This is a genomic window from Pseudomonas sp. Leaf59 (assembly GCF_920984685.1).
Classification (GTDB): Bacteria; Pseudomonadota; Gammaproteobacteria; order Pseudomonadales; family Pseudomonadaceae; genus Aquipseudomonas.
Window position 1 is genome coordinate 1 of sequence record NZ_CAKLBR010000025.1, and the last position, 57,671, is coordinate 57,671.

General features: G+C 59.8%; 34 protein-coding genes and 1 pseudogene (1 of these 35 running past the window's edge). 10 read left to right on the forward strand and 25 right to left on the reverse strand.

What is annotated here, in order from left to right:
- The 5 genes from LUB09_RS21350 to LUB09_RS21370 all read left to right on the forward strand — a co-directional run.
- Nucleotides 1–817: type I restriction-modification enzyme R subunit C-terminal domain-containing protein (locus LUB09_RS21350; RefSeq protein ID WP_331282182.1), on the forward strand; the 817-nt coding region annotated here is incomplete at its 5' end.
- A 15-nt stretch (nt 818–832) separates the two neighbouring features.
- Nucleotides 833–2,548, forward strand: a complete 1,716-nt coding sequence (locus LUB09_RS21355) for a type I restriction-modification system subunit M (protein WP_231423619.1) — start codon at nt 833–835, stop codon at nt 2,546–2,548.
- Nucleotides 2,545–4,176: a restriction endonuclease subunit S gene (locus LUB09_RS21360; protein WP_231423620.1), complete on the forward strand. Its 1,632-nt coding sequence runs from the start codon at nt 2,545–2,547 to the stop codon at nt 4,174–4,176. The genes LUB09_RS21355 and LUB09_RS21360 overlap by 4 nt, the downstream gene beginning before the upstream one ends.
- Nucleotides 4,173–5,978 (forward strand): restriction system-associated AAA family ATPase, encoded by a 1,806-nt coding sequence (locus LUB09_RS21365; protein ID WP_231423621.1) that lies wholly within the window; start codon nt 4,173–4,175, stop codon nt 5,976–5,978. The genes LUB09_RS21360 and LUB09_RS21365 overlap by 4 nt, the downstream gene beginning before the upstream one ends.
- Nucleotides 5,978–7,105, forward strand: a complete 1,128-nt coding sequence (locus LUB09_RS21370; protein ID WP_231423622.1) for an HNH endonuclease — start codon at nt 5,978–5,980, stop codon at nt 7,103–7,105. Before LUB09_RS21365 ends, LUB09_RS21370 begins: the two co-directional genes overlap by 1 nt.
- A 441-nt stretch (nt 7,106–7,546) precedes the next feature.
- On the opposite strand, the gene LUB09_RS21375 is transcribed toward LUB09_RS21370, so the two are convergent.
- Complete coding sequence (locus LUB09_RS21375) at nt 7,547–8,086, reverse strand: hypothetical protein (RefSeq protein ID WP_231423623.1); 540 nt, start codon at nt 8,084–8,086, stop codon at nt 7,547–7,549.
- Entirely contained in the window at nt 8,083–8,655 is a 573-nt protein-coding gene (locus tag LUB09_RS21380; RefSeq protein WP_231423624.1) for an RNA polymerase sigma factor, read from the reverse strand. The genes LUB09_RS21375 and LUB09_RS21380 overlap by 4 nt, the downstream gene beginning before the upstream one ends.
- A 412-nt stretch (nt 8,656–9,067) precedes the next feature.
- Here LUB09_RS21380 and LUB09_RS21385 point away from each other — a divergent pair, with 412 nt between their 5' ends.
- Nucleotides 9,068–10,525, forward strand: a complete 1,458-nt coding sequence (locus tag LUB09_RS21385) for a M10 family metallopeptidase C-terminal domain-containing protein (protein WP_231423625.1) — start codon at nt 9,068–9,070, stop codon at nt 10,523–10,525.
- A gap of 51 nt (nt 10,526–10,576) precedes the next feature.
- Here the strand turns inward: LUB09_RS21385 and LUB09_RS21390 are convergent, their stop codons facing one another.
- The 7 genes from LUB09_RS21390 to LUB09_RS21420 all read right to left on the reverse strand — a co-directional run bounded on the left by LUB09_RS21390 (nt 10,577) and on the right by LUB09_RS21420 (nt 23,225).
- The gene (locus LUB09_RS21390) at nt 10,577–11,227 is read right to left on the reverse strand and encodes a DUF799 domain-containing protein (RefSeq protein WP_003238713.1); all 651 of its coding nucleotides are present in this window, start codon (nt 11,225–11,227) and stop codon (nt 10,577–10,579) included.
- On the reverse strand, nt 11,224–11,586 hold the full coding sequence (locus LUB09_RS21395) for a DUF4810 domain-containing protein (RefSeq protein WP_003238711.1): 363 nt from the start codon (nt 11,584–11,586) through the stop codon (nt 11,224–11,226). Before LUB09_RS21395 ends, LUB09_RS21390 begins: the two co-directional genes overlap by 4 nt.
- 29 nt (nt 11,587–11,615) lie before the next feature.
- Entirely contained in the window at nt 11,616–12,296 is a 681-nt protein-coding gene (locus LUB09_RS21400; protein WP_057009902.1) for a CsgG/HfaB family protein, read from the reverse strand.
- 192 nt (nt 12,297–12,488) lie between these two features.
- Nucleotides 12,489–13,181 carry a hypothetical protein gene (locus LUB09_RS21405; protein ID WP_231423626.1) on the reverse strand — a complete coding sequence of 231 codons (693 nt, stop codon included), beginning with the start codon at nt 13,179–13,181 and terminating at the stop codon, nt 12,489–12,491.
- Nucleotides 13,182–13,654: 473 nt separating this feature from the next.
- On the reverse strand, nt 13,655–14,086 hold the full coding sequence (locus tag LUB09_RS21410) for a hypothetical protein (RefSeq protein WP_231423627.1): 432 nt from the start codon (nt 14,084–14,086) through the stop codon (nt 13,655–13,657).
- A 301-nt stretch (nt 14,087–14,387) separates the two neighbouring features.
- The gene (locus LUB09_RS21415) at nt 14,388–14,903 is read right to left on the reverse strand and encodes a hypothetical protein (protein WP_231423628.1); all 516 of its coding nucleotides are present in this window, start codon (nt 14,901–14,903) and stop codon (nt 14,388–14,390) included.
- 3 nt (nt 14,904–14,906) lie between these two features.
- Nucleotides 14,907–23,225: a hemagglutinin repeat-containing protein gene (locus LUB09_RS21420; protein WP_231423629.1), complete on the reverse strand. Its 8,319-nt coding sequence runs from the start codon at nt 23,223–23,225 to the stop codon at nt 14,907–14,909.
- A 642-nt stretch (nt 23,226–23,867) separates the two neighbouring features.
- Between LUB09_RS21420 and LUB09_RS21425 the strand changes: the two genes are divergently transcribed.
- Both LUB09_RS21425 and LUB09_RS23915 read left to right on the forward strand, forming a co-directional pair.
- Complete coding sequence (locus LUB09_RS21425) at nt 23,868–24,125, forward strand: hypothetical protein (RefSeq protein WP_231423649.1); 258 nt, start codon at nt 23,868–23,870, stop codon at nt 24,123–24,125.
- 1,428 nt (nt 24,126–25,553) lie between these two features.
- Nucleotides 25,554–25,768, forward strand: a pseudogene (locus LUB09_RS23915) (RNA 2'-phosphotransferase); the annotation flags it as partial.
- 523 nt (nt 25,769–26,291) lie between these two features.
- On the opposite strand, the gene LUB09_RS21430 reads toward LUB09_RS23915, so the two are convergent.
- The 14 genes from LUB09_RS21430 to LUB09_RS21495 all read right to left on the reverse strand — a co-directional run bounded on the left by LUB09_RS21430 (nt 26,292) and on the right by LUB09_RS21495 (nt 52,485).
- Nucleotides 26,292–26,756, reverse strand: coding sequence for a hypothetical protein (locus tag LUB09_RS21430; protein ID WP_231423630.1), 465 nt, complete (start codon nt 26,754–26,756; stop codon nt 26,292–26,294).
- Nucleotides 26,753–34,741, reverse strand: coding sequence for a two-partner secretion domain-containing protein (locus tag LUB09_RS21435; protein ID WP_231423631.1), 7,989 nt, complete (start codon nt 34,739–34,741; stop codon nt 26,753–26,755). The genes LUB09_RS21430 and LUB09_RS21435 overlap by 4 nt, the downstream gene beginning before the upstream one ends.
- 31 nt (nt 34,742–34,772) lie before the next feature.
- Nucleotides 34,773–36,491, reverse strand: a complete 1,719-nt coding sequence (locus LUB09_RS21440; protein WP_269325507.1) for a ShlB/FhaC/HecB family hemolysin secretion/activation protein — start codon at nt 36,489–36,491, stop codon at nt 34,773–34,775.
- A 590-nt stretch (nt 36,492–37,081) separates the two neighbouring features.
- Entirely contained in the window at nt 37,082–37,579 is a 498-nt protein-coding gene (pgaD, locus tag LUB09_RS21445; RefSeq protein WP_231423632.1) for a poly-beta-1,6-N-acetyl-D-glucosamine biosynthesis protein PgaD, read from the reverse strand.
- Nucleotides 37,580–37,590: 11 nt separating this feature from the next.
- Entirely contained in the window at nt 37,591–38,922 is a 1,332-nt protein-coding gene (gene pgaC, locus LUB09_RS21450) for a poly-beta-1,6-N-acetyl-D-glucosamine synthase (protein ID WP_209987029.1), read from the reverse strand.
- A gap of 2 nt (nt 38,923–38,924) precedes the next feature.
- Nucleotides 38,925–40,922 carry a poly-beta-1,6-N-acetyl-D-glucosamine N-deacetylase PgaB gene (gene pgaB / locus LUB09_RS21455; protein ID WP_231423633.1) on the reverse strand — a complete coding sequence of 666 codons (1,998 nt, stop codon included), beginning with the start codon at nt 40,920–40,922 and terminating at the stop codon, nt 38,925–38,927.
- Between the two features lie 12 nt (nt 40,923–40,934).
- Nucleotides 40,935–43,415, reverse strand: coding sequence for a poly-beta-1,6 N-acetyl-D-glucosamine export porin PgaA (pgaA, locus tag LUB09_RS21460; protein ID WP_209987023.1), 2,481 nt, complete (start codon nt 43,413–43,415; stop codon nt 40,935–40,937).
- 463 nt (nt 43,416–43,878) lie between these two features.
- Complete coding sequence (locus LUB09_RS21465; protein WP_209987020.1) at nt 43,879–45,375, reverse strand: YdgA family protein; 1,497 nt, start codon at nt 45,373–45,375, stop codon at nt 43,879–43,881.
- Nucleotides 45,376–45,605: 230 nt separating this feature from the next.
- On the reverse strand, nt 45,606–47,051 hold the full coding sequence (locus LUB09_RS21470; RefSeq protein ID WP_231423634.1) for an efflux transporter outer membrane subunit: 1,446 nt from the start codon (nt 47,049–47,051) through the stop codon (nt 45,606–45,608).
- Nucleotides 47,048–47,938 (reverse strand): efflux RND transporter periplasmic adaptor subunit, encoded by an 891-nt coding sequence (locus tag LUB09_RS21475; RefSeq protein ID WP_209987014.1) that lies wholly within the window; start codon nt 47,936–47,938, stop codon nt 47,048–47,050. Before LUB09_RS21475 ends, LUB09_RS21470 begins: the two co-directional genes overlap by 4 nt.
- Nucleotides 47,935–48,144 (reverse strand): DUF1656 domain-containing protein, encoded by a 210-nt coding sequence (locus LUB09_RS21480; RefSeq protein ID WP_003231009.1) that lies wholly within the window; start codon nt 48,142–48,144, stop codon nt 47,935–47,937. Before LUB09_RS21480 ends, LUB09_RS21475 begins: the two co-directional genes overlap by 4 nt.
- Nucleotides 48,141–50,219 (reverse strand): FUSC family protein, encoded by a 2,079-nt coding sequence (locus LUB09_RS21485; RefSeq protein ID WP_231423635.1) that lies wholly within the window; start codon nt 50,217–50,219, stop codon nt 48,141–48,143. The genes LUB09_RS21480 and LUB09_RS21485 overlap by 4 nt, the downstream gene beginning before the upstream one ends.
- On the reverse strand, nt 50,216–50,635 hold the full coding sequence (locus tag LUB09_RS21490; RefSeq protein WP_209987007.1) for a MarR family winged helix-turn-helix transcriptional regulator: 420 nt from the start codon (nt 50,633–50,635) through the stop codon (nt 50,216–50,218). Before LUB09_RS21490 ends, LUB09_RS21485 begins: the two co-directional genes overlap by 4 nt.
- 266 nt (nt 50,636–50,901) lie before the next feature.
- Nucleotides 50,902–52,485: a glycosyltransferase family 39 protein gene (locus LUB09_RS21495; protein WP_231423636.1), complete on the reverse strand. Its 1,584-nt coding sequence runs from the start codon at nt 52,483–52,485 to the stop codon at nt 50,902–50,904.
- A 180-nt stretch (nt 52,486–52,665) separates the two neighbouring features.
- Here LUB09_RS21495 and LUB09_RS21500 point away from each other — a divergent pair, with 180 nt between their 5' ends.
- Together LUB09_RS21500 and LUB09_RS21505 are read left to right on the forward strand one after the other, a co-directional pair.
- Nucleotides 52,666–54,831, forward strand: a complete 2,166-nt coding sequence (locus LUB09_RS21500) for an outer membrane assembly lipoprotein YfiO (protein WP_231423637.1) — start codon at nt 52,666–52,668, stop codon at nt 54,829–54,831.
- Nucleotides 54,828–55,526 (forward strand): DUF3142 domain-containing protein, encoded by a 699-nt coding sequence (locus LUB09_RS21505; RefSeq protein ID WP_231423638.1) that lies wholly within the window; start codon nt 54,828–54,830, stop codon nt 55,524–55,526. The genes LUB09_RS21500 and LUB09_RS21505 overlap by 4 nt, the downstream gene beginning before the upstream one ends.
- A 308-nt stretch (nt 55,527–55,834) precedes the next feature.
- On the opposite strand, the gene LUB09_RS21510 is transcribed toward LUB09_RS21505, so the two are convergent.
- On the reverse strand, nt 55,835–57,280 hold the full coding sequence (locus LUB09_RS21510; RefSeq protein ID WP_231423639.1) for an efflux transporter outer membrane subunit: 1,446 nt from the start codon (nt 57,278–57,280) through the stop codon (nt 55,835–55,837).
- Nucleotides 57,277–57,671, reverse strand: the end of a protein-coding gene (locus LUB09_RS21515) for an HlyD family secretion protein (protein ID WP_231423640.1). The gene runs 664 nt beyond the window's last position; 395 of the gene's 1,059 nt are visible here — the last part of the coding sequence; its start codon lies beyond the right edge, outside the window; it ends in the stop codon at nt 57,277–57,279. Before LUB09_RS21515 ends, LUB09_RS21510 begins: the two co-directional genes overlap by 4 nt.

A 57,671-nucleotide genomic window follows, 5' to 3' on the forward strand; every position in this document is an offset into this window, starting at 1 on the left:
ACCCTTGCCTCTGGCTAACACTTCCCCTTGCCGGGTGTGTAGAGGACTTTCACCTCCAAGTCACCAGCGTGGCCACCACAGCCAAACTGGTTGCGCTTCGCGCAACGCGCCATGCCTGGCGCACCAGGAAGAAGCGCTGATCCGCGCGGCTCAAACCAGCCAATACTGGGTAAAGGCCGACGAAGATGCCTTCGATAGCATGGTGACCAAACTCGGGTCACTGATGAAATTCCGCGAGCAAAAACGCGGCGGGGAGCAAACGCATCTTGATTTGATTGACGAGCTACACAAGAAAGAATGGGTGGAGTTCGGCCCCCAGCACGAGGCCGTCAGCATCACCCGCTACCGGGAAATGGTTGAGGCCTGTGTTGCCGAGCTAACAGAGCACAACCAGGCGCTGCAGAAAATCAAAGACGGTGAGGCGGTCAGCGTAGATGAAGCCAACGAACTCGCTCAGCTTCTCCACGAAGAATACCCACATATCACCGAAGGCCTGCTGCGCCAAGTCTACAAGAACCGAAAGGCCCGCCTCATCCAGTTCATCCGACACATTCTCGGCATTGAGATACTTAAGAGTTTCTCTGACGAAGTCAGCGCCGCCTTTGACCAGTTCATCCGTGCCCACACAACCCTCAGCAGCCGCCAATTAGAGTTCCTCAATCTACTGGAGAACTTCATTGTCGAGCGCGAACGGGTGGAGAAGAAAGACTTGATCAACGCGCCCTTCACAGTCATTCATCCACAAGGTATTCGCGGCGTGTTCAGCCCGGTTGAAATCAACGAAATCCTGCAGCTGACCGAACGGTTGGCCGCCTAAAGCACAGGCAATCTCATGCTGCAAAACAACCCCGGACTCAAAAGCAAAATCGACCAGCTCTGGAACAAATTCTGGAGCGGCGGCATCAGCAATCCGCTTACTGCTATTGAACAGATCACCTACCTCCTATTCATGAAAAGGTTGGATGAACAGGATCTCAAACGCCAGTCGGACGCTGAGTTCACCGGCGAAAAATACAACTCGAAGTTTGAAGGAAGCTGGATTCCACCGGAGTATCGCGCACGATGGGACGACAAAGACTCAGCTGACGAATGGGCAAAGAAACTGCTAGATGAGAAGCGCTTTGCCATAGACAAGCACACTTTGCGCTGGAGCGAATTCAAACGCTTACAAGCCCAAAATATGCTTCAACATGTGCAAGGGAAAGTGTTCCCGTTCCTGAAGGATTTAAACGGCGCCGAATCAAATTTCACGCATCATATGAAAAACGCCGTGTTCGTGATCTCCAAACCAGCACTGCTGGTTGAGGCAGTGAAAACTATCGACGAAATCTTCGAGATTATGGAGACGGATTCCCGGGAAAACGGTCAGGCATTTCAAGATATTCAAGGGGACGTCTATGAAATGCTGCTTTCTGAGATCGCCACCGCGGGCAAAAACGGACAGTTCCGCACCCCCCGCCACATCATTAAACTGATGGCGGAGCTGGTACAACCCCAGCTGGGGCACAAGATCGCCGACCCCGCCTGTGGGTCCGGTGGTTTCCTTCTTGGCGCTTATCAATACATTGTCACCCAGCTCGCCCTATCTAACATGAAAAAGGGGACAGGGACGAAAGAACTATCCCCCGATGAGGACGGCTTCTTGCGTACCTCGGTTGCTGCCGCACTCACCGAAAAAGCTCAGGCTATCCTGCAAGAGTCTCTTTGGGGTTACGACATAGATAGCACCATGGTGCGCCTTGGGCTGATGAACCTGATGATGCACGGCCTCGACGAGCCGCACATCGACTACAAAGATACACTGAGTAAGAGCTACAACGAAGAAGCTGAATACGACATTGTGATGGCCAACCCACCATTTACTGGCAGTATCGACAAGAGCGACATCAACGAAAACCTTCAATTGGCTACGACCAAAACCGAACTTCTCTTTGTAGAGAACATCTACCGCCTACTCAAGAAAGGCGGCACCGCCTGTGTGATTGTTCCACAAGGCGTTTTATTCGGCTCTGGTAGTGCTTTCAAGATCTTACGACAGTTGCTCGTCGTTCGTTGCGACCTGAAAGCCGTAATTACCCTACCCAGCGGCGTGTTCAAACCCTACGCTGGGGTTAGTACCGCCATGCTCTTGTTCACCAAAGTGTGGGGGCCGCAGGACAAAGTCACCCAACCCGCCACCGAACACGTGTGGTTTTATGAAATGGCCACCGACGGCTATTCAATGGATGACAAGCGAAGCAAACAGGAGGGCTACGGTGATTTACAGGACATCGTTGCCAAGTATCATGCCCGCAACCCGGCCACCGATACCGACCGCACCGCAAAATACTTTACTGTTCCCCGCACTAGTATCGAAACTGAGGGTTATGACCTCTCTTTCAGTCGCTACACAAAGGACGTATTCGAGGAAGTGCACTACGACGAGCCGAGTATGATTCTGGATCGACTCATTCAGGCCGAAATCGGTGAGTTGGAGGAAATGGAAATGGCTAAGGTACAGGGCGGCATTGTGCGCCAGTTGCTGGAGCTTAAGGGGATCGTGGGATGATTATGATCCCACTTGCTCAGGTCGCGCAGATAAATCCCCGTCCACCGAAAGGGCTTGATGACTCACAAGAAACTTCGTTTCTTGCAATGGCGTCCGTTTCTGAAGATGGAGAGATAATTCATCAGGAAACTAGGTCACTGAAAGAGGTAAAAAAAGGATTTACATACTTCCAGCGTGGCGATGTATTGTTGGCGAAAATAACCCCGTGTTTTGAAAATGGGAAGTCGGCATTTACTGAAAAACTTGAACATCAGTTAGGCTTCGGATCTACCGAGTTTCACGTACTGCGCGCGATTCCTGAAAAGCTCGACCCAAGATTTCTTTTTCATCTTGTCCGGAGCAGCCGGCTCCGGTTTCTTGGCAAAAAATCGATGAAAGGAGCAGCGGGACACAAACGTGTTCCAGCCGATTTTCTAGAAAACTTCACTATTCCAGCATGGCCCCTTAACGACCAAATTCGTATTGCTCACCTACTTGAGAAAGTAGATGGGTTGATTACACAACGAAAAAAACACCTGAAGCAGTTTGATGACTTGCTCAAAAGCGTATTTCTTAAGATGTTTGGCGACCCAGTCCGAAACGAAAAAAACTGGGTGAAAGAACCACTAGAAAAACTCGGAACCTTAAACAGGGGGATATCCAAGCACCGTCCTAGAAATGCCCCTGAGCTACTGGGCGGAAAATATCCATTGATTCAGACTGGCGAAGTCTCGAACTCAGGAACTTACATAACATCTTACAAACAGACTTATTCGGACGTTGGCTTTTCCCAGAGCAAAATGTGGCCATCGGGAACATTGTGCATAACGATAGCTGCTAACATTGCACAAACGGGCGTTCTGACTTTTGACTCCTGTTTTCCAGATAGCATTGTAGCGTTTTCCGCCTTCGAGAATGAAGCACATGTACTCTACATACATGGACTATTCTGGTTTTTTCAAAAAATTCTCGAGAAAAATGCACCAGCAGCTGCACAAAAAAATATTAACCTTGAGATTTTAAGAAGATTGGAGGTTCCGAAACCGCCCATTGAGTTGCAGGCGAAATTTGCAGTTGTCGTTGAGAAGATCGAAAGCCTCAAATCCTGCTACCAGCAAAGCCTCTCCGATCTTGAAGCTCTCTACAACACACTAAGCCAGAAAATGCTTAAGGGTGATTTGGATTTGTCAGGCATGTTGTTGCCTGGAATGGAGTCGGAGGAAGAGAACGCCAAGTTAATTAATCCCGTACACTTCAAAACAGAGCAAAACCTTACCCTAAGCCTACCCGACACCGACGACTTACTGGATGCTCTAGAGAATTCAGGTTCGCGGAGTGCGGTGATCGCCCAGTGGCTTGAGTCTTATCGTAGTCAACTGGGCACCAAGCCATTTTCAGTCCAACTCTTTATGGCTGCTGCGCAAGCTCGACTTACCGATAAGTTACAGGCACTATTGGAAGATAAGACTCTCGAAGAAGATCATAAGAATCGACTAATCAAACTTCACCCAAACAACGACATCGAACTTGGTGCTGAGGAATACGAAACAATTAAATACTGGGTCTTTAAAGCAATAAACTCGGGAACACTGACCCAGGCGCATGATGATGCGGGCAACCGTGTTCAGCTCAAGGCTGTGCAGGTATGAAATTATTGCGTCTCAAGATCACTGACCCGTCAGGCTTCCGCAGTCTACCATGTGGTTTCGAGCACTACTTCCGCACTGACCGAGCAGTGCAAGAGGAGCTTGCGCAACCTGATGAGTTCGCGCCCTTTGTTTGCGCAGGCTCCAACGGCAGTGGCAAGTCCAACATGCTAGAAGCGTTAGCGGCGATCTTCTATCAATTAGAAATCCAACGGGTAAGGCGAAATTTTCTCCCGAAAATTTTCGACTACAATCCGGTAAGTAACCCGGAAGGCATAAAGGAGAGCGAGGGCGAACCCAACGCCTATGAATTGGAGTACTTAATAGAAGTTCCACTCTCCTACAAAAAGCAGCAAGGATATTCATATGCACATGTTCGTGTTTTGAAGGAGCCAGATGATTCACCGTGGTTAGCTTGGATTAATGCGGAAAAATTCATTACTGATGGGTTTAGCACTTTAACTGATGAAGAAAGAGATTTTCTTCTACCTCAATATGTTTTGGGGTATTCGTCGGGCGAAAACCAAATTCTAAGTTTGCCGTTTTTCAAGATGCGCTTTGTGCAATTTGACGAATACTGGAACGCGCTGGCTCAGCAGCTAAGTTATTCCGGGCATCCGGAAGCGAGACTGGCTTACCTAGATAACGGGTTCAGCCAGGCCATTCTGTTATGCAACCTGCTGTTTCAGGATGATGCCACCCTACAACCCTTCCGCGAAGATGTAGGTATCGAGGCATTGAGCCAGTTCCGTATCATCCTCAAACGAAGCATAGAGATCTCCGCCAAACAAGCAACCCAATTGACCTCTGACGACTACATCGAATCTGGATACTCCCAGGAAAGTTACTTTTCAGATAACCCAGCTATTTCATTAAACGAAGAGAGCGATTCCTACACCGTAAATTTGATGTATCTTCTAGAAAGTGATGAAAGATCGTCAATCATCGAAAAACTCAAACGCTGCGCCACTATGTTTTATCAAGATGAGGCCACCGACACACTGGTCCTTGACTATTGCGTAAATGAAGCGACTAAAGAGTCATTTCGAGATAACTTCGATGCCTCCCCTTTGGAGTTATTTCAGGCCCTGCAGGTGCTACTGGTGCTGAACCTGTATACGGTAAGTGACACTCTCAAGACCGATATTTATCGCTCAAAAAGTCACTACGTTAGCGAGACAATACCAACACTTGCGTCTGACGAACGCATTATGCGTTTTAAAAACTTCTACTTTACAAAGCAAGGCGTAACCAAACCAATGCTGCTCAAGGAGTTGTCGGACGGCGAACATCAGCTGCTGCACAGCCTCGGCCTTTGCCTGCTATTCCGCAACACCAACAGCCTATTTCTAATGGATGAACCGGAAACCCATTTCAACCCGGAATGGCGGGCGAACTTCATCAGCCGTCTACGCAGTTGCCTGAAAGAACATACAGGAACCAGCCAGGAAATGCTGATTACCACACACTCACCGTTCCTGATCTCGGACAGCAAGCCGGAGAAAGTACTGGTGTTCGATAAGGATTCCAATACCGGCGTTGTAAGCATCTCCCATCCCGAATACAACACTCTGGGAGCGTCAATCAATAAGATCACCATGACAACTTTCGGCAAACGCGAAACCATCGGTGGCCGCGCCCATGCCTTGCTTGAAAGCCTACGGACACGCTTTGAACAGGGTGAGGATATTTCAACACTAATTACCCAGTTGGATCGCGAACTTGGCGATTCAGTGGAAAAGGTGATGCTTATCAAATCCATGCACGATAGTGTTCAGAAAGGCCAAGGGGGGGAGCAGAGCTGATGTTGTTCCCCTACACCTATGTGCCTCACCAGATGGAGAATATGCAGGCCTTTATTGACTTCATTTTCTTTGAAGTATGGTGTAAAGCGCCGGTGGGCCTTGTATTTCACCCGGATCTTTTCAAGGGAAAACCAGATCTAAAGGAGGTCATGGTAGAGTTTGGTTTTTCTGCACAAGCGGCCGAACGCGGGAAGGCGTTCTACAAAGATGTAAAGTCGATTTACGAGCTTTTTGAACCCTTATCATCGTCACAGATTAAACAGCTCAAAAAATGGTACTGGGGTAACAATGACTTGAAAAAAATATGCAACAACGACCCCGCAGCACAGCTTGTTCGCTATACGGATGTAGCCAAACTTCATCCGATACTTAGCGAGCATCTCGCATCATTTTTTAAGAACCTTTACTCACAAGCATTGCTGGGACTGGCAGCACTCAAAGACAAAATCGGCATCATTGACGATCATTACACAAAGTTTACTGGCACCAATAGCCGAGGTAAATGCCCGTTTTGTGGGATCAGTGACTTACTGGGCCCAGATCACAGCTATCGGGATGCTTACGACCACTACCTACCCAAGGCAATCTACCCCTTCAATTCAATCAATTTTAGAAATTTAGTACCTGCCTGCCATCACTGCAATAGCAGCTATAAAGGTAGCAAGGATACTGCATTAACTCCTAAAGACCCCTGCCATCATCAGACCCGCCGCAAGATGTTCTATCCTTTCTCGATTCAGCCCTATCGCATCACCGTACAAGTGACTCTGCAGCATGCTGATCCAGAAAAGCTGACTCGCGCAGATATCGGCCTTAGCTTTGGCCCGCTTGAATTAGAAGAGCAGATCGCTACCTGGAAAGATGTGTACGGAATTGAAGAGCGCTATCGCGCAAAGTTCTGCGGCCCAGATGCAAAAGCATGGGTTGTGGAAGTGCTGGACGAATGGCGCTGGCACGAAGAGTCCGCTAAAACGCAAGGCAGAGCCCCAGAAGCTTACTTGCAAGCTGTAGCCCACCACACAGAAAAGTCACCGTATACCAACGAAAATTTCTTGAAGAACGGCTTTCTTCAAGCCTGCAAGGCCGTCGGCGTTTTTGATAAAGCAGTCAAGCCAAACAACGCGTAAACACCACGGGAAAAATAAAAGAAATCTGCGTGTGTATATGGTTATCTACCCCTAGAATTTCAGATTTTCTCCCGTCGATTCGGCGAATAGATCGAACGATGCCTTTAGGCTGTCACATACGTGATGACTGAACAGGCCGGATCGTGCATCGCCAGCAAATATTGGAAGAGGGTTTTGCTCAGTCTAAGTCGATCGGTAAAGGCGTCCCTGCCACGATTAAGCTGCCACAAATATGCCACACTCCGCCCGCTAATCACGGCGAAAACCCGCTAACCCCAGCTACCCCAACCCTTTGATTTCCCGGCTAATCCGCGCTAACGTATTGATTCTAAACGTCGACTTTTAGGACTCCGAAGGCAGGGGTCGTGGGTTCGAATCCCGCCGGGTGCACCAGATATAGATGAAGAAGCCTCAGGTCGAAAGGTCTGGGGCTTTTTTACGTCAACGCCCTCGCAACCCCTCCAACAACCCCGGCAAATCCTCCTGCGGAAACCGCTCATGCAACGCCAGCAGCTTCTCATCCGCCGCTCTGCTTTCCCCCGCCTCACGTAGCGCGACAATCTCCCGTAACCCCTCCTCCAACGTAGGCCCTGCCACCGGCGTGCGTTTGCTAAATCGTCCGACTTCAGATTGACCCACCATCGCCCCTGCACTCTCATCCCTGGGCGCCATCGCAATCCGAGCCATCGGTGCCTGCACAGAAAACGTCGCAGTGGATATCTCGTTATGCGCCACCGGCTCACGCATCACCACCCCCACCATCAACGCCAGCCCGGCCACCGTGGCGAATGCCATTTGCCAGCGCGGTTGTTTACAGACGTTGCGCCAGCGTTGCCACACGCTCATCTGCGGCGCTGGGGCCTCACGTCGGGCGGTGTCGAGGAGGAAGGCGTCGAGGGCTGCAGGCGGTTCGCCCGGGCTGTGTTGGCGATAGTGCTGCAGCGTGTCATCGGGATCCGGTGTGGCGCGTTTGTCGGTCATGCGGTGATCTCCTCGGCCAGCAGGCGGCGCAGTTTCTGCTGGGCGTAGCGCAGGCGGCTTTTGACGGTTTCCAGCGGGGCGTTGGTGAGGGCGGCGATTTGCGGTACGTCGAGGTCGCCGTGCAGGCGCAGCAGGAAGACTTCGCGCTGGTCGTCGGGCAGGCCTTGCAGGGCGGCGTCGAGGCGGGCCTGGTCGCGGCTCAGGCTCAGTTGCTGCTCGGGGCCGGCGTCATGGTCGGGCTGGGCGTGCAGTTGTTCGTCGTAGCTGTCGTGCAGTGGGCTGTGGATGCCGTGCTTGCGCCAGTGATCGATCAGGCGGTTGCGGGCAATCTGGAACAGCCAGGTGCGAAAACTCGCGCGGCCCTGTGGCTGGGTGGTGCTGCGGATCAGGCTCAGCCAGGTTTCCTGATAGATCTCTTCGGCCAGTTCGGCCTTGTTGCACAGGGCCACGAGAAATCGGTAGAGGCCCTGGCGGTGACGTGCGTAGAGCGCTTCGAACGCAGCGGCGTCACCGGTTCGGTAGCGGGCCAGCAGCGATTCGTCGCTGGGTGAGGCAGCCGGGGTGGGCATTTGAGGGGCGGGCTCCTGTTGGTCGCGGCGTGTCAGTCAGACAATTCAGTGAATGGCATACCGCTATCGGGCGCAAGCCCCCTCCCACACTGGATTGTGGAGGGCCGGGGTATTGGCTTAAACGAGCGTGTGAATGGCTCGCTCACTTGGGTCAGATGCAGCAATTCACCCGGTAGGTTCATTCGCCGGTCAATCTGGATAGATTCCACGGACCGGGCGGCATGGCCAGTAGCGACGGGGTCGAGGGTTGAAATTGAACATTGCATAAACACTTTGCCCTCTGTCCAACCGTCCAAAAAAGTCTTGTTCGGACACATAACCACCTTTGGAAACTCTTTCCCGGGCTGGCAGTTTTACCCCCTGCACAGGGAATCTGCGGCATCGTTCAAGTAAGGAAAGGTGACAGCACCCAGTGGAAAATACCATCGTGAGAATACATTTCAGCGCGCCCTTTTATGCCTATCAACCGTACGTTCAACCCGCTCTGCGACCTTTCAATCGGTGGATTGGAACGCTCTTTCGGCCATTTATGCAGCCGTTTATTCCGCACCGCTATGTGCGCAAGCCACCACTGCCTTATGTGCAGCCGAATCACCGCCCGCACCCTCCAACCAACAGTACTCACAACGCCAACTACGACCAGACCCTGCGCCCGGACGATCCGCACGCGGCCAGGATCCACAAGCGCTCGCTCGACAAGCAGCAAGCCGTGGAGCAACTCACCCGTAACACGGACAAGTGGCATGACCGGGATCGGAACGGCAAGACTGAAATTTCCTATACCTTCAACACCCATGCGCGACGGTTCAACGAAGCTCAAAAGCAGAACGCCCGACGCTCCATGCAATCCTGGAGTGATGTCGCCAACCTGGAGTTCACTCAGAGCGATTGCCAGACAGAAGGTCGATTGAGCTTCGGCATTTCCAGACACGTCGGCACTGCAGTGGGCTTTTTCCCCGGGCACTTCTGGAACAGCGGCAATACGCTTTACAACCCACGCCGAGTGACACGCCACGATCTGACCCACGAAATTGGTCACACCTTAGGGCTGACTCATCCGGGCCATTACGACGGTTGGACCGGGGCAAAGGCGCCTCGCCACGTACAGGACTCCAGAGCTCATAGCGTCATGAGTTACTTCGGCGCCGAACACTGCGGCAAACAGCTTGGAGAAAAGCCGAAAGCACCAATGATGGACGACATCAGCGCCGTGCAAAAAAGGTACGGGGCCAATCATCACATTCGTCGGGAAGACAACACCTACGGCTTCAATTCCAATAGCGGCAGGGATTACTACTCCCTTCGAAATTACCGGGACAGCGCCGCGTTCTGCATCTGGGATGGCGGGGGCAACGACACGCTGGATGTCTCGGGTTACGGAAACGACCAGGTCATCAACCTCAGGGCGGGTTCGTTCTCCGATGTGGGGGGCTTGCGAGGCAACGTTTCCATCGCGCGCGACTGCACCATTGAAAATGCCGTCGGCGGTTCCGGCCATGACACCTTGATCGGTAACGACGCTGCTAACCGGCTCACGGGCCAGAGCGGCGCGGACCGGCTGCGCGGCGGCCGAGGCGCCGACACGTTCGTCTATGAACGCGCCAGCGATTCCACGCCTGAGGCACCGGATGAAATCATGGACCTCACCACCGGCGTCGACAAAATGGACCTGCGCGGCCTGGAGAACGAGGCCAATACGCACCTCAAACTCGTCACTGCCTTCACTGGGCGAGCCGGCGAAACCATCGTCAGTTTCGACCCGGCTATCCATCGCTATTTCGTCGCCATCGACCTGACCGGCACAGGCAAGCCAGGGTTCCGGGTGAACAGCACGCAATTGATCAAGCCCAAGGACATCCTGGTGAACTGAACAGCAAAAGCCTGCGCTGACCGGGCGGCCAGACACGGCTTTTAAAACACGTCAGTCGGTGCCGTATTTCGGATTACGCGGGCCGTACAGAATGCCGGTGCGTTGCCCTGCCGACAGCAGGCGAGCGCTGGTAATCCCGGCAATCGGGTGCGCCGCATCGGTGGAGCTGTTGATCACCTGCTTGACCGCCGCCGTGATCAGCATGCCCACCAGGCCGCCGCCGTTGTTGTTGCCTTCCTCGCTGGACGCACGCGCCGCGCCGGTCCACAGGGTGGTGCCGGTACGCAGGTCGACCAGTTTGGCCGAAGCCGTCACGGAGGTGTCGCTGGAGATCAGCATGTACTTGGTGCCGTACTCGCTGACCGTAATGTACAGCGCTGCGTCGGCACCAAAGATGTCATGCAGTTTGGTGGGCGGCACGGCCTGGATATCGTTGGCGGTGGTCAGGCCGTTCTGGCGGAAGGTTTCGTCCACCAGCGCGATCGGCAACACGTAGTAGCCGGCTTCGGCCAAGGGGTAGGTCACCTGCGACACCAGGCTGTAGGAAGCCTGCACTTCTGGCGACTCGTTGATCGGCGGCAGCACCAGGATCGACTTGGGCCGCGCCTGTTTGTAGGCCGTGTAATCAATGGTCTTGGGCGCCGCGCAACCGCCGAGCAAAGCCAGGGCCAGCAAGGCGCCGGTGAGTTTCAAGAGGTTCATTTGAGGGCGACTCCGGCCTTGGCGTTTTTCAGCAGAAAGTCCATGTAAGCGGCGGACTCAGGGAACAAGGCCTTCTCGGTACGCAGCTCCTGCACCATCTGGTCATCCTTGCCCATGCTCATGTACAGCATGCCCAAATGCGCGTGGTAACCCGGCGGCGCCTTGCGGCCACTGGCGTTGATCTTCTGCAGATCGCGCTCGAGTGCCTCGACTTGCGCCTCCTTGGGCTCGCCCTTGAAGTACTCGTAAACCTGCGGCTGATAGCTTTCCCATTGATACAGGGGCTGGGGCGCCGTCTGGCACCCGGCGACCGCTGCGATTGCTGTCAGCATCAACGCCAACTTCACTGCCTTGCTCATCCGTGTACTGCTCCTTGTGGTGTGGCTGATCAGTTGCGCGGGTTCCAGGCGCCGGCGTTGATGCCGTCGACCAGGCGGTTGATCGCTTCGCGCATGGCCAGGTCCAGCACCTTGCCATTGAGGGTGGAGTCGTAGCTGGCGGTGCCGCCGAAGCCGATCACTTCACGATTGGACAGCGCGTACTCACCGGCGCCCTGGGTGGAATACACCACTTCGGACGTGCTGATGTTGACGATATTCAGAGCGACTTTGGCGTAGGCCACCTGGGTTTTGCCACGGCCAAGAATGCCGAACAGTTGGCGGTCGCCGGTCTCTTTGCGACCGAACTCGGTTACATCGCCGGTCACTACGTAGTCGGCGCCCTTGAGCTTCTGCACAGTGCCTTTGATCGCGGCTTCCTGGGAGATTTCGCCCATGTTGTCGCGGTCCAGCACGTTGAAGCGGTTGGTCTGCTGCAGGTGGGTGATGAGGATGGTCTTGGCCTGGCCACCGAGGCGGTCGACGCCATCGGAGAAAATGCCGCGCATGTAGCTGGAGCGGTTATCGAATTTGCCCACGGCAATCGGCACGCGCACGCCGGAATAGGCGATCTTGGCGCTGGCGACCTGCTCCACCGGCATCGCGCGGTTGCTCTCGGTGGCGCAACCGGCCACGGTCAACAGCGCTGCGGCGGTGAGGCCAGACAGCAGGATTTTGGAGAGTGTCTTCACGTGTTGCTCCTGAAATGGAAAATCGGCAGAGCTGAGGCCTGCGGCGATTCCGGGAGGAGTAACACGTGCGTCTGCATTCGTCCCTGAACCTGTAGTGCCGCAACGGCTGGCGCATTTTACGGAGTTAAGGGGGGTTCTCAAGTTGTTTCGCGCGGATATGTGAACCCTGCAGAACATGAAGATCCACTAGGCTTACTTGAGCTCCTTCACCAGATACTGGCCGGAGATCTGCGTGATCCCAGTCAGCGCCCGGCGCAAGGCCTCGGGGTCGGTGCGGTAGGTCAGCGGCGTGTAGCCATACACATTCTGGCCATTGAACGGCGTGATCGTCTCAAACGTGCGCCAGATCATCTGGTCGCCACGGTCCATCTGCGCAATCACCGAAATGGTCGGGTAGATCACGCTGCTGAACCCCTGGGTCAGGCGAAACCCCCACTCGGTCACCGTCAGCTGAATCTGCGCATCGGCGGGCTCATCGTCACCCACCACCTTGAGCGTTGACGTCTTGCCCAACGCATCGACAAAGCCCTGCTTGAGCAATACACCCACGTCGATGTTTTCGGCGTCCATCACCGTCAATATCGCTGCCGGCGTCGACATTTCAGCCAACTGCCCAAGCTTCATGCCGGCGGCAAACCCGGCACCGCTCAACGCCGCGGTCCCCACCTTCGACGCCCCGCTCGCCATGCCCACGCCGGCACCCAGCCCGGCTCCCAGCGCCGCGCCCCAGGCCTGTTCACGACCGAAATACACCATGTTCTTGCCCCACTTCACGGGCAGCACTTTCACGGTTTTGACCTGCGCGCGATTTTCCGGTGTGAGCGGGTGGCTGACGCAGCCGCCGAGGATGAGGGTGGTGAGGAGAATGAGGAGAAGGTTTTTCACGGCAGTCCCTTGGTGTTTTGGGTGTTTATGGTTGGATGCGTTTCATGCCTCCAGAGTATGTCGGCAACTGTTTGGAAGACTGTAGGGTTGAAAGCTCTTGCCAATAGAACAGCGTTTTGATGCCTTGCAAAAGCACCCCGCTAAAAAATAGAATTTCTACAGATCAGCGACGCCAAATGGCAACTGCCACGCTTGCCGGTGTTGGCTTTTTCGATGTGTTCGCGCACCAGTTGCGTCAGGCGGTTGGGGCTGAATCCTTCGCCCTGCTGGGTCAGGAACAAAACGCCATCGCTACCCGAAGTGCCGTAAGGGACTTCTTGCCCATTTTTATAACTGACTTGTGGGCGAGCTCCGGCACCAAGATCAGCGCCGACATCAATCTCAGATTTTTGGGGCGTGGGACGAACAGGTATCCCAGTAGAGGCAAGGTCATCTACCTTTCCGGCAGCGCCACCATTTGCTTTTGCACCAATTCACCTTTTCTCTTTGAGGTGATTTCGCCACGGTATAAGCAAACCGTCCAGCAGGACTCGATCAATAACACCGTCCTCAATAGCGCCAACGAAATTAGTATCTAACTGAAACTCAAAGGAAAGACTTTCTTTTTCAGATAGCTTTTTTACGGCACCTACCAGCGCCTCTACGTCATCTAGGTTTTTTGAGTCCATCTCAACAGGAAGCATGTTTGGCGGCAAAGCCGAATAAATCTCCAAAATCCCACCTACTACTTCCGCGCCACTTTCGTCTATCTCGTCAATAAAACTTGGCGGAGTAACGCTCCATATTCTTGACGCAGCAACCTCATTCACAAACTGCTGCACATTAGATCTAATAGACGGGTCCAAATCCTGAGCCACGTAAAAAATTAACTTTTGCTTCGCAAGCTCTAGCGGCATGGAATGCATTACTCAACTCCTTTTTTCGGTGGGTATGCCGGGAGAGCTGACCCTGGACCGCCCGGATTATATCTAAATCCTCCTGGCATATGCGCGTCCAGATGCCGTGTATCAGGCAGTGGCACAGTAGGAGATATCTTCACCTAGGTCACCAACCTGCTGATTGGTTAGCTTCGAAAGATCTTTACCTCGGGTGGCTGAAAACAGATCAAGTGTCGTACCCGACGTAACGGCTCCACCTGTCTGACCTAGCCCTTTTGCACCTGTATATTTTATTAGCTCTATGAAAATCTCCGCCCGCACAATAATTTTACCGCAGAGACCAGTCATGTATTGATATAAACCTGATAACTTGTTCTGGCGCATCTTCCAAGGAAGCTCTGTAGTCCGTAACAAAGCTAATTCCAGTCAATATACTTTCCTCTTTCTTTAGAAGGAAATCATCATCAGCATCATTAAATACAATCTCAAACTCTTTTTCTAAGCTTCGAAGATCATCCCCCACACCGACTCTATTAAATTTACCACAATAGCCTTCACCCACGGCAACTCTATAAAGCTTCCCGCTATTTTCGAAATACAGTGAGACCGCCTCATTCATAAACCGATATGATAATATAAGTTCATTACCAAAGCCGATCTTTCTCTTAACTCCGATCCAAGCGTTGTTTTTAATGAGAATGTCACGAACTGGCACTTCCGGACCGAACCAGTCAACCTCCCCAATTTTTTCGCTAACGTCGGGAAACGACTCACCTAAAAAGAATCCTGCTGCTGATATACCTGGCGCAAGGTCAGAGCTCAAATCAGGGAATAAATTTCTCATAGATCACTTCCAGCCCTTCCACTCACCGCCCTCATACTTCAGACGATTTCCTTGGGTATCATAGTATTGTTGATAACGCGTAATAGTGCCTGGCCTAAAATCAGGCGACGGATCAATTACCCGTATTTCTATATTTTTCGCACCAATCTTCTCAGTAGTAACAAGCTTATAGTAGGGACTATCGCCGTGGGTCCCACCGCCCGGATGGAACTCTACCTCTTTTATTGTCGGGTGTCCTTCAACGTTAAAGACCTGTGCTTTACCTGAAGTACCAGCCAATGGTGGTTTCGGCGTAAGGCTCGCACCATCAAGCATTAGCGACTGCTTGATGTCATCAATCGACTTACCCCACATGCTAGACGGTAATTCAGCAATATTTCGAGGAATCCCTGCTTGAGCGGCCAGATCGTCTCTCAGCCCAACACGCGCAATTGCTGAAGTAGCCGGCACTTCAGCTGCACCAGTCGCTTTTACACCAATCCCGCCGCTAAAATCCCCAGCGTTCTCTACCACAACCCCATTAAACGTAGTCGTTCCCGACGCATAACCATCAGAAAGCCTTCCGCTGAACTCCCCCTCAGCGCTGACCCAAGGAGGCGTAGCCGCCGAGCCCTTCGCCGCCACCTCCAACTCAGCCTTGGCAACCCTGGCCGTAACCTTCTCCGCCAGCAAGGCACCACCCTTCACCAGCCCGGCGCCATCAGCGAGAACGCTCGCCATATCAATCAAAAGCTTGCCGGTTTCAACCCCAGCCAGGTATGAACCACTGGCCCCGGCTTCTTCGTAGTGCATCTGCAATTTATCAAGGCGGTCGATGTACGATTGCTTGACCGAATCCCAAACACCACCGCTCTCGACGACGGATTTCAGAGCCGAGATGGTCTCTGTAAAGTTACCGGCCGTGTGCACAATGCTGTCGATGGATTCATTCAACCCAATAGCCGCACCTGAGAGTGCACCTGCTGTAAAGACGGCATCCTGCGAAATATCGATTGCCAGCCACTTGGTAGCGGTACCTGTGCGGCATCCCACACCCGGGCAAGCTGCCATTTCCGCATCACGCTGAGCTTTCTGCTCCTCGCTCAGATAGTTGTTCTGAACCGCATTTGTCCCCGCCTGCGCCCCCGTAACCGCCCCGCCCAGATCGCCTCCCGCAATCCCACCAGCCAACCCCGCAGCCAAACCGGACAACGCCGACACGGTCTCCTTCTGCTCCTGCGTCAGATCCGCCGTTGCCACTCCCGGATACATCTGGTGCGCAATGTACTCACCCGTCGCTGCGCCAGCCCCGCCGGCCAGTGCCGAGTTGCCTTGCGCCTGCGCTACCACCGCACCCAAGACCGCGTGAGCCATGGTGTTGAGGGCCGCGTTGTCGCCGGTGGTTTTTTTGATGACTTGGGCCAGGTACGGCGCCGAGGCGCCGGCGATGGCGGAACCGATGTCACCGCCGACTAGGCCTTGCAAGGCTGCTGTTACGGCTTGGGCGACGCGGGGGTAGTCGCCGCCGACGCCGTAGTCGGCCATGATTTTTTTGTATGCGGCGCTGGCGTGGATCTGGTCGCTCGATGGGTTATCAATGTTTTGCCTGGCCAGTTCTTCGCGTGCCGCCTTGTTGGCGTTGAGTTCGCCCTGGGTCCGAACGATATCGACCGTTTGCGTGCCAATATCGGCGATAAGCTGCACCTGCCGCAGGCGTTTCTGCTCTTTCTCCTTATCGAAAATCGGGCTGATGCTGCCGTTGGCGTGCTCGACGTCGTGGCTGAGCGTAGCGACGTCCTGCTGTTGTTTGGCAGGGTCGCGGATGTCGAGGGTGCCGTTGGAGATGGCCGAAGAGGTAGTGCCGCTGTCGCTGTCGCCGTGGTTGAAGGCGATCAGGGTGCCGGTGGGCATGTTGCTGATGAAGGCGCCAGAGCCATCACTGCCCGTGCTGACGCTGGCGCTTTGCAGTTTGCTGCTGTACTCGGCCTTGTTCTTCAACACGCTCCAGCCGAGGGTACTGGTGCTCAGACGGTTTTTGTCTGACGTGGCGGTGCTGGCGATCACGCTGCCGTCGAGTTGGGTGTGGTTGCCCACGTCGACCTGGTAACCGCCCTTGCCGGCGAACAGGCCGGTTTGCTCCTGCACGCTTTGGTATTTGGAGTCGAGCTTGCTTTTGCTGACGCTGAGGTTGGCGCTGCCGCCTGAGCCGATGATGGCGTAGCTGACGCCGGCGCTCGCATCGGTCTGCCTGGACTTGTAGTTGTCGCTGTCTTGCAGACTTTGCAGCGTGAGGTCACGACCCACGGTGGCGGCGATTTTGTCTGCGCTGACCTGCGCGCCTTTGAGGGTCGTGTCGCGCCCGCTGGTCAGGTTGATCTGGTTGCCGGCGTCCAGCGTGGTCTCGGTCCAGGTGGTGCCGTTGCCTTTTTCGTTGCCTGTGCCTTTGTTGGCATTGGCGAAGATACTCAGCCCGCCGCCGTCGGAGCCTACGCCCAGGCTGATGCCCACCGCCCCGCCGCTGCTCTTGCTGTTGCCCTCGAGTTTCTGGTTGTTGGCTGCCGCTTCCAGGCGAATATCGCGCTCGGCTGCCAGTTGCATCTGGTTGCCGGCCTGCAGCTTGCTGCCTTGCACACGAATATCACCCGCGTCCCCGGGCGTGCCGTTGCCGTCGGCCACGATGGTGAGGTTGTTGCCGGCGGTGAGGCTGCTGCCCTGGCTGAGGGTTTGTTCCTGGGTCTGTTTGGACTCGGACTTTTGTGAGCCCAGAGAGAGGCTGATGCCCACGAACTGCGCGACGTTTCCGCCGTTGATGCCCCCGTCCTTCTGCGCCGCCTGCCACGCCTGCACACCGGTCAAGCCGGCCTTCACGCCTTGCAGCGCCGACAGGCGAGTGTCGTCCTCGTTCCTGGCCTGTTTGGCAGTCTGGTAGGCGCTGTCCACCGCGCGGCCCACGGTGCCGGACAACGCCAGGGTCAAGCCGCTGGATTTGCTCTTGGCGGTCTGCTCACTGCGGTTGTTGTTCTCGGACGCCAGGATGCTGACATTCTGCCCGGCCAGGCTAATGTCCTTGCCGGCCACCACGTCGGAGCCACGCAAGGTCAGGTCCTTGCCGGCCTGGATGTTCACGCTGCCCAGCACGCTGCCAACATTGCTGGCGCGGGTGGTTTCGGTGCTGCTGGTGGTGGTGTTTTTGTTGCTGCTGGAGCCTAGCGTGACGCCGATACCGCCGGTGCTCAGCAAGCCCGATTTTTTGACCGAGGACGAATGGCTCTGCTCGAAGCTTTCGGTGGCGCCGCCGATCAATACGTTGCGCCCGGCCTGCACGCTTGTGGCGTGGGTGGACACCACATCGCTGGCCGTGGTGCCGATGTCTCGACCGGCACGCACCACCACCGTGTCGCCGCTGATGGAAGAGCCTTGCTGGGCGATCTGGTTGCTGCTGTCGATGCGTGTCTTCTGGCTGCTGGAGAGCAACCCGCTGCTGGTCTTGGTTTTGCGGTAATAACTGTAGTCGCTGTTCTGCGCGGCGTTCAGCGCCAGGTCATTGCCGGCGTACAGGTAGGCTTGCTGGCCGGCACTCGCGCGGCTGGCTGTGGCGGTCAGGTCGTTGCCAGCGCTCAGGGACAGGTCGCCACCGGCCACCAGCGAGGTGCCCACCTGTTGAACGTGGTCCTCTTTGCTGGTGACCTTCTTCGAATTGAATGCCGAATGCTGCTCGTTGGTGACCGCGCCAAGGTTCACATTGCCCGTCGCCGCCATCGCCAAATCACGCGTGGCATTGAGCTGACTGCCCACCGCGCTGATATCGCGCCCCGCCACCACATGCAGATCTCGGCCCGCCTCGACCACCGAGCCCTGCTGGGCCAGGGTGCTGAAGCTCGAGCGGCTACCGATGTTGCCGCTGTTCAGGGTGTGCGAAGCGGTGACGTTGACGTCGCCCTTGGCCTGGACGATGGTGTCGGCGCCGCTCTTGAGTGCGCCGCCGACGTTGTTGATGTTACCGCCCGCTTGCAGGGTGAGCGCGTTGGCCGACTCAATGCGCGCGGCGTTGTCGACGAAGTCGCTGCGCTCGGTGCGGTAGCCGCTGGCGCTTTGGTGAGTGGTGACGGTGCGCTGGTTGAGCAGGTCGGCGCCGGCAGCGAGGTTGACGTCGCGGCCGGCGAGAATGCCGCCGGCACGGTTGCTGAGGGTGTTGCCGCTGAGCAGGTCGAGGCGCCCGCCGGCTTGCATCAGGCCACTGTTGGTGAGGTTGCCGCCAGCGCTGGCGAACAGGCTGCTGGTGGCGCGCAGGGTGCCGACGTTGTTGAGGTCGGCGCCGGCCATCAGGCTCAGATCGTTGCCGGAGATCAATGCGCCGTTGGGCGCCAGGCGGTTGCTGGCCTGGGCCAGGTACAGCACGGGCACCAACACTTGCTGGCCGGCGACGGTGGCGTTTTCCAGCCAGACGATGTCATGGGTCAGCGCCGCGACCTGCTCGGCAGTAAGGCTCACGCCCACGGACAGGTTGAGCGCGGTTTTGCTGGCGACGGCGTTGTCCATCAGGCGCTGGTACAGGGCGGCGTCGCTGGTCAGGCCATCGATGAACCGCTGGCCGGTGCGGGCGAATACGGCTTGCTGGATCAAGCGTTGTTCGTATAAGCCGTCACCCAGGCGCTTTTGTGCCAGGTCCGGGTTGAAGCCCAGCTTGGCCAGCAGGTAATCCGACCCCAGGAACTGACGCATGTCGGTCAGCGCCGGGTTGGTTTCGATCAGGTACTTTTGCGGGTTGGCCGCGAACTGGCTGCTGGGCAGGCCGCTGGCGCCGGTGCCGTCGTTGAGGTGGAACAGGCCGTTCTGCCCGGTGGGCAAGCCAAAGCCCGGCAGGCCGAGGGGGTTGACCTGTTGCTGGGCGACGTCCGGCGGCAGTTGCGGGTTGAGGCTGACCAGGGTGGAGTAGCCCGGCGCGCGAGTGTCGGTTTTGACGCCGCTGCCCACGTAGGTGTAGCCGCCGCGCACCACGCTGTTGTCGATGCCGGCCTGGGCTTTCACATTGACGGCGCCGCCGGCCTGGATCACCGCTGCGTAACGCTGGTCGGAAGGCGCCAGCTCGGTGGTCTTGAGGGGCACCCACTCGCGCTCCATGGTGCCGATAAAGGCAGCCATGGCGGCCTCGACGCCGCTCATGTTGTTGGGGTCGTAATTCGCCCCGCCGATGGAATAACGCTGGTTGAACGCAGCCGCAGGCTCGGCCCAGATTTCCGGGTGACGGCTGCGCTCGGAGGCAAAAATACGTTCGCTGAGGGTGTCGTGGGTCACCAGGCCCACGTTGTTCAACTGGTTGACGACGGCAGTCAGGTTGCCGCCGGCGGCGATGCTACTGCTGCTGTTGAGCAGCTCGCCACCGGTCAGCAGCATGTTGCCGCCCGAGGTGATGCTGGACGCCGCGCTGGCTTGCGTCACGATCAAGTGCTCACGCTGGGCAATCAGGTACGGGCGGTTTTCCTTGCCGCCGTCACAGTCGCCGCCCGTGACATTGAAGATGCACGCGGTGGGCGTGATGGAAGCGCTGTAGATGCCCGATTCGCTGGTGAGCAGCGTGCGGATGTTCTGAAGGGTGCTGGCGGCGAGGGTCAGGTTGGCGTCGGTCTGGATCGTCGAGGAACTGTTGACGATGCTGTCGGCCAGGCCGCCCTGGCCGTCGCGGTCGATGCGCAGGTTGCCCAGGGCGTAAATGTTGGCGGCAAGGTTTTTCAGGCGCTCGACGCGCAGGCTCATGTCGCCGCCGCTGAAGATCAGGCCATTGTCATTGAGCAGGCTGGCGGCGCTGACGGTCGTGGCCCCGCCGCTGCCGAGGGTGCCGAGGTTGTTGACGGCTGCGGCGCGCAGGCTGAGGTCGGTGGCGGCGGTCATGCGGCCGCTGTTGTTGAGCGTGCCGCCCAGGGTGAGGTCGAGGGTGCCGTTACTGGCCACGGCGCCGGCGGTGGTCCAGTCCTGGCCGCTGCCCACCAGCCGGGTGCCGGCCAGCAGTTTGCCGCTGGCGGTCTGGTTGAGGGTGCCGACGTTGACGGTCAGGCGCTCGGCCTGGATCGTGCTGCTGTTGGTCCAACGGGCTTTGTCGAGGGTCAGGTCGCCGTGGCTGACCAGGCTGCCGCCGACCTCATCGAGGTTGATGCCGCTGAGGTCGAACACGCCGCTGCCCACATGCAGCACGCTGCCGCCGGTGTTCTGGAACAAGCCGGCAGCAAGGCTCAACTCGTTGTTGGCCGCTTCCAGAGCGCCGCTGTTGCTCAACAGGCCGCCGATGATGTAACGCGTTTTACCGGCGCTGCCCAGTGCCCGCATCTGGCCGCTGTTGCTCAGGCTGGCGGCGCTCACATCCAGCGTGGTAGCGCTCTCAATCAGGCTGCGGTTGTTGAGTGCGCCGCGCAGACTGACGTCGATGGCCTGCCCGGCGATCTGCCCGGCGTTGTCGACGTCGCCGCCACGCAACGACACACGATTGCCGGCGAACACCGCGCCGGTGCCGTTGCTGAACTGGCCGGCGTCGATCAGCACGTCCCCGGCTCTGGACGACAGCCGACCACCGTTGTTGTCCAGGCTGCCGGCGCTGAGGGTGAGGCCGGCGTTTTCGCTGTGGATCAAACCGTTGCTGCCGTTCTGCAGCAGGCCTCTGGTGGTGACCGTCACGCCGTCGTTGGCGGCCAGGGTGCCGTTGTTCTGGTTGTCGAGGCTGTTGGCGAACAGGCTCAGCAGCCCCTGGCTCGCGAGCTTGCCGCCCTGGTTGTCGACATGGCCGGCGCGCTGGACCAGCAGCGGCCCGGCGCTGGCCAGCTTGCCGTTGCGGTTGATCAGGTCACCGAGCAGGTCGAGGGTGATGGCCGCGCCGCTGGTGAGGCTGCCGACGCTGTTGTCCAGGGACTGGCCGTGCAGCACGATGGCGCCGCTGCTGTCGATCGAGCCGCCGGCGCTGTTGTCGAGCAAGCCGCTGACGTTGAGGGTTTGCGCACCGTCGCTGGAGATAATGCCGGCGTGGCGATTGTCGAGCTGAACCGTGTTGACCACCAGCGCGTTATCGCTGAGCAGACGGCCCTGGTTCTGGTTATCCACAGCCGCCGCGTTCACCGTCAGCGCCTGTTTGGCGCTGAGGGTGCCGCCCTGGTTATTCAGAGTTTGGGCGACCGTGGCGGTGAGCGCGCGGTTGGCGATCAGCGTGCCGGTGTTGGTGATGCGCTGGGCGTTAAGGGTGACGTCGCCGTTGGCATTGCGGGAGTTGTCGGCGTTGACCCCGGCTTCGACGATGCCGTTGTTGGTCAACTGGCCGTTGCTGGCCAGGCTGATGCTGTCGCGGGCGGCGAGGGTTTTGCTATTTTTCAGCTCGCCGCGGGTTTGCGCCTTGAGCGTGGTACCGGCGTAGACCGCGCCTTTGGTCTCAAGGCTGGCCGCGTTGATGTTCACCGCGCCGCTGGCCGCCGCCTGGGCCATGCTCAAGTGGCCGTTGGCATCCAGCTGGATGTCGCCGCCGCTGGCCGCCAGCGTGCCGTCGAGCTTCACGCCCACGCCAGCCTCGGTGCCCACTAGTTTGATTGCACCGGCGTACATGCCGCCCAGGGCCGACGAGTCGATGGCCAGCTCCGGCTTGGCGCTGCCGTCATCGGCGCGCGGGGTGGCGTTTAAGGTTTTGGCGTCGACGTCATTGCGCCCGGCAATCACGTTCAGCTCGCGTGCATTGATTTGCGCGTTGATTTTGGCGGTACGGGTGATGATCTCGAAACGGTCGACATTGCTCGCGTTCAGGCCCTGACCGTCGATGGTCACCGCGCCGCCGTCGACCTGATAGCGCTGCAGCTGGCCGCTGGCATCGAGCACCGGCTTGCCGGTGGTCAGCGTCACGTTCGGCGTGTTGATGAAGCCGCAGCCGCTGCAGGTAACGCCATACGGGTTGGCCACGATCACCTTGGCCGACTGCCCCGCCACCTCGGTGTAACCGCGCAACTGGCTGGGGCTGCCGCCGTTGACCTCGTTGAGAATCACATTGGCCGCGCCGGCCTTGAGGTTAGGGTTGCCGACAATGATGCCGCCCAACTGCGTGTTCTGCAGCGGCGCGCTGGCGTTGTTGAGGATCACCCCATTGGGGCCGACGTTGTAGTCGCTGAACTGGTTATGGGACAGGCCGCTGCCATTGGGCGTGGCGATATTCACCACCGGCACGCCATTGCCCGCCTGGCCGACCGTAGTGCCGGGGCCGTTCACCACAATCCCCTCGGCCTGGGCCAGCAACGGCTGCCAGAACAGCAGGTTGGCCAGGATCAAAGCCAAGCCACGTTGGCACAGGCGTTTCAGGGCAAAGGCGGGGCGAGCGTCCATATTCAAAATCTCAAGGCGACGGAGCGATAGAGACTGTTCGATCCGTCGAAACTTATTGGGTGGCACACAGGCATCGAACTTGCCGGGTTGAGTGCAGGGCCGAGCGACTGGGCACGCAATTTTTTGACTAATAACAACTTCACATCAGCGTAAAGATGAAATTCCGGTTGTTGGACGCGTTATTCCGACAAGCGGCAGCTGTATTGAGGGCAGTTTGTTTGCGGGCTGATGATTAGTTGCCATTATTTAGCCAGCAAACTGCCGTCGAGATAGATTAGTACCGGGAAGGTTGGAAAAGTTCTTGGGGGGATTGTGAAACGGGTCGCAAATAGTGGAAGTCCCGTGACGCGGCCTTTGATGCCTTGCGCGGTTTTGATCGGGCGGCTTATAGTCCCGCCGTCGCTCAACAGAGCGATGGGATTTGGCGATCCGTAAACGAGTGCAAAAACGGTCTGCGTTTTTTTGCAGGCATTTTTGCACCCGCAAAGTCGTGTTATGGCGGCTGTGCGCGGGAGACCTTCGGGTCTGCCGGTTACTCGTTTCCGGTTCGCCAACCTGCGCACAGCTGCCACCTGACTCGTTTGGCGACGATGGGGTGATGGCTTTCATACCATCAAAACGAGACTTCACATGAATAGATACATGCCTCTTACCGGCCACGACTGCACCGTCCCAGCGCTGATTATCGACACCCAGGCACCGCTGGATGTACTCCACGACGCCGCCGTATACCGCATCCGCGCTGTTACCCAATTGCTGGAGAACCTGGCGTTTCGCGATCAATTGAGCAGCGATGCGGTGGTGCTGCAAGATTTTGCGCAGTTGCTGGCAACTCCGCTGCGCGATGGGTGTGATGTGTTGGATGTGATCAGTCGCGGGCTTAATGCGGATCCGGTCTGAGTGAAAGTCGGGCGGCCGTAGTGTCGCCCGTTTTATGCGTGAGCAGTACAACCAAATAAATTCGTCCCTTTTTTCATCCCGGAATTCTGAGCTCTGAAATCAGATCTAAGAATTCAGACTTAGTCAGCTCAAACGCTTTCCCTTCTTCCATTGCCATCAATGAGAGAAGTATTCGATCTTCCGGATGAGTAATTTCTTACCCATGATGCTGATAAATTTCAAACGCAAATTTAGAAATGCTGAATACGTCGAAATCTGCGGACAGTTTCTTCTCAAGATCATTAGCTATGATCATATCGTGTGTACATTAATGCCCAACCTTCAACTCTGCAACTGCAAGGAAAACCAAACAAAACGGACAGATTTATTAAACCACTTTCTACTATCAACTCAAATTAAAATAAAACTCTCCTTTTTCATTCTAGAATATATAACAATTTTCAAGGTAACTAGTTTCATGCTGCCATGAGACTATCTTACTTTCGGGCGATACAAGTACCGAATAGCGGCAATCTCTGGCCCAAGTTATAGATTAGCGTGCAAAGCTGCTTTCCTTTGTTAACCTATCGAACGTTTTATCGTTGTTGGCGGGAGACCAAAACGGATCAGTACATGTATGTGGCGTGCTGGAGCAAATGCTGTATACGTGAGAATCAAAGCTGGACCCGATCCATCTATGCTTACTGGACAGCCACACTGAACGCGAGGGCGCGCATCCCGCGACCAAAAACATAAATACCATTGCGACGATAACTTCGCTCATGCTTTTTCTCCGCTTCAGAAAGCAGCTAAAATACATAACATCCTTTTACGTTAGAGGTTTCGTACCTCCATGACTTTATTGACCGATCGGCAGCGACAAAAACCGAATATCGACAATCCCTAATCCAGGTTATGTAATACCGCTTGCCTCTGCTTTCATCAACAACCTTATCAAACGTCCGCTTATTATTTACAGGCGACCAATATGAGTCGCCACATCCTCGTGTGCAGTGCTTGTAAAGGTGGGAATCGAACTGAGTACCTACCCTGAGGTTCATTCCATTTTCCCAATTGGAACGGGAAGGTGCGCAGCCAATTAAGGCTGCCAACAATAAGATCAGTAACCATATATAAACTTTCACAATTTTCTTCCATTCAATAAAAAGGGGGAATAAAAGGATATATTATTTAATTTTCTTCATCCATGACAGCGTCAAAATGCCTATCCCAACAGGGATCGCGTAAGCGAAAACACCCGGAAACAGATCTGCAATATCAGCCCAACCAAAATTCCAAACTCCAATTTTTGAATAACTAACCAGCGAACCTATAAACTTTCCAATAACCCCTATCAAAAAAAACAAAAAAAACCACATAAATCAATAGCAATGAAAATGCCTGTAATCTGGACTTTGGTTTAATAACTTTTTCTCTCCTGCAGCACTATTAATTTCCGGATCTCGCCATCATGTACATTTAACAAAAGATAAAAGCACAGCATTAGCCGTTGGACAGAGATACGGAAAACCTGTGACCTCATAATTGACTCTCTAAAAATGCATCAAAACGGCTTAGCTTTTTATCTAGCTGAAAATGGTATATGGCTAACAACCCACGTTCCGCCACAATATATTATGCAGGAACAAGGAAGCTCCATCTAGCATAACGGTCTGGATACACGCACCTTATAGCTTAGGTTTACCGAACACCTAACTCTCAGAGTAAATCTTTTCACTCCAAAGAAAAAGTTTTAGCTATCACATATACAGCGACACCTACAGAATGGAAAAACAATCTATAATGAGTATAATCGGAGATACCAGACTTTTCTTTATCTATATCTACCATCTCTGAGCAACCATACTCGACCAAACAATTAAGAAGCTCTATGCCTTCATCACTTGAACAGCTAAAGGGGCTGTACCCAGGGAACGGCAACTTATAAAAGTATTTTGCCTTTTTAAATCGAAACGTTTTTTTTCGTCGGAACCCCCATCATCGGGCTCAAAAAAAATTTATGATCAGTTCTGTTCCTTCATAAAGTATTTCAATACTACTCTCACCATCGAGGGGCAGAAAACTATTCATATCAACAAGCTTTTTAGGACTAGATAATTTCATTTTGTTTATTTTCTCGCCTTCTCTACAGAGCCTTCATAGTTTTTATTTCCCGCCTTTGCAAATTTAACTATGAGAATATTTCGGGAAAGTCCAAAACGATAACAGTCCGGTGATTAACGCGCTTCCAAAAAAAGCAATTGAAGCAGGAAGCATGCTGTCCACAAAGCTGTAATCATAACTATTACGAAGCAAGTAAAAGTCCGCCAAAAACATCCAAAACGAAGCAACCACAGCTCCGCAGATCGAAACATTCCGGCAAGCTTTAAAAGTTTTAGCTGGCTTAACAAAACTTATACAACATGCAAATACAAGGGAAGGAATAAAAAACACTAACTGCGTAAAAAACGGAGCAGTCAACAGGATTGAAAACGCTTCTCCCCCTCTGACTTGCCCCAGCAAACGAGCATCACTAAACAGACCTATCAGCATAATGATAAGAGAAATTGGCCCTATGATTAGACCTGCGAGAAAAGGACAAAATAAAAATACGAAAAATATTTTTATTGTCGGGTATTTCTTGACGCTCATGGCGCGCACCCTTGGCTTGCTGAATAACCGAGCAACTTACATCCAAACTTAACTCTTGACTTATAATCCAAGATATCAACACCACCCTCTATGCGCTGGGTTTCCACAAAAGGGATATATTTCATAAACCCATCGACGCTGGTGGCTTCCTTGGTCAGTTCTACAAACCGCGTATGATCCTGCAAGTATGCTTCATGAATAGGCTGGAGAGTTGCCTGCTCATTTTTTAGCTGATTTATATCCCACGCTACTGGGTCGGTCGCCTTTTTATCGTAAAGGGCTTTAAAGTTATCGTAACCGCCAGCCATAAGAGCATCTCCTGCCGCCTTGCGCCAGTCATACACAGGTGCTAACGCCCATCCCGCTCCAAAGGTCAAATATGACGCATTCCCGTCCGCCCCCAGCCCGGTAATAGGTGCACGCGAAACAGTATCTGCGCCTCCAAACCATTTTGCACCAATACCCAATTGATGTTCATAGGTATCACTGGCACTAAAAAAGTTTGCTCGATTATCAATTGTATTGAAATAGGATACAAAGGAGCCTTTTCCTTCCTCGGTATTATATAAATAATCGAATGTGTTTTTTGATGAGCGCTCAACGTCTTCGTGCATCACATTCCATGCATCTTTAATAGCAGTATACTTTATTGCAGAGCTCACTGCCGTCCGGCAGCTATCGCTACCGGGGTTTTTGGAGCATATATCGTTCATTTCGTCATCCAAAAACTTACTTAGTCTTTCAGCCTCTGTTTTCGCAGCAGTTTTTTCAGCGTCTGTCGAGCAGGTCCTACCCGATATGCAATCTCTGACTTCATCAAATTTTTGATGGGTTAAGTAATTAAACGTAGTCGCCTTTTGTGCTACCTGTGCGCCCTTTTCCAGGTCGCCATCTACCGCAGCCGCGGCCACCAAACCGGTCAGCTGTGAAAGCATTAACATGATGTCTTTATTATCTTGGGCTGCCCAAGCTAACTGATTAATTAACGCTTCGTTCAATCCTGCAGCCGCAGCCCCAGTTTTGAAATCACTGCCCGTCGCTTCAGCCAGCAATCCCCCCATCAAAGCATGCGCAATAATCTTCTGAGGACTCCCATTAGGGAACGTGACGTAATCACCCACCCAATTAAACCCGGTAGCCATCGCAACGTTGCCAGCCTCTCCCAGCAAGGCAGCATTGAAATTGTCGCCGAAACTTCCACCTTGGACGGCCGTTGAAATCCCGCTAGAGATTACCGCCCGGCCTCCCGTACGCAGCGCGATATCACCCGCTGACGTCCAGGTGAAAATATCTTTGGAAGAGTTAGTAACCGCCAAGGTTGAGCCCGTACTTGGGGTAACACCTTGGACGGTAGTTGTGCCTGCACCTGCGCCGTCAGCACCAGCGAACCAGTTGGTGTCGGCATACTCAAGGGCACCCGCCGTAAACCCAGCGACTGCTGCGCTTTTCAGGCTATTGGCGCTGGCCGTTTCCTTAAGCGCTGCACCTAAATTGCCCTTGTTGTTGATGGTGCTGGTGACTGCCGTCGTACTCAGGCTGGTGCTCACCGCTAGGGTGGCGCCCTGCAACCCAAATCCTACCGGCCCCATAATCGCCGCCATCATGATCGCAATCGCAATCTTGGCACCGGCGCCCAATCCTGAGTTGTCGTACTTGAAGCTCTCGTGAATCTCTTTCACCTGGCGCCAATCAATGTCGCCACGTGCCTCAGCTTGCTTGAGCCAGGCTAAATTAGGATCAGCCTTGACCATCGCATCAACGGTCTGGCTTACGGTCTGCTGATCGACCTGTTTAACATCGATACGAATGCCTTCGGCGGCCTTAATGACAAGCTGTCCTTGGGCAACCAACTCGCTCTGACGCAAGGTTTCATCGGTGTTTCCTTTACCCTTGGCACTGAACCAGGAGAGGTCGCTTTTGCTTTTGGTATGGCTCTCATCGTGCAGGTCCTTTACCCCTTCAAAGACGACTGCACCGCCGCTATCGAGGATCATGTCCTTACCGCTGTTGAGCTTGGCGACTTGGTACAACTGGTCGCCGCCACTTTTCAGAACTAGGTTGCCACCCGTCTTGATCTCGGTACCTACCTGAGTGGTACGAGTAACTTCATCCATCTGCGCCTTTTTAGCGCCCCAGCTTCCTTTCTCCTTCATGTCATACAACGTATGCGTGCTGTCCTGCGCCGCCAACAAACTCAACTTATCCCCGCTATACAGATAAGCCTCATTCCCCGCACTGATCTTGCTCGCAACAATCGTCGTGTCACGCCCGGCCTGGCTGACAAAATCCCCACCCGCCGTCAGTACGCTCGCCACTTGGGTGGTCTGGTCGTCCGAGGTCTTGATGCGTTTCTTGCCGTGTTTCTCCTTGCCTTCGACGTTGTGCATGTCGCTGACCGACGCGACGTTGAAGTCGCGTCCGGCTTCGACCGTGAGGTCTTTGCCGGCGGTGGCGCTGCTGCCGATGACGTTGACGTCCTGCCCCGCTTTCATCGTCAGGTTGCCGCCCGCCGTGACGCTGGCGGCGAGGTTTTTGACGTCGGTGGTGATGCTGGATTTTTCGCCGCCGTCACGAATCTCGTGTTTGACGCTGGTGTCGCTGGCGGCGATCAGGTTGAGGTCGCGGCCGGCGCGCAGGGTGGCGTCGTTGCCGGCGACCAGTGCGCCTCGGTTGGTGAGGTCGCGGCCGGCGTCCATGGCGAGATTTTCGCGGGCGACGATGGTGCCGGCGCTGGTGTCGGTGAGGGTGCGCATGCCGGCGCCGTCACGCACCTGGATGGCGGTGGTGTCGTTGGTGATGTCGCCTTTGAGGGCGGCGAGGCTGACTTGTTTGCCGCGAATTTCGCCGGCCATGGCGTTGCGGATGCTGTCGTCGGCCAGCAGGCTCAGGTTATTGCCGGCTTCCACGAGGCCGCCGGTGTAAATGCTGCCGCCACGGCTGGCGGCGGTGAGGTTGTTGCTGGCGCGCAGGGTGCCGACGTTGATGAGGTCGCCGCCGGTGACCAGGTTGAGGTCGCGGCCTTGGATCAGACTGTTGCCGCGCACGTTGCGCGATTCGGCCTGGGCCAGGTAAAGCACGGGCACCAGGACGGTCTGGCCGTCGATAACGCGGTTTTCCATCCACACGATGTCGTGGGTCAGGGCACCGACTTGCTGGCTGGTGAGGGTGACGCCCAGGCTCAGGCGCAGGGCATCCTTGCTGGCCAGCGCGTTGTCCATCAGGTAGCGGAACTGGTCGGCGTCGCTGTAGAGGCCGCCGGCGAGGAAGCGTTGGCCGGTTTGCGCGAGCACGGCGTCGCGGATCAGGCGGGTTTCGTACTGGCCGTCACCGAGGCGGCGCCAGGCGTTGTCGCCGGTGAAGCCGAGTTTGCCGAGCATGTAGTCGGAGCTGAAGAAGCCCGACAGCGAGGTGAACTCGCGGTTGGTCTCGATCAGATAACGGCTGGTCGGGTCGGGATTTTTGACGAACAGGCCGTATTCGCCCTTGGGCAGCTGGAAGTTCGGCGCAGTGGTGGGATCGACCGGGGCGAAGGCGGTGCCGGTGTAGTCCACGGGCACGAAGCCGCCGCCGGGGGCGACGGCAGCCACTGGCAATACGCTGCCGGCTGCTTGGGCACTTGGGTCGTTGGCGTGTTTGCTCAGGTTGATGTTGATGCCACCGACCGGGATGCCGGTCTGGTCATCGCCCAGGCGTCCGGTGAGTTGGGCCAGGGTGTTGTCGTGCAGCGTGCCGTTTTGCAGGGTGCGGGTGACGTTGAGGTTGACGGTGCCGCCAGCTTGCAGGGTGGCGTCGTAGCCGGGGCCGCTGTTGTCGGTCCAGGTGGTGACGTCGCTTATGTAGGCGAAAGGAAAGCTATTGGGTGAGCGGTTTTTCAGCTCTTCGAAGCGCGCCTTATCGAAATGCCCAGCCGCCGTGGCCGCATTAAAAGCGGGAACGTCGACATGTTGCATGCTTTCAAACAAATCGTCGGAAATGCGACCTGGCGTGCTGACGACAATCTTGCGCTGCCCTGTGCGCGTGGCGGCGCCCTGGTTGAGCAGGTCACCGGCGGTGATACTCAGGTCGCCATTGGCAGCCATCAGGCTGTAGCGGTTCTGCACATTGTCGCCTTGCAGCAGCATGTTTTTGCCAGCCACCAGGCGCGCCGCCACCGAATCTTTGGTCGCCGCCTCAAGGTACGTCTCGTAGATGGTGATCAGGCCTTTTTCCCAGCTGTCTTTCTCACCGCAGTGCTGGCCACAGACCCAACTCAAGCTGCCTGTGGTCAGCGTCTGCCCGAGTTCGAACTCATCTTTGGCGTTTTCGATAAAGCCTGCATTGATGCCGATCGAGCCTTCGCTTTCCACGGTGCCGGAGCGGTTGCTGAACAGCACGGCACGCCCGCCATCCTGTGCGGCGAAGCTCAAGTTGCCCTTGCTGTAGACATCGCCATAGAGGTTGCTGAAACCATTGCTGCGCAGGGTCATGTCGCCGCCGCTGAACAACAGCGAATCGGCAGCATTGGTGATGCCGTTGACGGCAGTGAGGTTCAGCGCACCCTGGGCACCGAGGGTGCCACGGTTGTTGAGCTGTGCGGCGGCGATATCCAGCTGCTGGCGCGCCGTGAGGAAGCCGAGGTTGTCCAGGGTGCCGCTCAGGTTAAGCCGCGTATTGACGGCCGCCAGACGCCCGCCGTTCTGGCTGAGGTTATTGGCCGTCACCGTCAGGTTTTGCAGGGCCGAGACGCGGCCGCTGTTGGTGATGTCGCCACCGGTGGTGATGCTCAGGTCACCGTCGCTGAGCAGTTCGCCGCCGTTGTCCAGACTGGCTACGTCAAGCACCAGGCCCTTGCCGCTGGCCAGGCGGTCGCCTGCCTTGAGGGCCAGGCCCTGAGCGCTTTTGTAGGTGAGCGCTTCGTTGAGCTGCACGCTGCCCAGGCCGTCGACCTTGCCGAACGCCCAATCGGCGGTGCCCATGCCGTTGATGCGGCCCAGGCTGCCGCTGAGGCTGGCGGTGTTGAGGTGGAACAGGCCCAGGCCCGCATGCTGCACCCGGCCGGACTGGTTGTTCAGGCTGGCGGCATCGAGGCTGAAGGCGGTGCTGCCGAATTCGAGGGCGCCGTTCTGGTTGTTGACCGCGCCGCTGAGGTTGAGGCTGCTGCTCGCCCCGCCCAGCGCGCGCAGTTGGCCGCCGGCGCTGTTGTCGAGGTTGCCGCCGCTGAGGGTCAGGCCCTGGTTGGCTTCGATCAGGCCGCCACGGTTGGTCAGGGTGTCGCGTGAGGTCAGGGCGATCCGGTTGCCGCTGATCTGGCCGTTGCCACTGTTGTCGAGAGTGGCACCGCTGACGGTCACCTGCTCTTTGCCGAACAGCTTGCCGCCGGTGTTGACCAGCGCTTGGACCGTCAATTGCAGGTCGCCCACCAGGCTCGCCATCAGGCCGTCGCCGCTGTTGTCGGCCTTGGCAGCGGTCACGTTGAGCGTGTCGCCTTGCACCGTGCCGCCCTGGTTGTCGAGGGTTGCGGTGTTCAGTTCCGTCAGGGCGCCGCCGCTGAGGATCAGGCCTTTGCGGTTGCTCACGTCCTGGCCGTTGTAGCTCAGGCCCTGGTTGCCGGCCAGCAGTTGGCCGGCGTCGTTGTTCAGGTGCTGGGCGGCGATGTCCAGGCGCTTGCCGCGCAGGGTGCCGGCGTTGTTGTTGAGGGTGGTGAGTTGCTTGACCAGTACGCTGCGCTCGCCGGCATCGATGACGCCGTCGACGTTGGTCAACAGGTCGCTGACGTTGAAGGTGATATCACCGCCATTGCTGACCAGCGCGCCCTTGCTGCTGTTGTTCAGGGTTTGCGCGGTCACTTCGACGCTGTTGCCGAGCAGGATGCCAGCGCTGTTGTCCAGGCGCTCTCCTTGTAGCTGCAGCAGGCCTTCGCTCTGGATGCGGCCCTGGGCGTTGAGCAACTGGCCGGGGCCCTTGAGCAGCAGGCTCACGCCCTGGGCGCCACCGGCGAGCAGGCCGGCCGCGCGGTTGTCGAGGCCCGAGGCGCGCACGTCGAGTTGGTCACCCAGCACGCGGCCGGCACGGTTGTCGATCTGCCCGCCGCTCACATTCAGCAGCAGTTGCTTGCCGGTGATCACGCCGCTCTGGTTGTCCAGGTTCGCGGCGCCCAGTTGCACGTTGCCCTGCCCGGCCTGCAAGCGGCCCAGGGCGTTGTTGAGCTGTTGCGCGACGGCGAGGGTGAGCGTGCCGGTGTTGGCGCTCAACACGCCATCGGCGTTGCTGCTGAGCGTGCCGGCGGTGAGGTTGAGGTCAGTGGCGGCCTGGGCAAAACCCTGGCTGTTGTTGAAGGCGTTGGTGGCGTTGAGGTTAAGTACGCCGCTGTCGGCTTGCAGCAGGCCCTTGAGGCTGTTGTCGATGTTGCCGGCGTTTACCGTAAGCGCGTTGCCCAGCAGCACGCCGTTCTGGTTGTTCAGATTGCCTGCGTTCACCGTCATCTGGCTGGCGACGATTTGCCCACCGCTGTTGTTTAGCTCGGTGCTGTTGAGCGCCAGGCTGCCGCCGGACATTTCGATGCGGCCCTGGCGGTTGTCCAGGTTTGCGCTGGTGAGCGTGGCGGCCTGGCCGTCACCAAAGCGGATCAAACCGCCAAGGTTGACGATGGCCGGCGCGTCGACCACCAGCGCCTGCTCGCCGAACAGACGCGCGGTGGCGCCCTGGTTGCTGACGCTGGCGCTGCTGACGTTGACCGTTTTGGCCTGGATGATTGCGCCCTGGTTGGTCAGCGCCTGCGCGGCGGTGATCGCCAGTGCACGGCTGGCCAGGAGGTTGCCGCTGGTGTTGACGGTCTGCGCGTTGATCGTCAGATCGCCGCTGCTGTTGCGGCTGTTGTCGGGGGCGACGCCGGCTTCGATGATACCGGCGTTGGTGAGGTTGGCCGCCGTGAGGTCGATGCGCTGGCCGGCGGCGATGCTCTTGCGGTTGACCAGGGCCTGGGCGCTGGTCACCTGCACATTGCCGGTGGCGTAGACCTTGTCGGAGAGGTCGACCGACTGCGCGGTGACCTTGACGTTACCGGTGGCGGCCGCCTGCGCCATGCTCAGTCGGCCGTTGGCGTCCAGTTGGATGTCGCCGCCGCTGGCGGCCAGGGTGCCGTCGAGCTTCACGCCCACGCCAGCTTCGGTGCCCACCAGTTTGATTGCACCGGCATACATGCCGCCCAGGGCCGAAGAGTCGATGGCCAGCTCGGGCTTGGCGCTGCCGTCGTCGGCGCGCGGGGTGGCGTTCAGGGTGTTGGCGTCGACGTCGTTGCGACCGGCGATCACGTTCAGCTCACGCGCGTTGATCTGCGCGTTGATTTTGGCCGTGCGGGTGATGATTTCGAAGCGGTCGACGTTGCTCGCGTTGAGGCCTTCGCCGTCGATGGTCACGGCGCCGCCGTCGACCTGGTAGCGCTGCAGTTGACCGTTTGCGTCGAGCACCGGCTTGCCGGTGGTGAGGGTCACGTTGGGCGTGTTGATAAAGCCGCAGCCGCTGCAGGTAACGCCGTAAGGGTTGGCCACGATGACCTTGGCCGATTGCCCCGCCACTTCGGTGTAACCGCGCAACTGGCTGGGGCTGCCGCCATTGACTTCGTTGAGGATGACGCTGGCCGCGCCGCCCTTGAGGTTCGGGTTGCCGACGATAAAGCCGCCCAATTGGGTGTTGGTCGCCGCACCATTAGCGTTGTTGAGGATGACGCCGTTGGGGCCGACGTTGTAGTCGCTGTACTGGTTATGGGACAAGCCCGCGCCATTGGGCGTGGCGATGTTCACCACGGGCACGCCATTGCCCGCCTGGCCGACCGTGGTGCCGGGTGCGCTCACCACGATGCCCTCGGCCTGTGCCAGCAACGGCTGCCAGAACAGCGCGTTGGCCAGGATCAGCGCCAGCCCGCGCTTGGGCAGGCCGAGGAACGCGTCTCGGCGTTTCAGGGCAGCAGAAGGTTGGCGGGCCAGGAAGGCAAATTGGCGAACATCCATTTCAAAATTCTCGTTGCAGCGGGGCGTTTAATTACAGGAAGAAATCCAGGCGGAAGTAGATCGGCGCTTCGCGCTCGGTGACGACGCCAGGTCGTTCTAAAGAGTGGGCAAAGGTCACGCTGGTGCTGACGTTTTTGCCACGGGCGAACAGCTCCAGGGAGTTGCTGGACACCCGGCCGTGGTTGTCGTCGTTGTAGCGGTCGTTGGTGATCACGCCCTGGTCGTAGCCGACACTGGCCCCGTATTCGGCAAAAGCCGGGCGCATCCAGTCGAGGGTCACCGGGCGTGCCCAGCGCACTTCGTTGCGCCAGTAGCCGCCGCTGTCGCCGGTCAGCAGTTGGTCCTTGAAGCCGCGCACCGAGGCCGAGCCGCCGAGGCTCATGCGTTGCGGCGAGAACAGGATGTCTTCGCTGCGTTGGCCGGTGGCCAGGCTGCTGAAGCTGAACGACTCGCCCCACAGGCTGAACGGTTGCAGGTAGCTGACGGTGGCGGTGTATTTGCGGTAGCGCGAATTGGGCTGGCGCCGGCCAAGCGGGTCGCGTTCCTCCTGGGACTGGGCGTCGAACAGGCCGATGCCGTTTTGCATGCCCAGGTCCAGGTTGACGAACGCGGTGCCAATACGCCGCCCATGGTTGATGCCCAGTTGCAGTTCGCTGAGGCGGTTGCTGCTGGGCGCGGTGCGCACGTCGAGGATGTAGTTGTTGGTGCGCAGGTGCGCCAGGCCGACGTTGACCGAGGTCTTGCTCACGTCATCGCGGTGGATCACTCGCTCGGCGCGCAGTTGGTGGTTCTGGTTGTCACCGTCCTGCTTGAACTTGAAATTGTCGGTCACGCCGAAGGTGCGGTAGTCGCTCTCGCTGTAGGTGTAGCTGAAGTTCCACCAGCCCCACGGCACGTTGTAGTAGAGCATGGTGTTCTTCGAGGTTTTCTGGTGGTCGCTGATCGCGTCGTGGCCGCCGCGCAGAATCAGTTGGTCGGCCAGGCCCAGCGGGCTGTCCCACTCAAGGCCGGCGCCCCATTGCTGCTCGCCGGTGCTCTTCTGGCCATCGTTGTTACGCGACAGGCTGGCGCGCCAGGGCTTTTGAGGGGTGTTCTTGACCACCACGTCGCTACCGCCGATCTGCTGGCCGGGGGTCAGTTCCATTTGCGCTTGTTTGGACGGCAGGCGGTTGAGCTGGTCCACCAGTTGCTCGACTTCGCGCAGGTTCAGCGGCTCGCCGAGTTTGCCGGGAAAGGCCATGGCCAGCTCGCGGTCGGTCACCGTGCTGCCTTCGGCACTTTTGAGGGCTTCGAGTTTGCCTTCGACCACCAGCACCTGCAGGTGGCCGCTGGAGAGGTCCTGTTGCGGCAGGTAGGCGCGGCTGGTGACGCGGCCTTTGGCGATGTAGTAGTCAGTGATGACCTTGAGCAGTTCATTGAGCTGCGACACGCCCAGGCACTGGCCAAGGTAGGGCTTGAGCAGCATGGCGCGGTCGCTGGCGGGCAGGCTGTCGGCGCCTTTGAGCTCGATGTCCTGGATCGGAAAGCAACGGCTGTCGGCGGGCGCGGCCGGAGCATCAGGCTTGGCCTCTTTGCCGGGCAGGTCCTTGAGTTCCTGCAGGCGCCGCTGCTGTTCTTCGAGCAGGCGGTTCTGCCGATCGCGGATCAGGTCTTGATCCCCAGGCGTGGGAGCGGCGAACGCGCTGTTCTGGCTCATACAAGAGAGCAGGAGGGTGCACAGCAACAACCGAATCCGGGGCGATAAGGACATGTTCGATCCATCGAAAATCAAGGGTCGGCAAACTACCATCGAAGCGGCGTCAATCCAATGAATGGGATTTGACGGCACGCGGCACCGGCAGAGTTGCAACATCTTGATAAATAAAAATAAAAAACGTAATCGTGCCGTGACTGAAACGATTATTCCGACAGACGGATACGCTTTTGATTATGAATCGGCTGATAACCAATGACTGCCACTAAATAGCCATTATGAAATTGCCGAGCTAGGGCTTAGTACCGAAGGATGCCGATAAGTTCGCGAGGGGAGTGTGAATTGGATCGCATAAATGGCAATTGCAGAGGTGATTCAGCTGTGCTGATTACTCTGGGAGGGTACGTGTTGTGGCGAGCGGGCTTGCCCCGCGTTGGGGTGCGAAGCGCCCCCAATCGGGCAAAACGCGTTGTACCTGATACGGCTCAGCGCCTGGCTTTGGGGCTGCTGCGCAGCACAACGCAGGACAAGCCTGCTCTCCACAGGGAATCTGCGCTTGACTGAACGGCATTAGGGCAAGCCCGCTCGCCACGACAGGCCCGCTCGCCTATGGCTTTGGGACAAGCCACCTCCCCCCATTTGGATCTTTATTGGCGGGTGGCTCCGCGCACGTCGCGGTTTCTTTCCTGCCCCGGCACCAGCGTCGGCGGCGAGCGCTCCACGTCACGGGAGACGTGGGATTTCACTTCGCCCACACCGCCCTCTTCGTCGTTGTGAATCACCAGCACGCCCGGCCTGCGCAGTTGCTCGAGGTCGCCCTCGGCCAGGTTGAAGCTTTCACTCAGGTGCTGGTCGCTCAGCGCATTGGCCTGGGCGCGGCGTTGGGCGAACTTGCGGCCCTTGCGTTGCTGGTAACGCGCCCAACTGACCAGGATCAACGCGTTGAACACGGCGATCCACAGGTAGATCTGCAGGGTATTGAGCGCGGCGAAGATCGGCGCTTCGATGCGCGGTCCGCCATGGGTTTCCAGCATGGCGTCGATGCCGCGCGCCAGCAGCCAGACCAGGCCGCCCCACGCAAGCAGGGTCAGCGCCACATCGATGAGCCACATCACGGCATGCTGGCGAGTTCTGACAAGTTTCATGTCACGCCTCCTTATTCAATTGGTTTGATGCCACGGTCCGGGCTCACCCAGCGCGCGCGTTTCTGGTGCTGGTTGAACAGCACCTTGGGAAAGCTGACCAGCGTGGTAAACAGGCTGACCAGCCAGAACACCATCGGGTACCACACGGTCCAGAACAGGGTTTTCCACAGGTCCTTCTCGTAACGCCGGTCGATCAGGATGCTCACGGCGAACTGCAGCAGGCACACCATCGCCAGCACCAGCCCGGTAAACGCCGGCGGCATCAGGGAGTCGACCGCGATGGCCTGGGGCAGCGGGATGAATTTGCCCACACCCCAGAAGATCACCGAAAGCATGAAGGTGAAGGCCCACCCGGTGGACAGGCAGTATTCGAACAGCAGCGGCCACAGGTAGCGATGGCGCCATTGCCAGATGCCACGAATGTTCTTGAACAGCACTTCGGCGCCGCCCTGGGCCCAGCGCAGGCGCTGCTTCCACAGGCCGCCGACGGTCTCGGGCATCAGAATCCAGCACAGTGCACGCGGCTCGTAGAAGATCGCCCAGTGATCGAGTTGCAGCTTCCAGCTGACGTCGATGTCCTCGGTGATCATGTCGGTGCTCCAGTAATCGATGCGGTCCAGCGCCTTCTTGCGAAACGCCACCACCACTCCCGATACCGTGAAGATCCGGCCGAACACCCGCTGGGTGCGCTTGATCAAGCCGATGATCGACGAGAACTCGCCCACCTGCACGCGGCCGATCAGGGTCGAGCGGGTGCGGATGCGCGGGTTGCCGGTGACGGCGCCCAGGCGCGGGTTGTCGAGCATCGGCGCGACCAGGTAGGCCGCCGCGTTTTTGTCGAGCAGCGCATCGCCGTCGATGCACACCAGGTATTCGCTGCGCGCAGCCACTGCGCCCATGCGCAGGGCCACGGCCTTGCCCTGGTTCTGCGCCAGGTGCAGCACGCGCAAACGCGGGTGTTGCAGGGCCAGCGCGTCGAGCAGCGCAGCGGTGTTGTCCTTGGAGCCGTCGTTGACGGCGATCACTTCGATGTTCGGGTACAGCTGGTCCAGCGCGGCGTGGATGGTCTCGCCAACGTTATCGCCCTCGTTGTAGCAAGGGATGATGATCGAGATCAGCGGGTTGCCGGCCAGCGTCGGCGCGGGGGTGTCTTCTTCCCATGGCCAGTGGCGCTCCCAGTGCAGCCAGAAGTACAGACCGCCGGCGATCCACAGCGCCGACATGAACAGCGGGTAGAAGAACACGAAGTCCATCAGGAACTGCCCGGTGACCAGGAAGATCAGGCCCAGGGGCACGCCCAGCACCAGCGCCAGCACGAATAAAGCCAGGATTCTGTCGAACATGGTCAAGGGTTCCATTGGTTGGAAAGGGCCGGACGTACCGTGTTCAAGTCCGGGGAATTTTCCAGAAAGTTGTCCGGGTAGTAGCCGAAGCTGGTGACGCACTGGCGCTTGAGCACGCCCATCCATTGCGCCATCTGTGCGCCGTCGATATCCGGCGCGGCCTGGGTCCGCCAGTCTTTGGCCTGCAGCTCGAACACGGTGCGTTCAAGCGCACCCGGACGGGCCTTGACGGTGGCCACCAATTTCTCCAGCCAGGCATTGGATTGCTTCAGCGTCTGGCCTTCCATCAACGGCATGGCCATGGGTGCGGTCCAGTCGTAGGCCTGGAGGAAATCGTCGAGGTTCTGCGCGAACCACGCTTCGCTGTCGGGGTTGAGCATCGGCTCAGCGAAGATATTGCGCGCGGTCTGCACCTGCGGGCCGCCGATGGCGCGCACCCTGGCGGTCAACTCCTGGGTGAAGTCGATCAGGTAGCGGCTCTTGAAGCGGGTCCAGCGTTGCATCACGGCCGGGTCGGCACGCAACGCGGCGATGTTGCCGGGCAAGCCGTTGGCGGCGTAGACCTTAAGCGCGGCGGGGCTGGCGTCTTCGAAATCCGTCAGCACCGCGTCGTCGTGGTAGAGCACGCCGTCGATGGCACTGTTGCGCGCCAGGTCCTCGTAGATTTCACCGATGAGCCTGCGTACCTGCGGGTCGAACGGCGACAGGCGTTTGTATTGATCGGCGTCCGTGGCCACCTGGCCGGTGTGCGGATCCCACCGCGTGACACGCGGCAGCTTGGGGTCGAGGGCGAAACTCAGCACCGGCATCCACGCATACACGCTGGCATGGGCGCGGGTGCGCAGTTGCCAGGCGACGCGGTTGAACAGGTCGGCGCGCACCGGCAGGTGGCGGTTGGGGAAGTACAGCGAATGCACCAGGCCGTCGCCCTTGGGGTCGGCGAAGGCTTGCAGGAACACGGTGCCTGCGCCCATGTCCACCACGCGCTGCACCAACTGGTCGAGGTTGCGCGCCTGCTGGGCTGGGTCCGGGTCGTAGACGTTGTCCAGGTCCACATGCAGCACGCGCATCGGCGCCTTGGCCTGCACGGCGACAATGCTGTTGGCGAAGTGCTCGCCGTCCGGGTCGGAGGCCACCAGAAAGCGCGGGCTGTCCATCAGGTTGCCCAGGCTGTCGAGGCCGTCTTCCAGGGTCAGGGCCATCTGGTAGCCCTGTTCGCCGACCACCGCCAGGGACGTGCCCTTGGCCGCGCCATAAGGCCATACCCACACCCGTGGCGCCTTGCCGGTCACGCTGCGGATTTTCTGGCTGATGGCCGCGACGTCAGCGCGCATCCGTGTCTGAAACTGGGCATCGGTTTCGTAGCGGCCGGTCGCCGGGTCGTAGCGCATCGACGTCGCCGCCGGTTCCAGGTTGCCCTGGGGGTTGGCCAGGATGCCTTTGTGATTGTTGTCGGTGTGCGCGGCGATTTCCACCAGGCCCGACTGGGACACTTCGCGGATCTGCTGCCAGGTGAGGAATTCACCCCGCGGTCGTGGCGCGCCGGCAAAGTCCACCGGCTTGTCGAGCGGCGTATCGATCCAGTAGCCCACCGGCGCCAGCAACGCCGGCCAATGGTAAGCGCGCAGAATCGGCATCACCCGGGTGTAGAAGCTGGCGTAACCATCGTCGAAGCTGAGCATGATGGCTTTGGGCGGCAAGGCCGGCCCGCCACGGCGCGCGGCCAGAATCTGATCGACGCTGACCGCCTGGTAGCCGTTCTCGCGCAGCCAGGCCAGTTGCTCGATCAGGCGCTCGGTGCGCACCGCCACCACGGTCTGGTCGGGATCGCGGTCACTGACGTCGTGGTAGGCGATGCCCAGGAAATGGTTTTTCGGCCACGGCGCTTCGTTGGCCGGTGTCGGCCGTTCGGCGGGTGGAGTGAATGGCGCGGGTTGCTGGGCGCAGGCACTGGCCAGCACTACACCCAGGACCAACAAGCAACGGCTGAGGACGGTCATGGTCGGGCTCTTTTAGAAACGGTAGGTAAGGTCGACGAGCAGGCGCAGATCGCGTTCGCGATCACCGTCGTAAGGTCGGCTGATCAGGCTCAGGTTGGCGCCGACATCCAGCACGTCGTTCCAGCGAAAGCGTTGGCCGTAGCCGACCAGCCCCACCCCGCCGGTGGAGTAATCGCGCTGGCTGTAGGTGCCTGCGCCGATCTGGAACTGCTGGCTCCACTGCGTCTCGTAGCGGTGATAAAGCACATGGTTGATGTTGAGCACGGGCAGCACCGTGAGGTCGGACCGGGGGTTGAAATACACCACGTCCTGCTTGCTGTTGCGGCTGGCGCCCACTTCCAGGCCCAGGTCCACTTGCACGTGCGGCGCGCTGTAGAGGCCCTGGCGGCCGCTGAGCAAGGCTTCGAAACGGTCGTTGCCATCGCTGAAATGGGACGGGCTGAGGGTCAGTTTCCACTCGCGGCTTTCATTGGCGCGCCAGCGGATAAAACCACTGCCGCCGTTGGCCGTGACCCCGTCGTTGAGTGCGCGCAGCGGCGTGGTGCTGAGCAGGTAGCCGAGGCTGCCGCCGTATTGCCAGTTGTCGTTGATGTCGCGCGCAATCGACACGGCGGCGCCTTGCTTGGCGCCATCGCCATAGGAATGGTTGGACACCTCGGCCTCGATGGTCATGTCGCGGGTACGCCGCTCCACGCCCACGCGCTGCCAGCGATGCTGGCCGGTGCCTTCGGTGAAGTCTGCGGTGGCATAACCGGCGCCGGCGAACAGGCGCCAGTCTTCGTCGATGGGCGGCGTGTAGAGCACGCTTTCGATGCCCCAGTCGCGGCTGCCGGTGGCGGCGCCGGCGTCTTCATTGGGACCACCGCCGAAGCTTTTGCCGGTGTAGGCCTCCACGCGCAGTTCGGCCATGTCGTGCACGTCCCGCAGGCGGCTGAGGCGCTGCACCTGACGGTTGTCCGGGTTGCGCGCGAGCACATCGTCGGTGAGCACATCGAGCTGGCGCCACTCCTGCAGATCCATCGCGGTGTAGGCCTGGGACACTTCCAGGCCGATATCGCGCGGGGCCTGGGCCTCGGTTTCCTTGAGGACGCTTTCGGCGCGCCGAGGCAAATCACGGGCACGGTACATGTCGGCCTGGGCCAGGCGCAGGCCGACGTTGCCGGGGGCCTTGGCCACCAGGGCCTCCAGACCGCTTTCGCTGCCCGGCAGGTCGCCACCGTACGTGCCGGCCTGGGCGGAGAGTTGCTGCGCGTCCATCCAGTTGTCGTTGGGGTTGCCGATGGGCAGGCCCTTGAGTTCAACCCGTGGTTGCTGTTCGTTGGCCAATTGCGCGGCGACGTCGCGCGCCTGCTGCACCTGGTCACTTTCCAGCAAGGCATAGAACAATGCGGTGCTGTCGTCGACGCGGTAACTGGCGTCGGCATCCGGCGCGGTCAGTACCTGGCGATACAGGGTCTGGGCGCGTTCGGGCTGGCGCTGTTCGAGGTAGGCACCGGCTACCCAGCGCAGGGCATAGGTGGGCAATTGCACGCCTTCAGCGGTGAGGGTTTCGTACTCGCGCACCACGTCGGCGGTGCGCGCGCGGGCCTTGAGCGCGCCCAGGCGGTCGATGCGCCAGCGCACCACGTCTTCGCGGGCGCTGGCGTCCGGGGCCCAGCGGGTGATCAGTCGGTCGTAGTCCTGCAGCGCGCGGTCGGCCACCACGTAGCGCTCTTTCTCAGAGCGCGTGGCGTACTCGGCCAGGCGCACGCGCTCGGCGGCGAGGTCGCCTTCGAGGCGGCGCTGGGTGACCGCGTCCACAAGGCCGGGACGCTGGGCCGACAGGCGCAACGCAGCCTCTGGCAGGCGCGCCTGTTGCAGGGCGATGAGGTATTCGCGGGCGACTTCAGGTTTGTCGCCGGCGCGGGTGAAGGCCTGGTCGAATTCGAACAGGGCGTCGTAGTTCAAACCGGCGCGGGCCAGCGCGTAGCCCAGGGCCATGCGCCGGTTCGGGTCTTCGGGCTTGGCCGCCACCAGCGCGCGGGTGCGCTGCACGGCTTCGGTGGCTTTGCCGCCGTCGGCCTGGGTGAGGGCCAGGCCCAGTTGCAGGTCGATGTTGTTCGGCTCGCGCAGCAACGCCTGGCGATACACCGCCTCGGCCTGGGCCCATTGCTTCTGGTTGCGGTAGGTACGCGCCACCGTGGCAAGTGCCTGGGTACTGAGGTTGCGATTTTTGCCCTGGGCTTCGTACACCTTGAGCACTTCGGCATCCTGGCCGGCCCACCCGGCGATGATCAGGTGATCGCTGACCTGGCCGGGCGTCTGGCGTTCGGCGGACAACTGGCGCAGCTGGGTCAGGGCGGGGGTGAAGTTGCCATTGCGCGCCTGAATGATCAGCGCGTCATAGGCCGGGTCGGCCGAGGCAAAAGCGGGCATCAGTAATTGGCTGCACAAGGCGACCCCGATCAGCAGACGCAACCGGCCTGAGGCACTGAGTGGTAGGTTTCGCAACATATCGTGAGCTTCCTTACACACGGAAAGCGTAACGATAGGTGTCCTGAGCAAAGCGCTTCAGGGTGCGGCGTCCACTGACGCGGCCTAGCTTTCCTGGGCGAACTATCGCTCAGGAAAACGGGGTGATGGCCAAATCGGAACAATTGTTCAGAATTGGGCTCCGTCGGGCAGCAAACCGAAGCCTCTGTGGCGAACGGACCTGTTGTGGCCAGCGGGCTTGTCGTGGCGAGCGGGCTTGCCCCGCGTCGGGGTGCGAAGCAGCCCCCAATCGAGCAAAACGCGGTGTACCTGATACGGCTCAGCGCCTGGCTTTGGGGCTGCTGCGCAGCCCAACGCAGGACAAGCCTGCTCGCCACAGGGAATCTGCGCTTAACTGAACGGCATTAGGGCAAGCCCGCTCGCCACAACAAGCGGGCTCGCCAGAGGAATGTGATTGCCTGAAACGTCTTGGCTGCGTTGATCCTTACTGGGCGCGGCTGACTGCGCCGACTTTGCCCATCACGAAGCCGATGAATTGCTCGACGGTCATCTTCTGGCCGTTGAAGGTCACTTCGTTGTTGGCGTAATGCAGCTTGGACACCACGTCAGTCCCGACCACTGTGGCCAGCTGCGTGCCGACCGCCATGCCGCTGATCATCTGCGACGCCATCTGCGCTTGCTGCTCGATGGCTTTAGGGTCGGTCACGCCGCCGAGCTGCGCCTGCAGAGCGGCGACGTCGGCGATCATTGGCTTGGACAGCGTGAGGTTGGCGTCCAGCAGCGACACCATCTGCTTGCCCAGTTCAACCGGCGGCAGTTCCATGCTGGCGGGTTTGGCCAGGTCCAGCACGAGGTTGAACTTGCTTTCGCCATGGGTGGTTTTCAGCGACAGGTTCTCTACCGCCACTTGCGGCTTGGCGGCCAGCAGTTGGTTGACGTTGGCCTCGGCCAGGGTCTGTTCGGCTTCAGTCAGTTGCAGCTCCGGCGCCGGCTCGCCCGCAGCGGCGGCCGCTTGCACGGGTTGCATTTTTTCCTGATAGAGCTTGGTGAGCACCACCATCGACGGGATGTCGACATCCTTCATGCTCACGGCCATGGCGGCCGAACCCACGGGTTTGCCCTGGTAACCGATCTCGTCGATCTTGTAGTCGACGCGGCCGGCCAGGTTGTTGTCCTTGATGTTGCTCGAATCTTTCTGCTCGAAACCCTTGAGGGTGAGCACGCTTTGCTGCGGGCCAAAGGTGAACTTGGCGTCGGTCAGCTCCACGGTGTTTTGCCCGGTGTAGAAGTCGAAGGTGGACTTCTCCAGGTTGCTGGCCACGGTCAGGCCGGCCAGATCCGCTGCGAGCGGCGTGCCGTTGGCGTCCACTGCCGCCACCTTGAGGCTGTTCATGTAACCGTCGAGCTTGACCTTCTTGCCTTCGGCGGTGCTGTCGAAGTTAAGGTTGAGGCCGGAGAAGCTCGCCGACGACTTGTCGTCCTTGAACTCCAGGGGCAGCAGTTCGACGTTGCCGTTGACCGAGCGGGTGTAGCCGATATTGGTCACGCCTTTGAGCGGCGACACATCTTTGGCGGCGGCGAACCATTTTTCGCTGGTGGGGTTCTTTTCCAGCTCAAAGTGACTGGTGGCCATCACCGGCAGCCATTTCAGCGTGACCAGGCGCGAGAACGGCAGCGGGCCGTGTTCGATATGGTCGACGAACAGCAACTCGGGGTTGGGGTTGTCTTCACCGAAGACCGCGCCCTGTGCCTTGAGGCGGTAGTGGGCGGTGCTGCTGAACACGCCACGGTCGAGCGAGACCAGCTCCAGGGAGACCTTGCCATCGACGCCGGCCATGGAGGTCTGCAGTTCCTTGTTGGCGTTCTGGATTGCGGTTTGCAGCACCGGCTCCAGTTGCTTACCGGTGTACCAGGCGCCGCCTGCACTGACGACGCCAACGGCGACCACAAAACCCAAAAGAACGACTGCTGGCTTATTCATGAAGTGACCTGATCAAATCCTGTGAGAAGTGGGCTGTCTTCCTTGAACCCTGTAGGGGTTGGCTCAAGCCCGCCGAAAACGGGGGAAGATTAGCACTGGCGGCCACGAACGGCCCAGCCTTTCAGAGGGGCTTGGCCAGCGGGAGTTCACGCGGACGCCCTATCAATCTCATACGGTGGGCGACAGACGGGCCGTCCCGGTGTACGCCAGCGCCCCGAACTCAAGGTGTGTCAAGGCGTTGCCGGGGCCTGGGATGCTTGCGTTCGTGCGTTTTCCCAGCCGCCACCCAGCGCCAGGAACAGGTCGATCTGGCTCATGGCAACCTGGGTGTTGGCGGCCGCCAGTTGCGCGCGTACATCGGTGTAGGTGCGCGTGGCTTGCAGGTCGGCCAGGAACGACGCGCGACCGGCCTGGAAGAAACGATGGGTCTGCCCCGCCGCTTCCCTGGCGGACTCGCCGGCTTCGGCCAGCGCGTCGCGGCGCTGCAACATGGCGGTGTATTGCGCAAGGCCGGTCTGGGTTTCGCGGATGGCATTGAGCACCACCCCGTCGAAATGCGCCAGGGCGCCCTGGGTGGCGGCCTCGGCTTCATGGATGCGGGCGCGGGCGCCGTTGGTGGGGACGGTCCAGCTGATCATCGGGCCGAAGCCCCAGCGGTTGGTCGCCGGCGTGCCGAGGTCGTCGAGCAGGCCCACGGTGCCGACAGAGGCGCCGATGGCGATGTCCGGGTACAACGCGCCGGTGGCCACGCCGATGCGCGCGGTGGCGGCGGCCAGCTGGCGTTCGGCCTGGCGTACGTCGGGGCGGCGTTTGAGCAGGGCGGCGCCGTCGCCCACCGGTAGCAACTGGGCAATGTGTGGCAGCTCGGCGCAACTGGCGGTGCCGGCCGGTAATTGATCCAGCGGCCGGGCCAGCAGCATCGACAGGCGGAACAACCCGGCCTGGCGTGCGGCTTCATAGCGCGGCATGTCGGCGCGCAAGGATTTGTATTGGGTCTGCGAGCGGGTCACCTGGGTTTCATCACCGCGACCGGCATCGCGCAGGCGCTGAGTGAGCCGGGTGCTCTGGCCTTGCAGGTCAAGGGACTCGTGGGCAATCGCCAGTTCCTCGTTGGCTGCGCAGACCCGCGTGTACGAGCGCACCACATCGGCCACCAGGGTGATGCGGGCGATATCGGCCGCGGCCTGGGCTGCGTCGGCATTGGCCTGGGCGCTTTCGATGCCACGTTGCAAGGTGCCGAACAGGTCGAACTGGTAGGAGGTGGTAATGCCCACGCTGCCGATGTTGTCCACCGGGACCTTCTCGGGCTGCAGGAACGCCTCGCCAGACTCCTGCAGGCGCTGGGCTTCGGCCTTGGCGCCGGCACTCCAGCCGCCGGCGGACTCGGCCTGCTGGCTCTGAAAACGCGCGCGCTGCAGGTTGGCGGCGGCCACGCGCAGGTCGGTGTTGGAGGCCATGGCCTGGCGCACCAGTTCATCCAGGCGCCGGTCCTTATACAGCTTCCACCAATCGGCCGGCACCGGCGCCGACACCACGTTGTCGCCCTCGCCCGCTATCGGCCCTTGCAGGTCTTTGCGGTTGACGGCGGCCGTGTCCGGCAGCGAGTAATCCGGGCCCACCACCTGGCAGGCCGACAGCAGCAACCCCAGCGCGGACGTGGCCAGAAGCCGTTTCATGGTTGCTCTCCGTCTTTAACCTTGTCGCCAATGATCGACACCGTGGCCGTGCGCCCGGCGATCATGCGAAAGTCGGCCGGCACGTCGTCGAAGGCGATGCGCACCGGAATCCGCTGGGCCAGGCGCACCCAACTGAACGCCGGGTTGACGTTGGGCAGCAGGTTGGAGCCGCTGCTGCGGTCGCGGTCTTCGATGCCGGCGACGATGCTCTGCACATGGCCGCGCAGGCGGGCGTTGTCGCCGATCACACGGATGTCCACGGCCATGCCGACATGGATGCCGTCGAGCTTGGTCTCTTCGAAATAACCGTCGATGTGGAAAGAGTTGCTGTCCACCACCGACAGCACCGGGCGCCCGGCGGTGACGAATTCCTGGCTGCGCGGCGCGCGGTCGTTGACGTAGCCGTCCACCGGGCTGCGGATCACCGAGCGATCCAGGTTCAACTGAGCCGCGTCCACCGTTACTTGCGCTTCGGCCAGGGCAGACTGGGCGCGGGCCACACGGGACTGGCTTTCTTCGAGTTGCTCGCTGGGCACGAGGTTGCCCAGGCCACGGTTACGCTTGTACTCGCGCTGGGCCTGGGCCAGGGTTTCCTGGCGGTCGGCCACGGCGGCACGGGCCTGGCGCAGGGCGAGTTTGAAACGGTCCTGGTCGACGGCGAACAGCACCTGGCCCTTGGTCACTGGCTGGTTATCGTGCACGTCCACGCGCTGGATCAGCCCGGACACGTCCGGCGCAATCTGCACGATGTCGGCACGGATGTGCCCGTCGCGGGTCCAGGGGGCAAACATGTAGTACATGACCATGCGCCACACGACGACGACCGCAAACGTCACGATCAACAGCGTGAGGACCACACGGCCGATGGTCAAAAAAGGTTTTTTCATGTCATCAGGTATCGACTGAGTGAGTCCACCGCGCCCAGCATCAGCGCGTAGAGCCCCACATTGAACAATGCCCGGTGCCAGACCAGGCGATAGAAGTGCATGCGCGTCAACAGCCCGTGCACCACCAGAAACAACAGGTACGTAATGCCCATCAGCACCAGCAGCGTGGGCAGGAACACCCCGCTGATATCCAGATCACCGATCATAAAGGTGCTCCATCCGGCAGCGGCGCTTCCAGCTCCGTGCCACCAATGAATTCAACCCCCGGCAGCAGCGCCAGCCGCAGGCCGGCCAGGGCGTGCAGTAGATGCAGGCGGGTGTCGTCGGTGTCCTGCAGGCCCTGCCCGTTGAGGGCGCGACGGGTGCGGTCGAGTGTCATCAGCAGACCGCCAGGCGCGGGCAAGCGTTCACCCGCCTTGAGGCAGGCCTTGAAGTAGCCGCCCACGCCTTCCACCACCTGGTTGAGCAGCACTCGCGGCACGCCGAGGATGCGCGGCGAGTAGGCCAGCAGGTCGAGCAGGTTCAGCGCCACGCGCAAGTCGCGCAGGGCGATGCCGGTGTCCTGCCCGGTGAGGGCCAGGCGCGGCAGGTGTTGCATCAGGCGGTCGAGCATCTGCGCGGCCATGTGCCGGTGCTCGGCGAGGGTGGCGGGTTCGGTGAGGCTGACGATGTCGCGCCAGCTGAACCGGGTCAGGCGCTTGGCCGCCAGCTCGGCGCCGAAGGGCCGCGCGATCAGCGTCCACACAAAGGCAAACAGCAGGCCCACGGGCCCGGCCAGATTGACGTTGGCGAAGTTGAGAAAATCGGCGTCGTAGGCGCCCTGGATGCTGATGAACGACGAGGTGTTGACCAGCGTCAGCAGCATGCCCAAATAGAAGCGCGGCTGGACCGTGAGGGTGCCGATGCAGATGAACGGCACGGCGAAGGCCAGCACCAGCATCGGGAAGTCATGCAGGTTGGGCAGCACCAGAAACAGGTACAGGCTGGCGAACAGCACCGACATGGCGGTCCAGAAAAAGAACCGGTAAATCTGCGGCGCCGGGTCGTCCATCGTGGCGAAGAAGCTGCATGCGACGGCGGCGAGGATCACCGCGCTGCCGCCGTCGGTCCAGCCCAGCAGAATCCACAGCACCGAGGCGACGATGATCGCGCTGACGGTAGAAAACGCCGAATAGAACATCAGGCCCCGGTCGAGGAACGGCGTGAGCCGGCCCAGGCGCCAGTGACGGTACACGGCGCGCCAGGTGTCCTGGCTTTCGCACTGGATGGCGGCTTGCAGGCTGCGGCAGTCCTGCCACAAGTCGACCCACTCGGCCAGGCGATAGAGCGCGTTGGAGAACAGCAACGTGTGGCGGTCGTTGAGCGCGTCGCCCTGGGGTTGCGCGGCGTCGATCTGGTCGCGTAACAAGCGCCAGCGTTCGAGGGGCGCGGTGTCGGTGGTGCCTTGCAGCCAGGCGTCGGCCGCTTGCAGCAAGGGCATGAGGCGCTCGATAAACTCGGGGGCGCGATGTTCGATGGCGTACACCGCGTCGTCCAACGCGTCGATCACCGGCAGCAGGTGAATCATGCGCCCGCGCAGTTCCTTGGTGTTGCGCACCGTCTGTGGCCGCGCGCCTTCATGGGGCAACTGGCCGATCATCAGTTCGAGGGTGTTGAAGGTGGCGACCATGCCGCCACGCAGGTTGCTGACTTCCTCGGTGTCGACGTTGCGCGTGAGAAAGCGCTGGCTGTAGACCTGCGCGTCGGCAAACCACTTGGCCACCGAACCGTCGAACACCGGCATCAGGCGACGCGGCCAGAACATCGCGCCGACCACGGCGGCCACGACGATGCCGAGGAAGATTTCTTCGGTGCGCGCTTCGGCCACATCCCACACTGCCAGGGGGTTATCCACCACGGGCAGCGCGATCAGCGGCAGCGTGTAGCCGGCGAGCATCAGGGCATAGTTGTTGGCGGTGCGCAGGTGCATGGAGAGGAACAGCAAGGTGCCGGTCCACAGTGCAATCACCACCACCAGGATGTAGGGCGACTGCACGAACATCGGCACGAACAACACCGCCGCCGCCGCGCCCATCAGGGTGCCGATGGCGCGGTACAGCGCCTTGGAACTGGTAGGGCCGACAAACGGGCTGGAGACGATGTACACGGTGGCCATCGCCCAATATGGACGCGGCATTTGCATGAGCATGGCGATGTACAGCGCGATCATCGACGCCGCGAAGGTGCGCACGCCGTAAAACCAGTCGCGGGCCGGCGGCATGCCGGTAAAAAATCCGTTCAAGGCGCCACCGCCCCCGCCGCTTCGAAGGCGCGCAGCACGCGCAACGCGGCTTCGAGGTCGTTGCGCGGAATGTCGGCCAGCACTTCGCGGCGCAGGCGCACCAGTTGCGCTTCCACCGCCTGCACCAGCTCACGGCCGCGCTCGGTGAGGCTCAAGGCCTTGGCACGGCGGTCGTGGACGTCTTCGGTACGGCACACATAGCCGCCGCTGCACAGCTGGTCGAGCAGGCGCACCAGCGACGGGCTTTCCATGCCGGAGGCCTGGGCCACCTTGACCTGATGCACGCCGTCGCCCAGGCGGCCGATCATCAACAGCGGCACGGCGCAGGCTTCGGAGATGCCATAACTCACCAGCGTGGCCTGGCAGATTTTGCGCCAGTTGCGGGCGCCCACCACCATGCTGCTGCTGAGGTTCATCTGAAGGTGTTCAAGGGATTGGGACACAGGATTGATCGCATACAGTTAGTTTGCTAACTATCAATATGGTGGAAGCTGGCTTGAGCGTCAAGTTTTGAAACAATTTGGCGGATGGGTGGTGGCAAAAATGTGGGAGGGGCTTGCTCCCGATGGCGCTGGGTCAGTGTCGGATGAGCTGACTGACACACTGCCATCGTGAGCAAGCCCCCTCCCACATTTGGATCAGTCTTGGCTCCGGGGCTGGCGCGTCGAAGCCCAAGCCCAGTCTAGGGACAGCCCTCGGGCAACATCGACGGCACATTGCACAACACAAACAAGCGTGCCCTGGCACCCCCGCCGTCCTGGCGACTGAGTTCGTGCCAGCCCTGGGGCAGTGGCGCGAATTCGTCCGGCGCTTCGTTGCTGCTGATCAGCCATACGCGCCGGGTGCCGGCGGGCAGTGACGAGAGGTGGTCGAGGTAGATGCGCCCGCCGTCTTGATCCACCAGGGTGCCGAAGCCGTAGGCGTTCGGGCGCGTTGACGTACCGTCGGGCCTGGGCGGGGTATAGAGCTGCAGTTGGGCGTCGGTCTGGTCGTAATAGACATAGCTGAGGTACCACAGCATGTCGCTGAGCACGATGCGATCGTCTTCCTGGTAGTTGCGATTGACGAACTCCACCGGCACGTTGAATTGGTCCTGCTCGTCTACCGTGAAGTTGTTTTTCAGCCCAACCAGTTCCACCCCCACCAGCAACACGAACAACGCCGCGCCGCACCACGAGCCGCGGTCGATGAGCAGCGCCAGCAGGATCGGCAAGCCCAGGGCATACACTGTGAGATAGCGCTCAATGAACACCGGCGAGATAAACGACACGGCGTAGACCAGCAGCAGCGGCAGCAGGAAAAACAGCGCCAGCAGGCTGGCAGGTCGATAGGGTTGGCGATCACGCCAGACGCTGATGCCAACCAGCGCAATCAATAGCAGGGGGAACCCCCAGAACAGCGGTCGCCATAGCGCCAGGCCTTCATCCTGCAACATGAATTGCCAGACCATCGATGGCACAGACAGCGCATTGACCGGATCTTCCCAGCCAATGTCACCGCCCACCTTGAGCTGGTCGACGTGCTGCACCAGGTCCAGCAGGCCTGGCAACCAGGGCAGGTACGCCAGCACAATCGCGACGTTGGTCGCCCACCATGCCCGACGCGTGATCAGCCGCTGACCGCAGGTGCCCAGCACCCCCAGATACGCCCAATGCACCAGCACGCAGAGTGCGGTGAAGTAATGGGTGTAGAAACCTGCGGTCATCAGCAGCCCATAGGCCACCAGATAGCGCGTGCGTTCGGGTTGGCGCACCCAGTACACCAGCGCCAGCGTGGCGCCCAGCAGCCAGACGCCCAACAGCGAATACATGCGCACTTCCTGACTGTACCGCACCGCGGTCGGCAGCAGCGCCAGCAGTACGCCGGCCAGTACCGCCGCGCGCCGGGTGGACAACTGCCGCGTGAGCCAGATGCCCAGGCCCACGGCGAGCGCGCCCGGGATGGCGCTCATGGCCCTGATGGAGCCGATGCTGTCGCCGAACAGTTCGATCCAGCCGCGCAGCAGGAAGAAGTACAGCGGCGGGTGTACGTCATGGGCCGCGTGAAACCACAGGTCGTCCACGGCGTATTCGCTGAGCAACAGGCTTGAGCCCTCATCGCCCCAGATGGCCGACGCCGTCAGGTTGTAGAACCGCAGGGCCATCGCCAGCGCCAGGAGCGGTACCCACCAAAGCTGGCTGATCCAGCCGGCACGTTCCCAGCCCAGTCGGTTGAGCGCGGGCAATGCCGCGACTTTTTCGTTTTGCTCTACCACAGACCGACGCACCTTGATTCCCCTGCCACTGCTCTGATTGCCGACACGCAAACCAACGCCACTTTAGGACAAATGCCCCTGATTCGCTTGTGCAATCGGACAAATCGGCCAATTGCGCAGGACTTCACCGAAGCGCTGGTGGGATCACGCTATGATTGCCCTCCTCCAAGGACTCAGGCTCAAGGACACCTCATGCGCATCGGTTTTCTGTCACCCCTGGCACTGGCACTGCTCGCCGGTATTTCCCAGCAGGCGTTGGCCAGCTCGGACGACTCGTGCTACCCGGACTGGCGGGTGTCGCGTGACAGCCTGGACCCGTGCAACAACCTGCCCTTTCTGAGCCCGGGCAACGACAGCCGGGTCAACCTGCGCCTGCTGCTGTCCGACAAAAAGGTCGCACCGCTGGCCCCCAGTGCCCTGGACGACACCGACCGGGCCGAGGGATTCGGCCAGGTGCCGTTTGCGGTGTATCGCCTGAGCCCTGCGCCTGCCGGTGACGACGAACCCGACGACAAGCCCGACGACTCGCGCACCGCTGAACTGGACACGCTGCTCAAGACCCTGGGCATCAAGCGCGAGGACTACAAAACCGCCGGCGAAGCGTTTTTGAGCGGCGAAGGCCGCCGCTGCCGCAGCAACGACGATGACAGCGCCACGGCGTTTGTCAGCCAGGTGATCAAGGCCGATATGCCGGATACCGAACGCGTGCTGCTGGCCAGGGCGCGCCTGCAATTGCTCACCGCCTGCAGTTGGGAGGGCGCGGTGGTCACCGGCGAAATCGAGTCCTCGAACGGCCGCCTGCTGCGCACCTACCTGCAAGCCGCCGCCGATTTCTACAGCGGGCGCTTCAGTGAGGCCGAACGCGGTTTTGCCGCCGCCAGCGGCTCAACCCTGCCGTGGCTGCAGGAAACCGCGCTGTACATGACCGCGCGCACCGCGCTGAATCAGGCCCAGGCCGAAGCGTTCGACGAATACGGCATGCCGCAGCGCGAGCATGTGGATAAGTCCGCGCTGGGCAATGCCGAAAAGGGCTTGCTCGGCTATCTGAACACTTATCCACAGGGCCAGTACGCGACTTCCGCTCGGGGCCTGTTGCGCCGCGTGCATTGGCTGGCCAATGACGATGGCAAGCTCGCCGAGGACTTCGCCTGGCAAATGACCGAAGCCACCGCCGAGCAGCGCAATGTGTCCCTCGATGACCTCGTGCAAGAGGCTGATCTCAAGCTGTTGATCGACAGCAACGGCAGCCTTGAGAACCCGATGCTGCAGGCGGTCAACGACCTGATGCTGATGCGCGCCGAGACGCCGCCCAAACTGAGCCGCGCCGACCTCGACAAACAGAAGGCCACGTTTGCCGACGAGCCAGCGCTGTACGCCTACCTGCAAGCGGCGTTTGCGTTGTACGTCGAGCATCAGCCCGAGGCCGCCCTGAAACTGCTGCCCAAGGATGTGCCGTCGAGCCTGGATTACTTCGCCTTCAGTCAGCAGACCCTGCGCGGCCTGGCCCTGGAAGCCGGGCAGAATTGGAAAGCGGCGCAAGCCCTGTGGCTGCAACTATTGCCGCTGGCCAAACAGCCTCTGCAACGCGACCAGCTGGAGCTGGCCCTGGCGATGAACTACGAACGCAGCGGCGAGTTGGCCAAGGTGTTCGCGGCGGACTCGCCGATCAGCGCCAACAACGTGCGCTACCTGCTGCTGCGCAGCGTCGCCGGCCCCGACCTGCTGCGCCAGCAGATCGCCAAGGCCAGCGACCCGGTGGAGCGCCACACCGCGCAATTCGTGCTGCTCTACAAGGACCTGCTGCGCAGCCAGTTCGCCACCTTCGCCGACGACCTCAAACAACTGCCGGCCACGCCGCCTGAAGACAAACTCGACACCAGCCTTGGCTACACCTATGGCGGCGGGCAAACCTTGAAACTGTTCCAGTGGAACGGCGACAAAGCCGCGTCCGGCTACACCTGCCCGAGCATCGCGCAAACCGCCGCGACCCTGCAGAACGACGCGAAAAACCCGCAGGCGCTCAATTGCTTCGGTGAGTTCATCCTGCGCAACAGCCTGGACGGCATGCCACTCGAGCAAGCCCGCGCCGCCGGCAGCCTGGGCAGCAGCGCGTCGAACTTCAGCGGTGAAACCTTCTCGCGTCTGGACGGCTACAAACAGGTGATCGCCAACCCCAAGGCGCCGAAAACCGACAAGGCCTACGCGCTGTTTCGCGCCATCAACTGCTACGCGCCCGCCGGCTACAACAGCTGCGGCGGCGAAGACGTCGCGCCGGCCGTGCGCAAAGCCTGGTTCCGCCAGCTGAAGACAGGCTTCGGTGACACCCAGTGGGGCAACGCCTTGCAGTACTACTGGTGAAACACCTGTGGCTGGGCCTGCTGTTGCTGGCAAGCCCGGCCTTCGGCGCCGTCGACGCCCGCGACTATGACGCCTTCTGGCTGTGGAGCGGCGTCACGCCGCAGCCGGTACTCAAACAGGCGAAGACGCTGTACATCCTTCAGGGCCAGATCAACTCCACCCGCCGCACGCCCACCGTGCGTTTGATCGCCCAGGGCATGAGCGTGCCGCGTATCACCCAGGGCGAGGTCTGGATCGTCTACCGCGCCCACACCCTGCACTGGCCGGAGCGGGTCTACGCCCAATTGCTCGGCCAGGTGCAACGCTGGCGCGACGCGGGCAATCCGGTGGTCGGCATACAGATCGACTTCGACGCCCGCACCCAATACCTGCACGAATACGCGGAGTTTCTGCGCGACCTGCGCCAGCGCCTGCCGGCCGACCTGCGTCTGAGCATCACCGGCCTGCTGGACTGGGGCAGCAACGCCGATCCCACTGCCATCGCCCAACTCAAAGGCGTGGTGGATGAAGTGGTGGTGCAGACGTACCAGGGACGGCACAGCATCCCGGATTACGCGGCGTATCTGCCGAGGGTGAGTCGGATGGGGGTGCCGTTCAAGGTAGGCTTGATTCAGGGTGGCGAGTGGCAGGCGCCGGCGTACTTGCGCGAGAGCGAGTGGTTTGGCGGGTATGTGGTGTTTTTGCGCAATCCTTAGCGCTGCAAATGGGGTATTTCAGACACCCTCATTCCTGTGGCAAGCGAGTGTGTTGTGGCGAGCCCTAATGCCGTTCAGTTAAGCGCAGATTCCCTGTGGCGAGCAGGCTTGTCCTGCGTTGGGCTGCGAAGCAGCCCCAAAACCAGGCGCTGAGCCGTATCAGGTTCACCGCGTTTTGCTCGATTGGGGGCGCTTCGCACCCCAACGCGGGGCAAGCCCGCTCGCCACGACAAGCCTGGTCACCACAAAAAAACCTGCACACCACAAAAAAGCCTGCGCACCGCAATAGTCACAAGGCGCGCCAAGGCTCAGCGCACGGCTGTTTGCACCGGATACACCGACGCCCACCCGCCACCCAGCGCCTTGTACAAACCGACCATGGCCAGCGACACGTCGGTGGAGCTTTGCACCCATTGCTCCTGGGTCGCCAGCAACGCGCTCTGCACGGTGAGGACGTTGACGAAATCCGCCACGCCTTCGACGTACTGGTGTTGCGCGGTGGACAGGGCGATCTGGTTCTGGCGCACGGCTTCGGCGAGGCTGTCGCGGCGCAGCTGGCTGGCGTTGTAGCGGGTCAACTGATCGTCGATCTCGTGCCAGGCACGCAGCACGGTGTGCTGATAGGCCAGCGCTGCCTCCTGCTGCTGGGCTTCGCGCAGCGTCAACATGCCTTGCAGGCGTCCGCCGTTGAACAGCGGCAGGCTGAACTGCGGGCCGAAGGCAAACGCGCGCGAGCCCCAGGAGCCGAAATCCGCCAGTTGCAGAGCCTGGGAGCCGAGGCTGCCGGACAGGGTGATACGCGGGTAGAAATCGCCCTTGGCCACGCCGATGTTGGCGGTAGCGGCATGCAGGCGCGCCTCGGCCTGGCGGATATCCGGGCGGCGTTCGGCCAACTGTGACGGCAGGCCAATGGCGACCTGGCGCGGGGTTTGCGGTACGGCGGCGTCTTTGGACAGTTGGGCGTGCAGGGCCTGGGGCGGCTCGCCCATGAGCAGGCTGAGGGCGTTGATCAACTGATCCTGACGTTGTTGCAGCTCCGGCAGGCGCGCTTCGATGGTGGCGACCTGGGCAGCGGCTTCGGCCACGTCCAGGTCGGTGGCAACGCCATCGGCGAGGCGCAGTTGCGAGAGCTTCAGGCTGTGCCGGGCGACGTCGAGGTTCTGCTCGGTGACGTTGCGGGTGTTCTGCACGCCGCGCAGTTGGATGTAGTCCTGGGCGGTCTCGGCCAGCACCGACAGCAGCACGGCGCGGCGGTCGTCTTCAGCGACTTGCAGGGTGGCATCGGCGGCCTCGGTCTCGCGCTTGACGCGGCCCCAGAAGTCCAGCTCCCAGGCGGCGGAGAAGCCCGTGTCCCATTGGTTGAAGGCCGAGCGGCCGTTTTCTCCGGAGGGGTCGTTCAGGCCTTCGCCACTGTTGCGCTTGCGCTGGTAGCCACCGCCTGCCGCGAGGTTGGGGTAACGCCCCGCCGTGGTCACCTGGCGCACGGCTCGGCTTTGTTGCAGGCGGCTGCCGGCCAGTTTCAGGTCGAGGTTGTCGGTGAGGGCGCGGCGTGTGAGGGCTGACAGTTGCGCGTCATGGAACACGTCCCACCAGCGTTCCTGCAGCGGATCGGCCACGGCGCGGCTGTCGGCCTGACGCCCCTGAGGTTCGCGCCAACGCTCGACGTGCGGCCCCTGGGGCGTGTGAAAGTCCGGGCCGACGGTGCAGGCACTCAGGCTGATGACGCTCAAGGCGAGCCAGGCAAAACGTATCATTGCTGGGCCACCTCACGCGGCTGCGCGACGGGCTGGGTGTCGACGCTGGCCTCCACCGACATGCCCACCCGCAGACGCTCGGTGAGGGGTTGGCCGGGTTCGAGGATGATCTTCACCGGGATGCGCTGCACCACCTTGGTGAAGTTGCCGGTGGCGTTGTCCGGCTTGATCGAGGCGAACGTCACACCGGTGGCCGGCGCCAGGCTCTCCAGATGACCGTTGAGCAACTCGCCGTCGAGGCTGTCGACTTGCACCTGCACGGGTTGGCCGGCATGCATGTGCGACAGCTGGGTTTCCTGGAAATTGGCCACCACATAGGCCTCGCTCAGCGGCACCACAGCGAGCAGCTTGCTGCCCGGCGTCACGTAGGCGCCGACCCGCACCGCGCGCT

Coding starts and splice junctions, on each gene's coding strand:
- LUB09_RS21420 (WP_231423629.1), bottom strand. CDS start 23,225: ATGGACGCTCGCCCCGCCTTTGCCCTGAAACGCCTGTGCCAACGTGGC.
- LUB09_RS21410 (WP_231423627.1), bottom strand. CDS start 14,086: ATGCATTCCATGCCGCTAGAGCTTGCGAAGCAAAAGTTAATTTTTTAC.
- LUB09_RS21480 (WP_003231009.1), bottom strand. CDS start 48,144: ATGATCGGTGATCTGGATATCAGCGGGGTGTTCCTGCCCACGCTGCTG.
- LUB09_RS21415 (WP_231423628.1), bottom strand. CDS start 14,903: ATGAGAAATTTATTCCCTGATTTGAGCTCTGACCTTGCGCCAGGTATA.
- pgaC (WP_209987029.1), bottom strand. CDS start 38,922: ATGTTCGACAGAATCCTGGCTTTATTCGTGCTGGCGCTGGTGCTGGGC.
- pgaD (WP_231423632.1), bottom strand. CDS start 37,579: ATGAAACTTGTCAGAACTCGCCAGCATGCCGTGATGTGGCTCATCGAT.
- LUB09_RS21470 (WP_231423634.1), bottom strand. CDS start 47,051: ATGAAACGGCTTCTGGCCACGTCCGCGCTGGGGTTGCTGCTGTCGGCC.
- LUB09_RS21365 (WP_231423621.1), top strand. CDS start 4,173: ATGAAATTATTGCGTCTCAAGATCACTGACCCGTCAGGCTTCCGCAGT.
- LUB09_RS21425 (WP_231423649.1), top strand. CDS start 23,868: ATGCCTCTTACCGGCCACGACTGCACCGTCCCAGCGCTGATTATCGAC.
- LUB09_RS21475 (WP_209987014.1), bottom strand. CDS start 47,938: ATGAAAAAACCTTTTTTGACCATCGGCCGTGTGGTCCTCACGCTGTTG.
- LUB09_RS21435 (WP_231423631.1), bottom strand. CDS start 34,741: ATGGATGTTCGCCAATTTGCCTTCCTGGCCCGCCAACCTTCTGCTGCC.
- LUB09_RS21430 (WP_231423630.1), bottom strand. CDS start 26,756: ATGAGCGTCAAGAAATACCCGACAATAAAAATATTTTTCGTATTTTTA.
- LUB09_RS21390 (WP_003238713.1), bottom strand. CDS start 11,227: ATGAACCTCTTGAAACTCACCGGCGCCTTGCTGGCCCTGGCTTTGCTC.
- pgaA (WP_209987023.1), bottom strand. CDS start 43,415: ATGTTGCGAAACCTACCACTCAGTGCCTCAGGCCGGTTGCGTCTGCTG.
- LUB09_RS21395 (WP_003238711.1), bottom strand. CDS start 11,586: ATGAGCAAGGCAGTGAAGTTGGCGTTGATGCTGACAGCAATCGCAGCG.
- LUB09_RS21510 (WP_231423639.1), bottom strand. CDS start 57,280: ATGATACGTTTTGCCTGGCTCGCCTTGAGCGTCATCAGCCTGAGTGCC.
- LUB09_RS21490 (WP_209987007.1), bottom strand. CDS start 50,635: ATGAACCTCAGCAGCAGCATGGTGGTGGGCGCCCGCAACTGGCGCAAA.
- LUB09_RS21465 (WP_209987020.1), bottom strand. CDS start 45,375: ATGAATAAGCCAGCAGTCGTTCTTTTGGGTTTTGTGGTCGCCGTTGGC.
- pgaB (WP_231423633.1), bottom strand. CDS start 40,922: ATGACCGTCCTCAGCCGTTGCTTGTTGGTCCTGGGTGTAGTGCTGGCC.
- LUB09_RS21360 (WP_231423620.1), top strand. CDS start 2,545: ATGATTATGATCCCACTTGCTCAGGTCGCGCAGATAAATCCCCGTCCA.
- LUB09_RS21440 (WP_269325507.1), bottom strand. CDS start 36,491: ATGTCCTTATCGCCCCGGATTCGGTTGTTGCTGTGCACCCTCCTGCTC.
- LUB09_RS21500 (WP_231423637.1), top strand. CDS start 52,666: ATGCGCATCGGTTTTCTGTCACCCCTGGCACTGGCACTGCTCGCCGGT.
- LUB09_RS21355 (WP_231423619.1), top strand. CDS start 833: ATGCTGCAAAACAACCCCGGACTCAAAAGCAAAATCGACCAGCTCTGG.
- LUB09_RS21370 (WP_231423622.1), top strand. CDS start 5,978: ATGTTGTTCCCCTACACCTATGTGCCTCACCAGATGGAGAATATGCAG.
- LUB09_RS21375 (WP_231423623.1), bottom strand. CDS start 8,086: ATGACCGACAAACGCGCCACACCGGATCCCGATGACACGCTGCAGCAC.
- LUB09_RS21380 (WP_231423624.1), bottom strand. CDS start 8,655: ATGCCCACCCCGGCTGCCTCACCCAGCGACGAATCGCTGCTGGCCCGC.